The sequence below is a fragment of the Kaistella soli genome (genome assembly GCF_019038595.1).
Taxonomy (GTDB): domain Bacteria; phylum Bacteroidota; class Bacteroidia; order Flavobacteriales; family Weeksellaceae; genus Kaistella; species Kaistella soli.
In genome coordinates, this window is record NZ_JAHOPF010000003.1 from 403,700 (window position 1) to 461,370 (window position 57,671).

54 protein-coding genes (2 of these 54 running past the window's edge) are annotated in these 57,671 nt (G+C 39.1%); 35 read left to right on the forward strand and 19 right to left on the reverse strand.

The features are described 5' to 3' along the window. A protein-coding gene (locus KSK37_RS07565) for a YceI family protein (protein WP_217200548.1) crosses the window boundary here: on the forward strand, positions 1 to 291 show its 3' end. 372 nt of this gene lie to the left of the window's left edge; only the last 291 of its 663 coding nucleotides appear in the window; its start codon lies beyond the left edge, outside the window; its stop codon occupies positions 289 to 291. Between the two features lie 201 nt (positions 292 to 492). Next, entirely contained in the window at positions 493 to 3,150 is a 2,658-nt protein-coding gene (gene alaS / locus KSK37_RS07570; protein WP_217200549.1) for an alanine--tRNA ligase, read from the forward strand. A gap of 114 nt (positions 3,151 to 3,264) precedes the next feature. Here alaS and KSK37_RS07575 read toward each other — a convergent pair whose 3' ends face one another. The 4 genes from KSK37_RS07575 to KSK37_RS07590 all read right to left on the reverse strand — a co-directional run bounded on the left by KSK37_RS07575 (position 3,265) and on the right by KSK37_RS07590 (position 6,437). Beyond that, positions 3,265 to 3,507: a hypothetical protein gene (locus KSK37_RS07575; protein WP_088359801.1), complete on the reverse strand. Its 243-nt coding sequence runs from the start codon at positions 3,505 to 3,507 to the stop codon at positions 3,265 to 3,267. Positions 3,508 to 3,584: 77 nt separating this feature from the next. Next, positions 3,585 to 4,079 (reverse strand): GNAT family N-acetyltransferase, encoded by a 495-nt coding sequence (locus KSK37_RS07580; RefSeq protein ID WP_217200551.1) that lies wholly within the window; start codon positions 4,077 to 4,079, stop codon positions 3,585 to 3,587. An 18-nt stretch (positions 4,080 to 4,097) separates the two neighbouring features. Continuing rightward, positions 4,098 to 5,303, reverse strand: a complete 1,206-nt coding sequence (locus KSK37_RS07585; RefSeq protein ID WP_217200553.1) for a metallophosphoesterase — start codon at positions 5,301 to 5,303, stop codon at positions 4,098 to 4,100. Positions 5,304 to 5,369: 66 nt separating this feature from the next. Continuing rightward, positions 5,370 to 6,437, reverse strand: coding sequence for a 3-oxoacyl-ACP synthase III family protein (locus KSK37_RS07590; protein ID WP_088359804.1), 1,068 nt, complete (start codon positions 6,435 to 6,437; stop codon positions 5,370 to 5,372). A 103-nt stretch (positions 6,438 to 6,540) separates the two neighbouring features. Here KSK37_RS07590 and KSK37_RS07595 point away from each other — a divergent pair, with 103 nt between their 5' ends. The 6 genes from KSK37_RS07595 (at position 6,541) to rny (ending at position 11,225) form a co-directional block, all read left to right on the forward strand. Next, the gene (locus KSK37_RS07595) at positions 6,541 to 7,110 is read left to right on the forward strand and encodes a hypothetical protein (protein WP_088359805.1); all 570 of its coding nucleotides are present in this window, start codon (positions 6,541 to 6,543) and stop codon (positions 7,108 to 7,110) included. A gap of 8 nt (positions 7,111 to 7,118) precedes the next feature. Then, positions 7,119 to 7,841, forward strand: a complete 723-nt coding sequence (gene ubiE / locus KSK37_RS07600) for a bifunctional demethylmenaquinone methyltransferase/2-methoxy-6-polyprenyl-1,4-benzoquinol methylase UbiE (protein ID WP_217200711.1) — start codon at positions 7,119 to 7,121, stop codon at positions 7,839 to 7,841. Positions 7,842 to 7,844: 3 nt separating this feature from the next. Continuing rightward, positions 7,845 to 8,630 carry a type IX secretion/gliding motility protein PorT/SprT gene (gene porT, locus KSK37_RS07605; protein ID WP_088359807.1) on the forward strand — a complete coding sequence of 262 codons (786 nt, stop codon included), beginning with the start codon at positions 7,845 to 7,847 and terminating at the stop codon, positions 8,628 to 8,630. Between the two features lie 139 nt (positions 8,631 to 8,769). Next, positions 8,770 to 9,072, forward strand: a complete 303-nt coding sequence (locus KSK37_RS07610; RefSeq protein WP_088359808.1) for a hypothetical protein — start codon at positions 8,770 to 8,772, stop codon at positions 9,070 to 9,072. Further along, entirely contained in the window at positions 9,072 to 9,359 is a 288-nt protein-coding gene (locus KSK37_RS07615; RefSeq protein ID WP_088359809.1) for a cell division protein ZapA, read from the forward strand. Before KSK37_RS07610 ends, KSK37_RS07615 begins: the two co-directional genes overlap by 1 nt. Positions 9,360 to 9,653: 294 nt before the next feature. After that, positions 9,654 to 11,225, forward strand: coding sequence for a ribonuclease Y (gene rny, locus KSK37_RS07620; RefSeq protein ID WP_217200555.1), 1,572 nt, complete (start codon positions 9,654 to 9,656; stop codon positions 11,223 to 11,225). Positions 11,226 to 11,327: 102 nt separating this feature from the next. Here rny and KSK37_RS07625 read toward each other — a convergent pair whose 3' ends face one another. Further along, the gene (locus tag KSK37_RS07625; RefSeq protein WP_217200556.1) at positions 11,328 to 11,792 is read right to left on the reverse strand and encodes an acyl-CoA thioesterase; all 465 of its coding nucleotides are present in this window, start codon (positions 11,790 to 11,792) and stop codon (positions 11,328 to 11,330) included. Positions 11,793 to 11,862: 70 nt separating this feature from the next. On the opposite strand from KSK37_RS07625, the gene KSK37_RS07630 reads away from it, so the two are divergent. Then, the gene (locus tag KSK37_RS07630) at positions 11,863 to 12,213 is read left to right on the forward strand and encodes an arsenate reductase family protein (protein WP_088359812.1); all 351 of its coding nucleotides are present in this window, start codon (positions 11,863 to 11,865) and stop codon (positions 12,211 to 12,213) included. A 500-nt stretch (positions 12,214 to 12,713) separates the two neighbouring features. Next, positions 12,714 to 13,139 carry an Hsp20/alpha crystallin family protein gene (locus tag KSK37_RS07635; protein WP_217200559.1) on the forward strand — a complete coding sequence of 142 codons (426 nt, stop codon included), beginning with the start codon at positions 12,714 to 12,716 and terminating at the stop codon, positions 13,137 to 13,139. A 136-nt stretch (positions 13,140 to 13,275) separates the two neighbouring features. Here the strand turns inward: KSK37_RS07635 and gcvT are convergent, their stop codons facing one another. Beyond that, the gene (gcvT, locus tag KSK37_RS07640; protein ID WP_217200561.1) at positions 13,276 to 14,358 is read right to left on the reverse strand and encodes a glycine cleavage system aminomethyltransferase GcvT; all 1,083 of its coding nucleotides are present in this window, start codon (positions 14,356 to 14,358) and stop codon (positions 13,276 to 13,278) included. Between the two features lie 155 nt (positions 14,359 to 14,513). Further along, entirely contained in the window at positions 14,514 to 15,023 is a 510-nt protein-coding gene (gene idi, locus KSK37_RS07645) for an isopentenyl-diphosphate Delta-isomerase (RefSeq protein ID WP_217200563.1), read from the reverse strand. Positions 15,024 to 15,221: 198 nt separating this feature from the next. On the opposite strand from idi, the gene KSK37_RS07650 reads away from it, so the two are divergent. Both KSK37_RS07650 and KSK37_RS07655 read left to right on the forward strand, forming a co-directional pair. Continuing rightward, positions 15,222 to 15,623: an LNS2 domain-containing protein gene (locus KSK37_RS07650; protein ID WP_088359817.1), complete on the forward strand. Its 402-nt coding sequence runs from the start codon at positions 15,222 to 15,224 to the stop codon at positions 15,621 to 15,623. A gap of 4 nt (positions 15,624 to 15,627) precedes the next feature. Further along, positions 15,628 to 16,587, forward strand: a complete 960-nt coding sequence (locus tag KSK37_RS07655) for a D-2-hydroxyacid dehydrogenase (RefSeq protein ID WP_088359818.1) — start codon at positions 15,628 to 15,630, stop codon at positions 16,585 to 16,587. 158 nt (positions 16,588 to 16,745) lie between these two features. On the opposite strand, the gene mscL is transcribed toward KSK37_RS07655, so the two are convergent. Continuing rightward, positions 16,746 to 17,120, reverse strand: a complete 375-nt coding sequence (gene mscL, locus KSK37_RS07660; RefSeq protein ID WP_088359819.1) for a large conductance mechanosensitive channel protein MscL — start codon at positions 17,118 to 17,120, stop codon at positions 16,746 to 16,748. 369 nt (positions 17,121 to 17,489) lie between these two features. Between mscL and KSK37_RS07665 the strand changes: the two genes are divergently transcribed. Further along, positions 17,490 to 18,902: an NAD(P)H-hydrate dehydratase gene (locus tag KSK37_RS07665; protein WP_246566324.1), complete on the forward strand. Its 1,413-nt coding sequence runs from the start codon at positions 17,490 to 17,492 to the stop codon at positions 18,900 to 18,902. Between the two features lie 52 nt (positions 18,903 to 18,954). On the opposite strand, the gene lgt is transcribed toward KSK37_RS07665, so the two are convergent. Beyond that, a complete protein-coding gene (gene lgt / locus KSK37_RS07670; protein ID WP_088359821.1) occupies positions 18,955 to 19,824 on the reverse strand; it encodes a prolipoprotein diacylglyceryl transferase in 870 nt (289 codons plus the stop codon). A gap of 23 nt (positions 19,825 to 19,847) precedes the next feature. Then, a complete protein-coding gene (gene yidD / locus KSK37_RS07675; RefSeq protein ID WP_088359822.1) occupies positions 19,848 to 20,093 on the reverse strand; it encodes a membrane protein insertion efficiency factor YidD in 246 nt (81 codons plus the stop codon). 98 nt (positions 20,094 to 20,191) lie between these two features. Between yidD and KSK37_RS07680 the strand changes: the two genes are divergently transcribed. Continuing rightward, complete coding sequence (locus KSK37_RS07680) at positions 20,192 to 21,469, forward strand: replication-associated recombination protein A (RefSeq protein ID WP_217200566.1); 1,278 nt, start codon at positions 20,192 to 20,194, stop codon at positions 21,467 to 21,469. An 89-nt stretch (positions 21,470 to 21,558) separates the two neighbouring features. Then, a complete protein-coding gene (locus KSK37_RS07685) occupies positions 21,559 to 23,487 on the forward strand; it encodes a M1 family metallopeptidase (RefSeq protein WP_217200568.1) in 1,929 nt (642 codons plus the stop codon). Between the two features lie 32 nt (positions 23,488 to 23,519). Here KSK37_RS07685 and pheA read toward each other — a convergent pair whose 3' ends face one another. The 3 genes from pheA to KSK37_RS07700 all read right to left on the reverse strand — a co-directional run bounded on the left by pheA (position 23,520) and on the right by KSK37_RS07700 (position 26,745). After that, positions 23,520 to 24,359 (reverse strand): prephenate dehydratase, encoded by an 840-nt coding sequence (gene pheA / locus KSK37_RS07690; protein WP_217200570.1) that lies wholly within the window; start codon positions 24,357 to 24,359, stop codon positions 23,520 to 23,522. Positions 24,360 to 24,418: 59 nt separating this feature from the next. Continuing rightward, complete coding sequence (locus KSK37_RS07695) at positions 24,419 to 26,179, reverse strand: discoidin domain-containing protein (RefSeq protein WP_217200572.1); 1,761 nt, start codon at positions 26,177 to 26,179, stop codon at positions 24,419 to 24,421. Between the two features lie 125 nt (positions 26,180 to 26,304). Next, the gene (locus KSK37_RS07700; RefSeq protein WP_088359826.1) at positions 26,305 to 26,745 is read right to left on the reverse strand and encodes a hypothetical protein; all 441 of its coding nucleotides are present in this window, start codon (positions 26,743 to 26,745) and stop codon (positions 26,305 to 26,307) included. Between the two features lie 252 nt (positions 26,746 to 26,997). Between KSK37_RS07700 and pepE the strand changes: the two genes are divergently transcribed. Beyond that, positions 26,998 to 27,690: a dipeptidase PepE gene (gene pepE, locus KSK37_RS07705; RefSeq protein ID WP_217200574.1), complete on the forward strand. Its 693-nt coding sequence runs from the start codon at positions 26,998 to 27,000 to the stop codon at positions 27,688 to 27,690. A gap of 2 nt (positions 27,691 to 27,692) precedes the next feature. Here pepE and KSK37_RS07710 read toward each other — a convergent pair whose 3' ends face one another. After that, the gene (locus KSK37_RS07710) at positions 27,693 to 28,103 is read right to left on the reverse strand and encodes an acyl-CoA thioesterase (RefSeq protein ID WP_217200576.1); all 411 of its coding nucleotides are present in this window, start codon (positions 28,101 to 28,103) and stop codon (positions 27,693 to 27,695) included. 135 nt (positions 28,104 to 28,238) lie between these two features. Between KSK37_RS07710 and dnaA the strand changes: the two genes are divergently transcribed. The 4 genes from dnaA (at position 28,239) to KSK37_RS07730 (ending at position 31,389) form a co-directional block, all read left to right on the forward strand. After that, on the forward strand, positions 28,239 to 29,693 hold the full coding sequence (gene dnaA, locus KSK37_RS07715; RefSeq protein ID WP_088359828.1) for a chromosomal replication initiator protein DnaA: 1,455 nt from the start codon (positions 28,239 to 28,241) through the stop codon (positions 29,691 to 29,693). A gap of 86 nt (positions 29,694 to 29,779) precedes the next feature. Next, on the forward strand, positions 29,780 to 30,241 hold the full coding sequence (locus KSK37_RS07720) for a low molecular weight protein-tyrosine-phosphatase (protein WP_217200578.1): 462 nt from the start codon (positions 29,780 to 29,782) through the stop codon (positions 30,239 to 30,241). Positions 30,242 to 30,247: 6 nt separating this feature from the next. Then, positions 30,248 to 30,946, forward strand: coding sequence for an SAM-dependent methyltransferase (locus KSK37_RS07725; RefSeq protein WP_217200580.1), 699 nt, complete (start codon positions 30,248 to 30,250; stop codon positions 30,944 to 30,946). A gap of 65 nt (positions 30,947 to 31,011) precedes the next feature. Beyond that, positions 31,012 to 31,389, forward strand: coding sequence for a hypothetical protein (locus KSK37_RS07730; RefSeq protein ID WP_217200582.1), 378 nt, complete (start codon positions 31,012 to 31,014; stop codon positions 31,387 to 31,389). Positions 31,390 to 31,419: 30 nt separating this feature from the next. On the opposite strand, the gene KSK37_RS07735 is transcribed toward KSK37_RS07730, so the two are convergent. Then, entirely contained in the window at positions 31,420 to 31,893 is a 474-nt protein-coding gene (locus KSK37_RS07735) for an Mpo1 family 2-hydroxy fatty acid dioxygenase (protein ID WP_088359832.1), read from the reverse strand. 118 nt (positions 31,894 to 32,011) lie between these two features. Next, entirely contained in the window at positions 32,012 to 34,045 is a 2,034-nt protein-coding gene (metG, locus tag KSK37_RS07740; protein WP_217200584.1) for a methionine--tRNA ligase, read from the reverse strand. A 352-nt stretch (positions 34,046 to 34,397) separates the two neighbouring features. Here metG and KSK37_RS07745 point away from each other — a divergent pair, with 352 nt between their 5' ends. The 8 genes from KSK37_RS07745 to KSK37_RS07780 all read left to right on the forward strand — a co-directional run bounded on the left by KSK37_RS07745 (position 34,398) and on the right by KSK37_RS07780 (position 47,683). Then, entirely contained in the window at positions 34,398 to 37,127 is a 2,730-nt protein-coding gene (locus tag KSK37_RS07745) for a SusC/RagA family TonB-linked outer membrane protein (RefSeq protein WP_217200586.1), read from the forward strand. Positions 37,128 to 37,136: 9 nt separating this feature from the next. After that, positions 37,137 to 38,738 (forward strand): RagB/SusD family nutrient uptake outer membrane protein, encoded by a 1,602-nt coding sequence (locus KSK37_RS07750; protein ID WP_217200587.1) that lies wholly within the window; start codon positions 37,137 to 37,139, stop codon positions 38,736 to 38,738. Positions 38,739 to 38,766: 28 nt separating this feature from the next. Beyond that, entirely contained in the window at positions 38,767 to 39,882 is a 1,116-nt protein-coding gene (locus KSK37_RS07755; protein ID WP_179209390.1) for a SusE domain-containing protein, read from the forward strand. Positions 39,883 to 39,892: 10 nt separating this feature from the next. Continuing rightward, on the forward strand, positions 39,893 to 41,299 hold the full coding sequence (locus tag KSK37_RS07760; protein WP_217200589.1) for a SusE domain-containing protein: 1,407 nt from the start codon (positions 39,893 to 39,895) through the stop codon (positions 41,297 to 41,299). Positions 41,300 to 41,422: 123 nt separating this feature from the next. Continuing rightward, positions 41,423 to 43,579, forward strand: a complete 2,157-nt coding sequence (locus KSK37_RS07765; protein ID WP_217200591.1) for a glycoside hydrolase family 97 protein — start codon at positions 41,423 to 41,425, stop codon at positions 43,577 to 43,579. Positions 43,580 to 43,819: 240 nt separating this feature from the next. Next, positions 43,820 to 45,718: a glycoside hydrolase family 13 protein gene (locus KSK37_RS07770; protein WP_217200593.1), complete on the forward strand. Its 1,899-nt coding sequence runs from the start codon at positions 43,820 to 43,822 to the stop codon at positions 45,716 to 45,718. A 24-nt stretch (positions 45,719 to 45,742) separates the two neighbouring features. Beyond that, positions 45,743 to 46,267 carry a nuclear transport factor 2 family protein gene (locus tag KSK37_RS07775; RefSeq protein ID WP_217200595.1) on the forward strand — a complete coding sequence of 175 codons (525 nt, stop codon included), beginning with the start codon at positions 45,743 to 45,745 and terminating at the stop codon, positions 46,265 to 46,267. A 30-nt stretch (positions 46,268 to 46,297) separates the two neighbouring features. After that, entirely contained in the window at positions 46,298 to 47,683 is a 1,386-nt protein-coding gene (locus KSK37_RS07780) for an MFS transporter (RefSeq protein ID WP_217200597.1), read from the forward strand. Positions 47,684 to 47,762: 79 nt separating this feature from the next. On the opposite strand, the gene KSK37_RS07785 is transcribed toward KSK37_RS07780, so the two are convergent. Beyond that, a complete protein-coding gene (locus KSK37_RS07785) occupies positions 47,763 to 48,116 on the reverse strand; it encodes a DUF488 domain-containing protein (protein ID WP_217200599.1) in 354 nt (117 codons plus the stop codon). Between the two features lie 102 nt (positions 48,117 to 48,218). On the opposite strand from KSK37_RS07785, the gene KSK37_RS07790 reads away from it, so the two are divergent. Next, a complete protein-coding gene (locus tag KSK37_RS07790; RefSeq protein WP_217200601.1) occupies positions 48,219 to 48,932 on the forward strand; it encodes a pirin family protein in 714 nt (237 codons plus the stop codon). A gap of 40 nt (positions 48,933 to 48,972) precedes the next feature. Next, on the forward strand, positions 48,973 to 49,509 hold the full coding sequence (locus KSK37_RS07795) for an NADPH-dependent FMN reductase (protein WP_217200603.1): 537 nt from the start codon (positions 48,973 to 48,975) through the stop codon (positions 49,507 to 49,509). A 63-nt stretch (positions 49,510 to 49,572) separates the two neighbouring features. Here KSK37_RS07795 and KSK37_RS07800 read toward each other — a convergent pair whose 3' ends face one another. Next, positions 49,573 to 50,448, reverse strand: coding sequence for a DUF808 domain-containing protein (locus KSK37_RS07800; protein WP_217200605.1), 876 nt, complete (start codon positions 50,446 to 50,448; stop codon positions 49,573 to 49,575). A gap of 393 nt (positions 50,449 to 50,841) precedes the next feature. On the opposite strand from KSK37_RS07800, the gene purM reads away from it, so the two are divergent. From purM to guaA, 5 genes are all read left to right on the forward strand, one after another. Continuing rightward, positions 50,842 to 51,831, forward strand: coding sequence for a phosphoribosylformylglycinamidine cyclo-ligase (gene purM / locus KSK37_RS07805; RefSeq protein WP_217200607.1), 990 nt, complete (start codon positions 50,842 to 50,844; stop codon positions 51,829 to 51,831). A 61-nt stretch (positions 51,832 to 51,892) separates the two neighbouring features. Beyond that, the gene (purN, locus tag KSK37_RS07810; RefSeq protein WP_217200609.1) at positions 51,893 to 52,459 is read left to right on the forward strand and encodes a phosphoribosylglycinamide formyltransferase; all 567 of its coding nucleotides are present in this window, start codon (positions 51,893 to 51,895) and stop codon (positions 52,457 to 52,459) included. A gap of 80 nt (positions 52,460 to 52,539) precedes the next feature. Further along, positions 52,540 to 54,057, forward strand: a complete 1,518-nt coding sequence (purH, locus tag KSK37_RS07815) for a bifunctional phosphoribosylaminoimidazolecarboxamide formyltransferase/IMP cyclohydrolase (protein ID WP_217200611.1) — start codon at positions 52,540 to 52,542, stop codon at positions 54,055 to 54,057. A 126-nt stretch (positions 54,058 to 54,183) separates the two neighbouring features. Next, positions 54,184 to 55,422: a phosphoribosylamine--glycine ligase gene (purD, locus tag KSK37_RS07820; protein ID WP_217200613.1), complete on the forward strand. Its 1,239-nt coding sequence runs from the start codon at positions 54,184 to 54,186 to the stop codon at positions 55,420 to 55,422. 126 nt (positions 55,423 to 55,548) lie between these two features. After that, on the forward strand, positions 55,549 to 57,078 hold the full coding sequence (guaA, locus tag KSK37_RS07825) for a glutamine-hydrolyzing GMP synthase (protein ID WP_217200615.1): 1,530 nt from the start codon (positions 55,549 to 55,551) through the stop codon (positions 57,076 to 57,078). 40 nt (positions 57,079 to 57,118) lie between these two features. Here the strand turns inward: guaA and KSK37_RS07830 are convergent, their stop codons facing one another. Then, positions 57,119 to 57,671, reverse strand: partial view of an outer membrane beta-barrel family protein gene (locus tag KSK37_RS07830; protein ID WP_217200617.1) — the end only. 1,604 nt of this gene lie beyond the right edge of the window; the window shows 553 of its 2,157 coding nt (coding positions 1,605-2,157); the start codon falls outside the window, past its right edge; its stop codon occupies positions 57,119 to 57,121.

The window sequence follows — 57,671 nt, forward strand, 5'->3', positions numbered from 1 at the left end:
GTTGAAAAATTTCCGACCGCTTCCTACGAAATTACGAAAGTGACTGACAATACCGCAGGCGGAGATTATAATACTTTACTGGACGGTAATCTTACGATCAAGGGCATTACAAAGCCGGTACAGTTTAATGCAAATGTATCTGTAAAGGACGGAATCGTAAGTATTGCGACCGAGCCTAAGGATATCAACAGGGAAGATTTTGGAGTGAGATTCCAGCTTCCTTTGGCAAACGGTGTCATTAAAGATGAAGTAAATCTTCAGATTTTGGTGAAGGCCATGGAAAAGAAATAAATTTTTTTTATTTAAGTGTAATAAGTGATGTGAATCTGTCTCATTTTTTTGGGACAGATTTTTTTTTGACAAACTTTTGTTCTTCAGGACATAAGATTAATTTTGAAGACCGGGATTTGCCTCCTGTTTTTACCTCAAAATTTCCTAAATTTGCATGCTTACAAAAAAAGCCAAAGCAACCGCTAAAAGCAAAACCTAACTATGACTTCACAACAGATACGACAGCAGTTTTTAGATTATTTTAAAGAAAAAGGACACCTTATCGTTCCTTCGGCGCCTATTGTGCTTAAAGATGATCCTACTTTGATGTTCTCGAATTCGGGAATGACGCAGTTTAAGGATTATTTTCTCGGTTATAAAAAACCGAAAGCGCCGAGAATTGCGGACACTCAAAAATGTCTGAGAGTTTCGGGGAAACACAACGATTTGGACGATGTGGGTCGTGATACTTATCATCACACGATGTTTGAAATGTTGGGGAACTGGTCATTTGGCGATTATTTCAAGAAAGAAGCCATCGGGTTTGCTTGGGAACTGCTGACTGAAGTGTATAAAATTCCGAAAGAGAATTTATATGTAACCATTTTTGAAGGTGATGCTTCCGAAAATCTGGAACGTGATCAGGATGCCTATGATTACTGGAAATCGCATATCGACGAAAGCCGAATCATCAACGGAAACAAAAAAGACAATTTCTGGGAAATGGGCGAAAGCGGACCTTGTGGGCCCTGCTCAGAAATTCATGTAGATTTAAGATCTGAAGAAGAAAAAGCTAAAGTTCCCGGAGTTGATTTAATCAATAATGATCATCCTCAGGTCGTTGAAATCTGGAACAACGTTTTCATGGAGTTCAACAGGAAAGCCGACGGAAGTTTAGAGAAATTACCGGCACAGCACGTTGATACCGGAATGGGTTTTGAGCGTCTGTGTATGGCTTTGCAAGGCAAAAAATCGAATTACGATACTGATGTTTTCACACCTTTAATTGCTAGAGTAGAAGAACTTTCAGGTAAAAAATATACCGGAATTTTAGAAGACGAAAAAGATATCGCAATCCGTGTGGTTGTCGATCATATCAGAGCGGTTGCGTTTGCAATTGCGGACGGACAGCTGCCTTCCAATGGAGGTGCCGGTTATGTAATCAGAAGAATTTTAAGAAGAGCGATTTCGTATTCTTACCGTTTTTTAGGAATGAAAGAACCATTCCTTTTCGAACTGGTGGCAGTTTTAAGAAATGAAATGGGAGATTTCTTCCCGGAGTTGGTAAAACAGCAGAAACTGGTTACAGAAGTGATCAAAGAAGAAGAATCTTCTTTCCTAAAAACCATCGAACACGGTTTGAAGCGAATTGATTTAATCATTAATGAAACGATTTCCAAAAACGAAAAAACACTTCCGGGTGCTGAGGTTTTTGAATTGTATGACACATACGGATTCCCGGCAGATTTATCAAGAATTATCGCTGAAGAAAAGCAGCTGACGGTTGATGAAAAAGGCTTTGATGAAGAAATGGAAAAGCAGAAACAGCGTTCTAAGAAATCATCTGCGCAGAAAGTTCACGACTGGGTGATTCTGGAAGAAAAGCAGGAAAGTTTCGTTGGTTACGACCAGACAGAAGCTGAAACTTATATCACGCGGTACCGTAAAATCGAGAATAAGGACGGTGAATTTTATCAGATCGTTTTATCGAAATCTCCGTTTTATCCTGAAGGCGGCGGTCAAGTTGGCGACAAAGGAATTCTTATTCCAAGTTATACAGAAGGCTTTGATATTTCAAGTCCTGTTGTTTTTAATATTACCAATTGCGGCGATATCATTGAGGTTTTGGAAACCCGAAAGGAAAATAACCTGATTGTTTCTCTGGTTAAAGATTTACCGAAAGATGCTGGCGCTGTTTTTTATGCAAAAGTAAATACAGCAGACCGCAAAAACACTCAGGCAAACCACTCGGTGACGCATTTGCTGCACGAGGCTTTGAGAGAGGTTCTGGGTACGCACGTAGAACAGAAAGGCTCTTTCGTAGGTCCCGATTATCTCCGTTTTGATTTTTCGCATTTCTCTAAAATGAGCGAAGAAGAACTGAAACTGGTTGAAGAGAAAGTAAATGCAAAAATCAAGGAGAATATTGCTCTTGAGGAATTCAGAAATATCCCGATTGCAGAAGCAATGGAGAAAGGCGCAATGGCACTTTTCGGAGAAAAATATGGGGACAGTGTAAGAATGATTCAGTTCGGAAGTTCAAAAGAACTTTGTGGCGGAACTCATGTGAAAAATACAGGCGAAATTGGATATTTCAAAATTCAGAATGAAAGTTCCACCGCGGCCGGAATCAGAAGAATTGAAGCGATCTCCGGTGATAAATCTGCGGAATATTTCAAAAATCTGGAAACACAGATCAAAGAAATTTCAGCTTTATTAAAATCAAAGGATTTAGCGAAATCTGTAGAAAAATTAATTGAGGAAAATTCAGTTTTAAAATCTGAAATCGAATCTTTGAAAAAAGAAAAAGCAAAAGGCGAAACCGCGAACTGGAAAAATGATTTTGCTGAAAGCGGTGACAAAAAACTGTTGGTTAAAAAAGTTTCAATGGATGCGGGAAGCGTGAAGGATATCGTGTTCCAGCTGAAAAAAGAAATTGAAAACTCAGTAATTATTATTATTTCTGATGCTGATCAGAAGCCGATGATTACGGTCGGAGTTTCACAGGATCTGGAAGCAAAATACCACGCAGGAAATATCGTGAAAGAACTGGCGAAAGAAATCCAGGGCGGTGGCGGCGGTAATCCGGGCTTTGCGACTGCAGGCGGAAAGAATCTGGCGGGCATCGAAAATGCTTATCAGAAAGCGCTTGAAATTTAATTTTTAAATACACATCAATAAAAAACCCGGATTCAGCATCCGGGTTTTTTGATAAAAAAAGATCCCTTTCAAACAAGGGACCTTTATTAAGTGAAATATATGATGTGGTTTTTTTTATTTGTTTCCGCCGCCTCTTGCAACCAGGGCAATGATAATAATGAGAACTAAAGCACCGATTACCCATACAATCGGATTACTCATCCAATCCGCGCCCATTGCGTCGGTTCCTTTGTTAACGTCTACGTCAACCTTTAAATCTGCAGCCTTGTCCTGCGCTGTAACCATGATCGTAGCAAGGTTTGCGAATACCGCTAAGGCAAAAATCTGAATCTTGGTGAATAAGTTAGCTCGTGTCATAATTTATTTTTTAATGTTATAAAACAGAGTATTCTAAAAGTATACCAAAAATGAAATTTGAGCTAAAAAAACCAAGGCTATAATTTGAATTCCATCAGGTAATCGTCCATTACAAAGCCGTTTCCGATGTCAAAAACATCTTCCTTATAAATAGTGAAACCTTGCGATTCGTAAACACCGCGGGCTTTGTTTTCTTTATTCACATTTAAAATAATGCGGTGATCGGCATTTAGTGAAACCTGTTTTTTCAGAAAATTTAATGCTGCTTTTCCGCAGCCTTTTCCTTTTGCCCCGTCAATTAAATAGATGCGGTGAAGTTTAGTGGTTTCCGGTTCGTAATGATGTTCGAATCCGATAAAACCTACCGCTGTGTTTTCATTAAAAATTAAATAATAATGATAATTCGGATTTTGTAAATGTGATGAAATTTCTTCAGCCGAATACATCTCGGAAAGCATATAATCGATCTGTTCCTGAGAAAGAAGTTCAGCATAAGCAGAATTCCAGGACTGTTCTGCAAGTTCACGAATCAGCTGAATATCGGCTTCAGCAGCTTTTTTAAATGAAGTCATCAGGTCGTAATTAAAAATTTAAATCAGTTCTATCAGGGTAATTTCCGGTTCAATTCCCACTCTTCCGGGGAATCCGATAACACCGAAGCCGCGGTTTACATAAAGGTGCTTTCCTTCGCTTTCGTACAGATCTGCCCATTTCCTGTAACGGTACTGCACCGGCGACCAGCGGACGTTTTTCAGATCGATCCCAAACTGCATTCCGTGCGTATGTCCGGAAAGTGTTAACTGTACATTGGAAGGGTGTTTTTTTACAACCGCATCAAAGTGGGTAGGGTCGTGGCTCATAAGAATTTTTGCTGCGTCTTCCGGAATCGCGGAAGAAGCTTTGTTCAGATCGCCATATTGCGGAAAAGGTTTTTCGCCCCAGTTTTCAACGCCCAAAATATAAAGTTTTTCGCCGTCCTTTTCGATAAAACGGTGCTCATTTCTAAGCATTTCAAAGCCGGCTTCTTTTTGCAGCTGGATTAAATTAGGAATGTTTTGGGCTTTTTCTTCCGCTGAATTCCATTCGGCATAATCGCCGTAATCATGATTTCCCAGGACAGAAAATTTTCCGTCTTTTGATCTGATCGACGAAAATAGCGGAACAAAAGGTTTGAATTCGCTTGCGAAATTATTCACCATGTCTCCGGTAAATAAAACCAAATCTGCCTGCTGTTCATTTATTAGATCGATTGCTTTCTGTAATTTTTCGGGATGAAAAAAGCTTCCCGCGTGAACATCGGAAATCTGCACGATTTTGTATCCTTTGAAACTTTGGGGCAAACCGGCAATTTTAATTTTTACCTTTCTAACGCGGTGGCGGTATTTTCCGAAAATTATCCCGTCAATGACCAATGCTGAAAAAATCCCGGCAATTCCCAGTCCTAAAACACTCAGGAACTGTCTCCGCTCCGGAAAATAAGTCTCAGGTTTAGCGAAAAAGGTAAAAAGGTAGCGGAAAAACCTACCAATATCTTCGAGAATAAGAAAAAATACGATGAAGAGTTTGGGAAGCAGGAAAATTAAAAAAATAGACGCAACGATCTGGATTCGGTGATGATCGCGGTCGGTACGCTTGAAGTTTAGTAATTCATAGATGAAAAAACCATACACCAAAAGCGTGATCACCCAATAACCTATTCTCAGCCAGTTGTTGGAGGTAATGGTTTTAAATGCCTGATAAACGTAAAATTCCAGGATGAAAATAATTCCTGTTATGATTAAAAAATTTTTCTGCATGAGTAAATTTCAATAAAAAAGCACAAAATGTGTTTTGTGCTTTTCTGTATTTTTAAATATATTCGGTTACGGAAATTTATAAACAATCGCATTGATGTTCATTCCTGCACCCACGGATGCAAAAACTATATTTCCTTTTTCTTTGAAATTCTGTCCTTTCATATTTCCTTTGATAATTAAATCGAACATTGTAGGAATGGTCGCCACAGAAGAATTTCCGAATTCCTGTATCGTCATTGGAGCGATGGCGTGATCGTAATCTGTTTTTCCGTACAGTTTATGAAGTCTGGAAATCATCGCGTAATCCATTTTAGCATTCGCCTGATGAATCAGAATTTTATCGATATCATCAATAGTTAAGCCGGCTTTGTCAATGGTTTCCTTGATGGCATCCGGAACATATTTCAGTGCGTATTCATAAATTTTTCTTCCGTGCATTCTGATGTAGAGCGGTTTTTGATCTTCATCCTTTTTTAAAGAAGGTGCGTTTTCAAGATAATTGAGTTCCGCATTGTTATCACAAAGTGTTGCATCAGCGATAATCCCCACATTTTCTTCGTCGGTCGCTTTTACCACTACAGCACCGGCGCCGTCAGCAAAAATCATTTTGTTGCGGTCAAAAGCATCCGTCACACGGCTTAAGGTTTCTGAACCTACTACCAGAATCAGTTTTGCTTTTTTAGCTTTAATCAGGGTATCAGCGAGAATCATTGCTTCCACCCAACCCGGACAGCCAAAAATCATGTCGTAATTTACACATCTTCTGTTCTGTATGCCCAGTTTGTTTTTTACCCGTGCAGACATGGAAGGCATGAAATTGGTCATTCCGTTTTTATCCACTTCGCCAAAATTACTTGCGTAAATGATATAATCTAGATCTTCCTGATTAATCTGTGCATCGTAGATGGCTTCTTTTGCTGCCCTGTAACCCAGATCAGAATTGAATTCATCATCTTCTAAATATCTCCGGTTTTCAATCTCCGTGATATCCACAAATTTCTGGATGATTTCTTCATTAGGTTTGTCAATTTTGTCACCTTCGTCGGTATAGAAAACAGAATTGATGAAATGTTCTCTCCCGATAACTTTTGTAGGAATATAACTTCCTGAACCTATAATGATTGTGTTGGGCATATTGTAATTAAAAAATTTCGTGCAAAGTTAAGAATTAATATTGTATCGGCTTGAATGAAAATTATTATTAAATTTGCAAAAGTTCTTTTTAGACCAATTTTTTATGAAAATGAGTGCTTCCACCAAAGGTTTGGTTATTTCGGTTATCACGGTACTGTTTGCCTTTGGGGTTTACTTTTTGTTTTTAGCTAAAAAAAATTATTACCTCGTAGATAATCCTACCAATAATACCTTCTATTTCAAGATCAATAACGGCAATGAAAACATTATCGCTGCCGGACAGAAAGTGCAGGTAGATCTCAAAAAAGGCAAAAATGACATTAAGGTTTTCGACGGACAGAAGAAAATTCTTTACGATTCAGGTTTTGTGGTGAACAAAGACCGCGGTCTGCTGAATATCGCACATCAGGATTATTATATCAATGAGCAGTTTTACGGTTACGGTCTGAATAAAGATTCTCTCATTGCTGCAAGAAAAGCAACAGTAATCGACGGTAAAAATTACCTTAACGAACCTAAACATTTCAATAAACTTTATACGGACGATTTTTATTTTAACATCGATGAAGATTATGATAAAGTGGTGAAAAATGTTCAGAAAGTAGAATCGCGGACAAAGATTTTCAGAAAGCAGGATTTTCTGAATTATTATAAAGAATATTATAAATTTTAAAATACAGCATTTTGAACCAGGTTAAACCATACAATACAGAAGCAGGAAAAAAGAGTGAAGTTGAAGATATGTTCGATAATATCGCTCCGAAATACGATTTACTGAACCACGTGCTTTCCATGAAAATTGATGTTCTGTGGAGAAATACTCTGGTAAAATGGATGAATAACGATCAGCCGAAAGAAGTTTTGGATGTAGCTACAGGAACCGGCGATCTGGCGATTGCCGTTCAGAAAGGAACCGGAGCAAAAGTGGTGGGTTTAGATTTATCACAGCAGATGCTTAATGTAGGTATTGATAAAATAAAAAAACTTAATTTAGACGGCGAGATTTCCATGCAGAAAGGAGACGCAGAAAACCTGCCGTTTGAAAGCAATAAATTTGATGCGGTTTCCGTTGCATTTGGAGTAAGAAATTTCGAGAATCTTGAAAAAGGTTTAGCAGAGCTTAGAAGAGTGGTGAAGGAGAACAAAAGTGTTTATATTCTTGAGTTTTCTAAAGTAGAAGGGTTTTTAGGGCCTTTTTATATGTTCTATTTTAAAAATATTTTGCCGCAGATCGGTAAACTTGTTTCTAAAGACAACAGAGCATATACTTATCTTCCCGATTCGGTAAATGCTTTTCCTTTTGGGGAGAAAATGAAAAATATTCTTCTGAATACAGGTTTTAAAAAGGTAGAATATAAAAAACTAAGTTTAGGTATCGCAACGATTTATAAGGCAACCAAATAATATATGGGGAAAACAGTTTTAAAAATTAATTTAGTTACGGCAATTTTTGTTGCGTCATTTTTTAATGCGCAGCTCTTCCGTACCAAAGACCGCGCGGATAATCTGGAAGGTTTTGACGACCAAAAATTCAGCTACGGTTTTTTTCTTGCCGGAAACAATTTTGATTATAAACTCGTTTTAGACCCAAAGTTCGGAATGGACGGACAGAAAAATCTGGTGCAGACCAAATCTTCTTACAGCTTCGGTGCCGGACTTATCGGTAAAATGAGGCTTAATGAAAACTTTGACATAAGATTTGAACCGGGATTGCAGTTTGTAGAACGTGAAATCATGTTCGATACCCAGTCAAATGATCAGTATGCAGCCGGAACGCCTGCGAACCAGCCATTCACTCCGAGAACGCTTACCGATGCAGATAAACTTAGAACAGTAAAATCCACTTATGTTGATTTGCCTTTACTTATCGAAGTACATGGTGACAGATGGTATAATTCGCGTCCTTATGCAGCAGCAGGGGTGAACTGGATGATGAATCTGCAGTCGAACAGCAAAGCAGCAGACGATAATCAGCAGGGAATGTTCCGCACCACTGCGAGTAATTTTGCGTGGTCGGCAGAAGTTGGAATTCAGTTTTATTTCAGCAGATTTAAGTTAACTCCAGGTTTCCGGGGTACCTTTATGATGAACGACGAAATGGTATCGGATAACGCTGAAACACCTCCGTACTGGACTTCAGCGATTGCGACCGGAAAGACCAGGGCGCTGATGTTTGTCCTCAAATTCGAATAATTTTTAAGTAAAATATAATCCAAAGAGAAAGTGCACCGCATTTTCTCTTTTTTATTTCAATAAATTCTTTAAATAATTCACCAATTCAAATTTAAATTTTATATTTTTGCTAAATAGTTAGAATTAATTAAGCCTGAAAATGCTCAAAGATTTAGAAAATAATTTTTCGGTTTTAGAAAAAAAGGTTTTGAACGTAACGAAGAATTACCAGAATCTCAACGAAAAATATTTGGAATTATCCCAGGAGCATGACGAACTGAAGAAGAAATATGACGAGGAGAGGAAAAAAAACCAGGTTTTAGCAGAAGAACAAAAAAATATAAAACTGTACTCGGCAATTACAGGAAATCCAGATCACAACCGGCTGATGAAAAACCATATCAACCGTTTGATTAAAGAAGTGGACCAATGTATTGCAGAACTTCAAAACAGCGGGTTGTAATGGAAGTAAGAAGAATTACCATCAACATTGCCGGAAGAAATTATCCTTTGAATGTGCCTGCCGCCGAAGAAGAAACGCTTCGAAAAGTCGGAAAACAGATTGAAGCGATGATTAAAGATTTTGAACAGAATTTTGACGTGAGAGATAAACAGGATGCTTTGGCAATGTGTGCCCTAAAACTGGGGACCAACGCAGAAGTATCAGTCATCACAAGCGAAAAAAACATACATGCTTCCAACGAAAGATTAATGCAGATTAATCAGTTGCTGGAAGAGCTGGAAAAGTAGATTTTTCTTTTCCGCAAAACGACTGCCCACAATGGTTCTAACACATTACAGGTAAACTCAACGCTAAACAATTACCGGACGAAAGTTCACTTAATGGCGCGCCGACTTGCTCGGATTACAGAAAGCGAAAATCAGTTCAAATCGTGTTGATTAGGAGTTTACTCTATATCACTGAATTGTTGTGGGTTTTTTTTATGGCTGAGCATTAAAAAATAACTGATTCTAAATATGAAAAAGATCAGGCAATTTAATTGTCAGCGATAAATTAATATTGAATATTTAAACTAAACATATATGACAACAACCGCAATTATCATCGGTATTGTTTGCCTTGTTTTGGGAGCTGTGATTGGAATGTTATTTTCCAAAAGTTCTCTTAACGCAAAAGCAAAGTTCATCGTAGAAGATGCAAAGAAAAATGCCGAAAATCTTATAGAAAAAGCCAATGTACAGGCCGAATCCGTTAGAAAAGAAAAACAGCTGCAGGCAAAGGAAAAGTTCATGGAACTTAAATCCCAGCACGACGCCGATATTCAGGCCAGGGAGAGAAAAATGCAGGACGCCGAGAAAAGAATAAAAGACAAAGAAAACAAGCTTAACGACGAGCTGAGTAAGACCGGTAAACTGGAAAAGGATCTTGACCGTCAAATCGCGGACTACGGCAAAAAACACGAAATTCTTGAGAAAAAACAGCAGGAACTGGACGTGGCAACTGCACAGAAAGTGGAAATGCTTGAAAAAATAGCCAATTATTCTGCTGAGGAAGCAAGAAACGAATTGGTGGAAGCCATGAAAGCCGAAGCTAAAACAAGAGCTCAGGCCCATGTTCAGGGAATTATGGAAGAGGCAAACCTGAATGCAAAACAGGAGGCCAAGAAAATTGTAATACAGACCATTCAGAGGATAGGTACAGAGCAGGCGATTGAAAATTCGGTTTCTGTTTTCAATATTGAATCTGATGAGGTTAAAGGAAGAATTATCGGTAGAGAAGGTAGAAATATCCGTGCTTTGGAAGCTGCAACCGGAGTTGAGATTATCGTAGATGATACCCCGGAAGCTATTTTGCTTTCCTGTTTCGATCCGGTAAGAAGAGAGATCGCAAGACTTTCGCTTCACCGCTTGGTTACTGATGGCAGAATTCATCCGGCACGTATTGAAGAAGTGGTGGAGAAAACCAAAAAACATATCGAAGAGGAAATTATTGAAGTTGGAAAGAGAACCGTTATCGATTTAGGCGTACATGGTTTACATCCTGAACTGGTAAAAATTGTCGGAAGAATGAAATACCGTTCTTCTTACGGACAAAACCTTTTGCAGCACTCCAGAGAAGTGGCGAACATCGCGGCAACAATGGCTGCAGAATTAGGCCTGAATGTAAAAATGGCAAAAAGAGCAGGTTTACTTCACGATATCGGAAAAGTGCCGGAGCAGGAATCTGAACTTCCACACGCGCTTCTTGGGATGCAGTGGGCAGAGAAATACGGAGAAAATCCTGAAGTGGTTAACGCGATTGGAGCGCACCACGACGAAGTGGAAATGACTTCATTGCTGTCACCGATCATTCAGGTTGCTGATGCAATTTCAGGTGCGAGACCGGGTGCAAGACGTCAGGTTTTAGAATCTTATATCCAAAGACTTAAAGACCTGGAAGCTGCAGCACTTAGTTTCGACGGTGTATCCAGTGCTTATGCTATTCAGGCAGGCCGTGAGCTTCGGGTGATGGTAGAGAGCGGAAAAGTAAGTGACGATCAGTCTTCACAGCTTTCTTATGATATTTCTGAAAAAATCCAGAATGAGTTAACTTATCCGGGACAGGTTCGTGTAACCGTAATCCGTGAAACCAGATCTGTGAATATCGCAAGATAATTACTCAGGTTAAGAGAGTTAACAGACAATTCTTAAATTTAAAATAACAAATCCTACCAGTTTTCTGGAAGGATTTGTTATTTTGGGGTTATCTGAATACGCTTAGAGAAACGGCTGCATCTCTTCCTCTATTTTTTTTCTTAAATCCATCAGCTTGATGGCGTATTGTTCCATCTGTTTTTCATGTTCGGTTTCCGGCACAAATTTCGGAACCTGCACGGAATTTCCTTCATCATCAACAGCCACAAATACAATGATACAGTGGGTTTTCTTTTCGAATTCCTTGCGTTTGATATTTCTTGAAAATACATTAATTGCGATATGCATGCTGGTGGTTCCGGTGTAAATTACCTCGGCTTCCACTTTCACGATGTGCCCGATTTTAATAGGAGAATAAAAGCGGATTCCGCCGACATACACTGTTACACAGTAACTGGAACTCCACGAGCTTCCGCATGCATAACCAGCCTGGTCAATCCACTTCATAACACTTCCCCCATGTACATTTCCTCCGTAATTGACATCACTAGGTTCAGAAATGAACTGAAATACGGTTTTTGTCTGCATATTTTCTTAAATTTAAATAAAGATATTGATAAAATTTTTAAATTCCTTTTATTAACCCTATTTTTGGAAAATGAAAAAAGTATTTTATTTAAAAACCTGCGATACCTGTCTGAAAATTCTTAAGAAATATAACTTGAAAGATTGGGAACTTCGGGAAATAAAAATAAATCCTATTACCACAGAAGAACTGGAGGAAATGTACAAACTTGCAGGCTCTTACGAGGCGCTGTTCAGCAAGAAATCCAACCAGATCAAGCTGCGCGAGATCGACCCAAAAACTTTACAGGAAGAAGATTATAAAGAACTTATACTGGATCATTACACTTTCCTCAAACGGCCTGTTTTTATGACCGATAAAGAAATTTTCATCGGCAGTGAAAAGAAAACAGTGGAAGCTTTACGAGGTTTTTTTGCTGATTAGGTAATGAAATACATTGCAGTTTTTCTGTTGTTTTTTGTAATAAACGTTTCAGCACAAACCGTTTACAGGACACCTTCAGGATCCAAATATCATTTGTCAGGCTGCAGAATGGTAAAGAATGTTTCTTCAGATTTAAGCATTCAGGCCGCATCGGGCGAAGGCCTTTCTCCCTGCAAAATCTGCCGACCGCCCTTCAGTCAAGCGTTGGGAATAGTATCAAAACCCAAAAAAACTTCTGGAGTCAATTCCCCGAACCGTTGTTTCGCCACTACTAAAAGCGGAACAAGATGTAAAAGAAATACAAGGATCGGTAATAATTTCTGTTTCCAGCATCTCCCTTAAAAATACGTCAGAATTTCATCAGGATTGATGGTAGTTATGACATAATTTCCTGAAGATCAGTATTGATATGTAATTTTGTCGGAAGAATTGCAGAGGCATTTTTTTTGTGGTAAAAACTGTAAATCAGTTACAAATGTTTAACCTAAAAATTTAATGTCATGTCAAATTTAATCAGAAGAAACAGTTTTTTCGACGATTTCATTACAAAAGATTTATTTGAATTTAAACCTAGGTTTAATCAGTCGGATTTAACATTGCCTTCAGTTAACGTAAAGGAACTTGATCGGAGTTTTGAGATTCATGTTGCTGCACCGGGAATTAAAAAAGAAGATTTTAAAATTAATCTGGAACAGAATGTTCTGACCATTTCCAGCGAAAACAGCACAGAAAATGAAGAGAAAGATGAAAACGGTGCATTTACAAGAAGAGAGTTCAATTACAGCTCATTCAGCCGTGCTTTTACCTTGCCGGAAACCGCTGACCCGGAAAAGATAGAAGCGGCCTACGAAGACGGTATTCTGAAAATTACAGTTCCGAAAAAAGAAGTGATGATGCAGAATATGAAAACCATAGAAGTGAAATAAGATTTCAATTCAATTCATTCCAATATTTTATAAAACCCGGCAGAAAGAGCTTTTCAGCCGGGTTTTTTGTTTGTCCATAAAAAAAGGGCTGAAAATTTTCAGACCTTTTTAAATTTTATTTTGGATTAACTTCAGTTTATACGAACGGAAGTTTCACCACTTTTGCAGGTATATTTTTATTTCTGATCTGAATAAAAATGTCTGAACCGACTTTGAAATGAGGTTTTGCAACATACGCCAAACCAATACCTACAGATTTCATTGGGCTCATCGTCCCGGAAGTTACTTTTCCGATTTCGTTTCCTTCAGCATCCACTACAAGATAATCATGTCTTGGGATCGCTCTCTCCTGCATTTCGAAACCTACCAGTTTTCGGGTAACGCCTTCTTCTTTCTGTTTTGCGAAAATTTCTTTGTTCACAAAATCTTTATCAAATTTCGTGATCCAGCCTAAACCTGCTTCCATTGGCGAAGTGGTGTCATCAATATCGTTTCCGTAAAGGCAGAAACCTTTTTCAAGACGCAAAGTATCTCTTGAAGCAAGTCCGCAAGGAATTAAACCGAATTCTACGCCGGCTTCTGTCAGTGCTTCCCAGATTTCCACTGCATTTTCATTCTTAAAATAAATTTCGAAACCTCCGCTCCCTGTGTAGCCTGTGTTGGAAATAATAACGTCAGAAACACCCGCGATGCTGCCTACCGTAAAATGATAGTATGGAAGTTCGGAGAGATTCACTTCCGTTAATTTTTGCAGTGTATCTGTAGCTTTAGGTCCCTGTATGGCGATCAGTGACATCTCATCTGAAGCATTTGTCAGTTTTGCGCCAAATTTTTCATTGTATTTTGTAATGTGGTTCCAGTCTTTTTCAATGTTGGAAGCATTGACCACGACGAAATATTTTCCGTCGGTCATTTTATAAATAATCAGGTCGTCTACGATTCCGCCGTTTCCGTTCGGGAGACACGTGTACTGTGCTTTTCCGTCTTCAAGCGTATCTACATTATTGGTAGTTACATATTGCAGCAGATCCTTTGCAGCAGGTCCTTCTACAAAAAATTGTCCCATATGGGAAACATCAAAAATTCCAACTTTTTCGCGTACGGCAAAATGCTCTTCCGTTACGCCGGAATATTGCACAGGCATTTCAAAACCTGCAAAAGGTACCATTTTCGCGCCCAAAGAAACATGTTTGTCAAACAGGGCAGTTCTTTTATCCATTCTTAATTATTATTTAGATTTTTATTTTTTAGGAGCAACACAGTTTATGCTTTTTATATTCACCGGTCCCGCTTTCCGCTCTATCTTTTGCTCCGCTTCGCTCCGCAAAAGGATGCCGCTGCAATCGGGGCTAAAAGTTCCGGCAGTTTCCCTGTTTAAAGGTGTTCTTTGTATTCCTTTAAAATGATTTTAAACCATTCGGTGAACTGCTGAGGGTTTTCTTTCATTTCCTCATCCAGTTTTTCCATAGAAATGTAACGCACTTCGGAAACTTCCTCCTCATTCAGATGGAAGCCACCATCGTAAAAGCCCGTGAAAACATGATCCAGCTCGTGTTCCCAAAGATTCTGGCCTACATCGGCTTTGTATAAAAAATGAAATTTTTCAGTAAGTTCGGCTTCCACTCCGAGTTCTTCTTTCATTCGGCGTTGTGCACCCTGAAGATAGGTTTCATCAAACCTTGGATGCGAACACACGGCGTTGGTCCATTGGTCCGGTGAATGGTATTTTCCTGAAGCCCGTTTCTGCAAGAGCATTTCACCTTTATCATTAAACAGAAATACCGAAAAAGCGCGGTGAAGAATTCCATTTTCATGTGCCTGCATCTTTTCCATCAGCCCCAAAATCTCATCATTTTCAGAGACTAAAACTACTTGTTCTTCCATATCACACAAAATTAAGTTTTATTAATTAGCTGGTAAAATTTTTGAGAAACTTTAATAGTTACATTCTCTTTCTATAAACCGGATTTTTAAAATTATCTTGGAAGATTGAGCGCTGTGAATAAAAATTAATGCGGTGTGGAAAAAATAATCCTCTGTAAACCAATGAAAAATTGTAATTTTGCATCTTAAATTTTTGAGATGGAGTTAGAATATAAAGACCATTTAAGCCCAATGCTGAAAGGTGATATCAAGAATTATTTGATTGATATTGACGGAACTATTACTGATGATGTTCCCAATGAAGAACCTGAAAGAATGGTTGATTGTGAACCTTATCCGGATGCGCTGGAAACCATTAACAGATGGTACGATCAGGGACATATCATTTGCTTCTTTACTTCGCGTACTGAGAATTTAAAACAAATCACGATAGACTGGCTCGATAAACATGGCTTTAAGTATCACAGCGTGCTGTGCGGAAAACCACGGGGTGGAAATTACCATTGGATTGATAATCATCTCGTAAAAGCAACACGGTACAAGGGCAAGTTCACTGATATGGTGGAGAAACAGGTAACTATTGAAGTATTTAAAGATTAAGAAGATGAAGGTTTTAGCAAACGACGGTTTAGACCAATCAGGAATTGATGCCTTAACAGCAAAAGGTTTTGAAGTAATTACCACCAAAGTTCCTCAGGAATTTTTGATTGATTACATCAATGAAAATAAAATTAAGACCATTTTAGTAAGAAGTGCAACGCAGGTAAGAAAAGAACTGATCGACGCATGTCCTTCCATCGAAATCATTGGAAGAGGAGGAGTAGGAATGGATAATATTGATGTTGATTACGCACGTTCTAAAAATATCCACGTGATCAATACGCCTTCAGCTTCTTCGGAGTCTGTGGCAGAATTGGTGTTTGCCCACTTGTTTGCGGGAGCAAGATTTCTTCCGGATTCCAATAGGAAAATGCCTGTGGTTGGAGATTCGGAGTTCGCAAAACTTAAAAAATCTTACGAAAAAGGAATTGAACTTCGCGGAAAAACCATCGGTATCATCGGAATGGGGAGAATCGGGCAGGAAGTTGCAAGAATCGCACTCGGTTTAGGAATGCGTGTGATCGCTGCGGACAGCAATATCGGTAGAGCGAGCATTAAAGTGAAATTCTATAACAACCAGTTCATCAACGTAGATATAGAAACAGAACCGCTTGATGGCGTTTTGGAACATGCAGATTTTATTACGCTCCACGTGCCGGCTCAGAAAGACGGTTACATGATTTCTGAAAAAGAATTTTCGATCATGAAAGACGGTGTTGCAGTGGTAAACTGTTCCAGAGGCGGTGTCATCGATGAAAACGCATTGATTGCTGCATTAAATTCAGGTAAGGTAGCCTTCGCGGGTCTGGATGTTTTCATCAACGAACCTACGCCTTCAAAAGAAATTTTAACTCATCCTAAAATTTCCCTCACTCCACATACCGGAGCCTCCACGCTTGAAGCTCAGGACAGGATAGGACTTTCTTTAGCGGAACAGATCTGCAGTATTTTGCAGGTACACTAATTAATTTTCAGATCAAATATACAGAACACGTCTTTCAGGCGTGTTTTTTTTATTGATTTAAAATAAGTGACTTTTAAAATATTTAAATAAATTCTACTAATTATAATTCAGCAAAAAACCCGGAGAACGTCCGGGTTGAGCATTTTATTTCGAAAATTTTATGGTCTGTTTTTCAGTAAATCTCTGATTTCTGTCAAAAGTTTCTGATCTTCTGTCGGCCCGGGAGCAACCACTGCAGCGGGTTTGTGAATTTTATTGATTCCTTTAATCATAATGAACAGTACAATCGCGATACAGAGGAAATTAATTACTGCGGCAAGGAAATTACCGTAAGTCACACCATTCCAGGCCAGTTTAGAAATGTTTTCGGCACCGGCTGCTTTCAAAGCAGGATTCAGAAGCAAAGGGGTAATTACATCTTCAACAAAAGATGATACAATTTTTCCGAAAGCACCCCCAATAATAACGGCAACAGCCAAATCTACAACATTGCCTTTAATGGCAAAATCCTTAAATTCTTGTACTAATCCCATAATTTTTATATTTTAATTAAGTAAATGTATTAAATAATTCAAAATTTCTGAAGAAATTTATTAAAAAATACAGTTCTGTTTAAACAAATGATGAATTTTAAGTGTTTCTATGTTATTTTTTTTCATTTATACTGAGAAGTATTCAGTTTTTCTAAATAATTGTTAAAATAAATTTGTATTTTTGGAAAAATTTGATTTATTTATTTAAATATTGATAATCAGACTAATGGGATTGTAAATTGAGTAAACAATCTCTTTTTTTTTAATTAACACAAGTGATATTATAAGGTGAAAATTTTATCCGCTCTACAACTGAAAAATTGTGATGCTTTCACAATTAAAAACGAACCTATTTATTCTTTAAATTTAATGCAGCGGGTGGCCGATTCATGTGTGAACTGGCTTTCTTCCAAGTTTAATGATAAAGAAGCTTTCTATATTTTCTGCGGAAACGGCAATAACGGAGGTGGCGGTCTTGCTTTAGCCAGAACTCTTTACCAAAACGGATTTGATATTACGGTCTTTGTAAATGAAAATGAAAATTTTTCAAAAGACGCTTTGAGCAATCTCAATAAAATCAAGCAGATTTCCGGAATCGCCATTTTTGACTTTGCCGATACTTCCCAATTTAATTTTAAAGAAAACGCTATTATCGTTGACGCTCTTTTCGGAGCAGGGCTTAACAGGAAAATTAATAAGAAAGAGCAGGATCTGATTAATTTTCTCAACAAGGTAAAATTACATAAAGTTTCCATTGACATGCCTTCAGGTTTGGCGGCGGATCATCTGATGGCAGAGAATGCCGTGATTTTCAAAGCAGATGAAACTTTAAGTCTTCAGTTTTGGAAAAAGACATTTCTTCATCCGGAAACCGGTCCCTATTGCGGAAAAGTACATATCTTAAATATTGGTTTAAGTAAAGAATTCATTGCAAAGGAACCGACCGATGATTTTGTGGTAGATGATCAGTTAATTCAGGAAATTTTTAAAAGTAGAAACGAATTTTCTCACAAAGGGAATTTTGGGAAAACAACTATTATCGCGGGCAGCTTTGGGAAAATGGGAGCCGCTGTCTTAGCCACAAAAGCTGCGTTAAGATCGGGTAGTGGAATCACTTTCACTCTTGCTCCAAAGTGCGGTTATGAGATTCTTCAAACGGCATGTCCTGAAGCGATGTATCTGTTTGGCGGACAGAATTATAATGTTCATTTTGATGTAGACAGCGATTCTGCGGTTGGCATTGGTCCCGGTTTAGGGGGAAATACCGAAACGGAATTAATGTTTATGGAGTTTTTGAAATCCTGCGATCTGCCTTTGGTTTTAGATGCGGATGCGCTGAATATTATTGCCAAACATACTCAGTTTTTAAAGCACATTCCTCCAAAGTCCATTATAACACCCCATCCGAAGGAGTTTGAAAGACTTTTCGGAAAAACAGAAAACTCTTTTCAACAACTGGATCTGGCCAGAAAAAAAGCTCAGGAACTCAATATTTTTATCGTTTTAAAAGGTCACCATACACAAATCATCACTCCTGATAATAAAGTATTCTATAACATCACCGGCAATTCCGGAATGGCAAAAGGAGGCAGCGGAGATGCTCTTCTGGGAATTATCACTTCACTGGTAGCGCAAAATTATTCATCTGAACACGCTGCAGTTTTCGGAGTTTGGCTCCACGGTAAATCCGGTGATTTAGCTGCTGAAAAATATTCGAAAGAAGCAATGCTGCCGTCGGATCTGATCAATGAGATGGGTAATGTTTTTAGAGTTTTAGCATAAAAAAATCCTTTCAAGAAATTCTTGAAAGGATTTTTTTTTATCTTTTTACAAATTATTCAGGTTTACCGTTTTCCTCTTCGGTGATTTTATTGTTTTTAGAATACCACATAATGACGAAACCTGCCAGCATAAAAGGAATCGAGAGAATCTGACCTGTATTTAATCCTGCAAACTGAATAAATTCATCGCCTTGCGGTTCTTTTAAAAATTCAACGAAGAACCTTACCGCCCAAAGGATAATAAAGAATAACCCGAAAAGCCATCCCTGCTGATATTTTTTGTTCGTGTAACGATATAAAATCCACAAAAGAACAAAGAGCAGAAAGTAACCCGCGGCTTCAAAAAGCTGAGTGGGATAACGCGGAACTATGGCACCATATTCAGAACTTTGCTGCGGGAAAAGAATCGCGAAAGGCGAACCTTCAGGCGCGGGTTTTCCGATAATTTCGGAATTGAAAAAGTTTCCTATTCTCACAAATGCACCTCCTAACGCAACTACAATTCCGATACGGTCGTATACCCAAAACGGATTTTTCTTAATGATTTTGTAGGAATAATAAAGTGTTGTAAAGATCAGAGCGATCGTTGCACCATGACTTGCCAATCCTGAAAATCCTGTAAATTTAAATTCAGGCTTTGTTTGGATCGGAAGAAAAACCGACCAGAAATCCTGTTTAAAAAGTTCGGGCTGGTAAAAAATAACGTGGCCTAATCTCGCGCCCAGAATTGTTCCCACCAAAGTCCAGGTAAAAAGCGGTTCCAGATATTTTTGGTTTACATTATCGATCCTGAAAATTTTAGTCATGATCGCATACCCAAGTCCAAAAGCCAGGATGAACATTAGACTGTAGTAGTGGAGCGTTATTGGGCCTAAATGTATTCCGGTTGACGGATCCCAGGTCGTATATAAGAATGAAACCATATTTAATTATTTTTTTTAAGTTTTTAATGTTGATGTTCACATTTCGGCGGAACCGGATCATAGCCTTCACCTCCCCACGGATGGCATCGCGAAATCCTTTTTGCGCCGAGCCAAAAACCTTTGAAAAGGCCATGAACCCGAAGTGCTTCTACCATATAGCTGGAGCATGTAGGCTCGTAACGGCAGTTTTTTGGAAGCAGGGGTGAGATGCACCACTGATAGATTTTTATCAGGGCCACCAAAGGAAATGTGAGGATTTTGTTGAACATTGCGTTGCAAAAATAACGAAATAGTTTAATTTTGTTCAAAGTTTCTGTCTAATCTTGTATTAACAGAATTTTATATCGTCCAATTTCAAATGTTTATCTTGAATTCCAATATTCCTCTTGCCGAGCAGCTGCGTCCCAAAACCCTTGATGAGGTTCTGGGTCAGGAACATCTGACCGGAAAAAACGGAACAGTCCGAAAAATGTTGGAAAATGACACCTTGAATTCTTTAATTTTCTGGGGACCGCCGGGAACCGGGAAAACCACATTAGCGGAAATTATTTCTGAAAAATCGGGGAGAAAGTTTTTTAAGCTTTCAGCAGTGTCGAGCGGCGTTAAAGATGTTCGGGAAGTTATTGAAGATGCCAAAAAGCAAAATCTTTTTTCAGGAAAACCACCGATTTTATTTATTGATGAAATTCACCGGTTTAATAAGTCTCAGCAGGATTCACTGCTTCATGCCGTAGAAAAAGGCTGGATCGTCCTGATTGGCGCCACCACAGAAAATCCTAGTTTCGAAGTGGTTTCTGCTTTGCTTTCCCGCTCTCAGGTTTATGTGCTAAAATCTTTAAGTTATGAAAAACTGGAAGAGCTTGCCGAGACTGCATTAAATAAATACAACGAAAAAGAAAAGACAGATTTTAAAATTAAGGACAAAGAAGCCTTTATCCAATATTCCGGCGGTGATGCGAGGAAACTTATTAATTCTGTAGAAAATGTTCTGAATAACTTCAAAAAATCTCCAAATAAGGAGATCAGCAATGAGGATGTTCTGGAGGTTTTGCAGGAGACAATGGCGCTTTATGACAAAAACGGAGAGCAGCATTATGATATTATTTCTGCTTTCATCAAATCCATGCGCGGATCTGACCCGAACGGTGCGGTGTATTGGCTTGCGAGAATGTTGGTTGGCGGTGAAGACATTAAGTTTATTGCCAGACGAATGCTTATTCTGGCTTCCGAAGACATCGGTCTGGCAAATCCAAATGCTTTGATTGTGGCGAATAACTGTTTTCAGGCGGTGAATGTGATCGGAAATCCTGAAGCAAGAATTATCCTCAGTGAAACAGCGGTTTATCTGGCTGTTTCCCCTAAAAGTAATTCAACTTATTTAGCGATCAATGAGGCGATTGCAAAAGTAAAACAAACGGGAAATCTGCCGGTTCCCTTACATCTGCGAAATGCTCCGACCAAACTGATGAAGGATTTAAACTACGGTAAAGATTACGATTACGCGCATTCTCACGAAGGAAATTTTGTGGATCTGGAATTTTTGCCGGAGGAAATTTCCGGAACAAAATTCTATGAACCGGGAAACAATTCAACCGAAAATAAAATCGCTGAACAGCTTAAGAAAAAGTGGAAGGATAAGTACTGACAGGGTTTTTTCTAGCATATATAATTGAATATCATTAACATTTGACTCGTTGTCAGGTGTTTTTTTTATCTTTAATTAAAATTTAAGAGATGAAAAAATTATATGTTTTTATACTGATGAGCCTTTTCTGTCAACAGTTTTTTGCTCAGGGAAATTCAGAAAATAAAGGCTTAATTGAAAAAGAAACCGGCAGATATCAGCGGATGATCGATTTTAATGTGAATCCCAACACCTTAAATTATAATCTTAAGTACCAAAGAATGGAGGTGTATCTGGATCCTGCAGTGTTGCAGATTTCAGGTTCTGTAACATCACATTTCCTTGCTAATGCAGATATGTCGGCGATTTATTTTGATCTGACTGATCTTCTTCCAGTTTCTCAGGTTGTTTATCACGGTACAAACCTTCCTTTTCAGCAGCTTTCAACCAAAGAACTTAAAATTGATTTTCCTTCCTCCGTTCCTGCTAATACACTGGATTCTCTGACGGTTCATTATTCCGGTGTGCCGGATAATTCAGGAAGAACTTCTTTTTACATGGGAACCCATAACGGAAGTCCAGTGCTGGCAACGCTTTCCGAGCCATATGGAGCGCAGAATTGGTTTCCGACAAAGCAGAGCATGAATGATAAAATTGACCGTTTCGATTTTAAAATTACCACTCCCGACCAATACAGTGTGGCTTCGAACGGAAAATTAATGTCGGAAACGTTGCTTGCCGGAGGTAAAAAGCTTACTTTCTGGCGGACGCAATATCCTATGGCTGCATATCTGGCGGCGTTTTCAATTGGGGTTTTCAACAAAACAAATGATATAATTGGGAATCCTCCGTTTCCTTATGTGAACTATCTCTATACCGATACTGCGGCAAACCCGGAGATCGTCAGTAATCTGGAGTGGACCAAAACTGCCATGTCAGTTTTCGAAAATCATTTTGGTCCTTATCCTTTTTCAGCAGAAAAGTACGGTCACATGGAATTTGCAGTGAATGGTGCGGCAATGGAGCATCAAACCATGTCATCTATGAATTCTTTCGCAAAATCTACCATTGCGCATGAACTGGCGCACCAATGGTTTGGCGACAAAATAACCTGTGGTGCGTGGAATGATGCTTGGCTCAATGAAGGTTTTGCCACTTTTGGTGAACATCTGATCAATGAGAAAAATCTGATGACCCATACGGAATTTATGAATTACCTTGTTAACCATCTCAGTATTATCACAAGTCTTCCAAACGGCAGTATTTACGTAAAAGACAGTGATTTGGGGAATATTGGTGCGGTTTTCAGCGGCAGGCTTACCTATATTAAAGGCGGATATGTTTTACGAATGATTAAATGGATTTTGGGTGATGATGTTTTTTATCAAATGATGAAAGATTATACTTCCAATCCCGCATTTGCTTATCAGTACGCGAAAACCGAAGATTTTAAAAATCAGATTCTTATTTCTACCGGAAAAGATCTTACGGGATTTTTCAATGACTGGATTTATGGACAGGGATATCCGACTTATACGATTAAATGGAATCAGCCCATCGCCAATCAGAATATCCGGTTTGAGGTTTCGCAAATACAAAGCGATCCTTCCGTTTCTTTTTTCGAGATGCCGTTACCTGTAAAAGTGACGGGAACCAACGGAGAAACGGCGTATCTGGTTTTAGACAATAATTCCAATAATCAGTCGTTTTCTAAACCTCTGAATTTTCAGGCAGCTAATGTGGAGTTTAATTATGACTATCAGATTATTGAGAAGAATTCTACGGTTGCTTTTGATCCTGCTTTAGGAACCCAATCTGTCAGGAAAGAAGACGTAATTCTGTTTCCTAATCCGGTAAAAAATGAACTGTATTTGAAAGGAATTCTTAAAATTACTGAGTATGAAATCTATTCTGCAGACGGTAAACTCGTAAAAAAAGAAAAATATGATACACGTAATTCCGTTAATGTTTCCCAATTAATCCCAGGAATTTATATAATCAAAATTAACGGAGAGAATCTAAAATTCATTAAAGAATAAAATTAACCGGCAGGAAAAACTTTTTAAAGAATTTACCCTTCCAGCTCATATTCGTTATAGTGACCGATAAACTTTACTTCTGCTCCGAATAAGCGCAGTTCTTCCAGCGCGTTTTCTGACAGAACGGGATGCCATTCGCTTGCTACATTGATGAAGAAAAAATAATTGCCAAGGCCTTTTTTCATTGTGCGGCTTTCAATTTTGGAGAGGTTCATTTTCCGCCATGCAAAAACGGAAAGAACCTGATGCAGACCGCCGGCATGATCTTCAGGAAGCGTTACCAGAAGAGAGGTTTTTTCAGAAGTTTTAGGGAAATTTAGTTTCAGGATGTTTTTGTTTTTAGAAATCACAATGAACTTGGTGTGATTCTGTTCAAAATCCTGAATATTTCCACGGATAACTTTCAACCCGTATAGTTTCGCAGCATAGGAATTTGCGATTGCAGCCCATTTTTCCTCGGGATTTTCGGAAACCAGTTTCGCCGCAGCGGCTGTGGAGCTGTAATCCTGAGTTTCTGTGTTTTTGAAATGATCAAACCTGAAGTGGAATGTCTGCGCCAAAGCCTGAGGATGAGAAATCACTTTACTGAAATCTTCATTGTCCGGATGAATCATTAAATGATGGGAAATAGGCATTACTGCTTCAGTTTCGATGAAGATGTCTTCGAAATCATACAGATAATCCAGTGTCATAGAGACCGTTCCTTCAATCGAATTTTCAAGCGGAACAACAGCTTTTTCCACTTCACCGTCTTTTACAGCATTGAAGCAGTCTAAAATACTTGATTGCGGAATGAGTTCATGATCGGGAAAAATCTGAGAACACGCCAGCTGTGTAAAACTCGCCTGCGGACCGAGGAATGCTATTTTCATTCAGCAAAAATAGAAAAGCCGTTGATAACAAAAGCTTTTTCAATGTTTATTTTTTGTAATTATTCAGATTTAAATATTTCAGAACGTTCCGAAATTCCATTATTATTAAATGCTTCGATCTGGAAATAATAGGCATCAGTGCGGTCGGCTCCGGTAAAGAAATACTCATTTTTACCGTAAACCATGATGCTTCCGTATAATTTATCCGGAGTTTTTCCGAAATAGATCATGTAGCCGTCCGCATTTTGGTTTTGCTTCCATTTCATCCAGATGCTTCTTCTTTCGCCGAATTTTTTCGGATCTGCACGAAGCGGAACGAAATTTTCTACTTTCGCGGGTTTTTCTCCGGCACCTTTTCCAAAAACTCTGAAACCGCTCAGTGCGAATTTTCCGGTTGGCATTTTCAGGTTTTCCATTTTTAAATATCGTGCTTTAGCAGGCTTCTCCAGCTCAACATAATCATGGGGAACATCTGTGGTATTCTTGCTTTTGTCAATTAAAACTTTCCAGTTCTTACCGTCATTGGAACTGTAAATCTTGTACTGATGCATTTTTCCTAACGTTTTTCCCATAAATTCAGCATCCTGGTCTGCGTAATTAATCTGAACCGCGTTAATGGTAGAAATTTCTCCCAAATCAGTCTGGAACCATTCTCCAGAATTTCCTGTTTTAGCCGACCAATATGTTTTGATGTCCTCGTCTACCGCAAAATTGGACTGGTAGCCGCCTAAAGTGGAAGAAGCAGCGACCGGTTTCTGGTAATTAAGAAGCATCCATCCGGTAAATAAACCTTTGGTGAAGTCTTTTCCCTGGGCGTATTCAGGAATGAAAGTAGGGTAGTCGCCGTAGGCTGTATTGCTGTACATGACGTCATCTTTGTCGAAGCCTGCAGGCCAGATTCCGAGCCGTCGTTCGAAATTGTTTTTTACCGAAATAAAAATGGTGGAAACGTGCCAGTAATTTCCGTAATTATCTTGAAAAGTTGCTCCATGTCCTGCACCTCTCGCAAAACCGCCGGGTTTATATGAGAAAGGATTGTGCTGCTGATATTCATAACCTTCTAAAGGGTTTTTGGAAACATAGACACCGTCCGCATATCCGCTGAATTCGGTTGCCGGTGCGCCGTACTGCATGTAGTATTTTCCGTTGTGCTTGGTAACCCAAGCGCCTTCTACAAAAGGCTGCAGAAAAACATTGTCGTTGTATTCTCCAAATCTTTCCCAGCCGTGATCTTCAGGCTTCAGTCTGAGAATAGGCTTTACGTAGCCTTCAGACTGCAGGTTTTTTACTTTTACCTCGGTTCCCAAAAGCGGCCACTCGTTGCTTGATCCCCAATATAAATAGAGTTTGTTTTTATCTTCGTCGTAATGAAATGCAGGATCCCATGCTCCGACTTTTAACGTATCGACGGCAATTTTCCAGTCGTCTTTTTTAGGGTTTGTAGATTTCCAGATCGGGAAATCGGATTCCCAGGTAGAGCCGTAAACGTAGAGGGTATCTTTCATGGCCCACACCGCAGGTGCGTTCAGGTCGTGAGTATATTTATCGTCGCGGAGAAATTTTCTGTAAATAAATTTCCAGTGCAGCATGTCATCGCTGTGCCAGTAACCTTCCTGATTCGTGGAGAAAAGATAAAGTTCCTTTTTAAAATTCACGATTACCGGATCTGCTGTAGCACGGTGTTTTCCCTGGCTGGAGAATACTTTGAAAGGTGTATAGCCGTAATCGATATTGATTGGGTTGCAATAGGTTTTTTGCTGAGCAAAGCAAAGATTAATCATCAGTAAAAACAATGCAGAAAAGGAAAAATGGGTTTTCATAAAGAGATTTTTTTGGAAAAAAGTAAAGTTATGAACTTAAATTGAGATAATAGAAAGCGGTGTTCAGCAAAAAATCCGTACAGCGAGTACGGATTTCTATGGGAAATGAAAAAAAAATTATTCGGTTAAGCTTTTATTTCAGCATTCATGCCCTGCTGTATATTTCCTTTGGAAACAGAAATTTCGGGCATTGCATAAATATGAGATTTAGCTCTCAATGCTACGATTTTTTTGATGTACTCTAAATCTTTTGCCTCTTCAAGGGTCATGTCCTGAAACTCGTACATTTTTACGACATCATTCTTACGGAATGATTTTTTCACACTTGTCAGTTCTTCCTCGTTACGGACAGAAACGCTGGTGATCAGTTTATCCTCCTGTTGCGCGTTCTCCGGCTGTAAACCTAAAAGTTTTTTCCAGAAATTCTGTTTCTGTTCTGCAGAACTGTTTCTGTTTGTTTTGTAAATAATATAATCTTCGTTTCTGATTCCCGATTGTTCTAATCCTTCAGAAACTTCTTTTGCGTTTTCCTGACTAGGAAATAATCCAACGATCGTGTAATTCATCTTGATGTTTTTTATGTTGTTAAATTCTTTGCAAATATACTTCTAAAATATTTGGAAAAAGTTAAAAAACAACAAATTGGTAAAAAATTGATAAAAATCATGAAAATAATTATGAATTAAATAATATGAAGCAAATAATATGGGTCGAATAAAAATTTTAAAATTTAGCGCTCATTATTTAAAATAAATCTGACTGAAATTTTGCTGCTGTTTAATATTAAATAACTTTGCGGATTTAATACCAATATGATCATGAATGTCCTTTTAGCTTCCACTTCCACGCTTTTCGGCGGAAATTATCTAGAATATCTCACCGGCGAAATCAAAAATCTTTTTGAAGGAATAGACGAAATAATTTTCATTCCTTTTGCAAGACCCGGCGGAATTTCACACGAAGAATATACTGCAAAGGCGCGAGAATTTTTTGCACAGCTTGGGATTAAGGTAAAAGGTTTGCATGAGTTTGATGATAAATCAGCGGCGGTAAATTCTGCAAAGGGATTTTTCACAGGTGGCGGCAATACCTTTCTTTTGGTGAAAACCCTGCATGAAGAAAATCTGATGCAGCTTCTGAAAGAAAATGTAGAAAAAGGGAAACCTTATCTCGGATGCAGTGCCGGATCCAATATCGGCGGACTGAATATGAAAACCACCAACGATATGCCTATTGTTTATCCGCCAAGTTTTGAATGTATGGGCTTGGTTCCTTTCAATATCAATCCGCATTATCTTGATCCCAATCCGGATCTGCATCATAATGGCGAAACCAGGGAAACGCGAATTAAAGAATTTTTAACTCAAAACGACACCAAAGTGATCGGGCTTCGCGAAGGAAACTGGATCCGGAAGATTGGCAGCAAAATTACAGTCGAAGGAAATGAGCTGACCCGGATTTTCGAAAAAGACAAAGAACCGTATGAAATAAATCCCGGAACGGAGCTTTAAATTTATTTATGCCAGCTTTTTTCAATGATATTCATTAAAAAATCAGGACATTTCACCACTTTATTGGTTTTTGCATCAAGAAAAAACAGTGTGGTTTTGGCTTCCGTGATTTTCTGTTTAGAACTGTTATAAATTTCATATTCAAACTCGATCCGCACGCCGGGAATTTTTTTGATGTAAGTGTGAATCTCCAGAATCTGATCATACAAAGCAGGCTTCAAATACTTAATGCTGAACTCCGAAACAGGTAACCATATGCCCTGATTTTCAATCTCATCATACGGAATTCCCAGCTCGCGAAACAGCTCCACTCTGGCCACTTCAAAATACTCTGCGTAGTTTCCGTAGTAAACATATTTCATGGGATCGGTTTCGCTGTAACGTACTCGTATTGAGTGTGTTGTGTGTATCATAACAGTTTTAAAATAGTCATACAAATATATTTTTTAATAATCAATAGCACAAAAATTTTTTTAAGAAATTTAAAAATTCGATATTTGTCTTCCTGTCCAAAATCACAATTTGCCGGAAAAAATCGCTGAACAAAAATGAATGAAAATTTAACTCTTATTTGGGAGAAGTGTCTACAGTTCATGAGGGATAACCTCAATGCAGCAGAAGACAATACTGACCTTAAAAAACTCGAAAACTCTTTTGATTTACTCTTCGATAATGTGCGCCCGGTATCACTGGTAAGCAATAACCTTACACTTTTGGTGCCCAGCGATTTTTATAAAGAATATATTGAGGACAATTACCTGTCTTTACTTTCGGCTGCACTGAAGAAGAATTTAGGAAAAGGCGTTAAGCTTTGGTATTCCGTTATGGAAAATAAGCCAAGCGGACAGGAACAGCCCATTACTATGAATGTTAAAGGTAAAAGTATTCCGACCCCAAAGGTTCAGGAGACTTTGCCGCCGTCATTTTCAGCAAACCTGATCAATCCTTTTGTGGTTCCGGGAATGAAGAAAGTAAATATTGATTCAAACCTGAAAGCCGATTTTTCTTTTGACAATTATGTAGAAGGAGAAAGCAATAAATTTGCTTCTACCGTTGCAAAATCTATTGCGAAAAGACCTGGTGCAACCGCTTTTAATCCGCTGTTTTTATACGGAGGTTACGGAGTTGGGAAAACCCACTTAGGACATGCTGTTGGTTTGGAAGTAAAAAATGCTTATCCGGACAAAGTTGTTCTGTATTTATCTTCAGAAAAATTCATCCAGCAATTCGTTTCAGCGGCGAAAGCACACAAGCAGACAGAGTTTGCGAATTTTTACCAAATGGTGGATGTTCTGATTATTGATGATATTCAGTTCCTTTCGGGAAAAAAATCTACTCAGGACAGTTTCTTCCATATTTTTGATTATCTGCACCAGAACGGAAAACAGATTATCCTTACTTCCGATAAAGCGCCGGTGGATATTCTTGATATTCAGGACAGAATTGTTTCCCGTTTCAAGTGGGGACTTTCTGCAGAAATCAAATCTCCGGATTTCGATACCAGAAGAAAAATTATCGTTGACAAATTAAGCCGCGACGGAATCGTTTTAACGGAAGATATGCTTGATTTCCTTGCATCTGAAGTAAAAACCAACGTCCGGGAACTGATCGGAGTTATCAACTCGGTGATTGCATATTCTACGATTTATAAATCTGAATTAAGCCTTGAACTTTTAAAGGAAACCATTAATAAAATCGCGGCCAACCAGAAAAAAGTGATCAATATTCCTTATATTCAGGATGTGGTTTGCGAGTATTTCGGAATTCAGAGAGAGCAGCTTTTGTCAAAAACCCGAAAAAGAGAAATTGCTTTGCCAAGACAGTTAGCGATGTATTTTGCCAAAGAATTCACCAACGCTACTTTCACTAAAATCGGTGAAGAAATGGGCGGAAAAGATCACTCCACGGTAATGTACGCTTGTGATACGATAAAAGATGTTTCAAAAATTGATAAAGAACTGAAAAAATACGTGAAAGAACTTACCGAGAAAATTAAACAGTAAGTCCAGATACAATTTAAAATATAAAATGAAGAATAGCAATATTCTTCATTTTTCGTAATATTGCCCAACGCTCTAAACTAAAATTCATGAAAATATTAGTCGTATGTCTCGGAAATATCTGCAGAAGCCCGCTTGCAGCAGGTATTCTGAAATCCAAACTTCCTGAAAGTTTTATCATCGATTCCGCCGGAACAATTTCTCAGCACGAAGGTGAACATCCGGACAAACGCGCCATTGCCACTGCTAAAAGTAACGGTATTGATATTTCAAAACAGCGCTCCAGACCTATCAGTAAGAAAGATTTTGAAGAATTTGATAAGATCTACTGCATGGATGTGAGTGTTTATGAAGATGTGATTTCGATGGCGAAAAATGATGAGCAGCGAAGCAAGGTTTCCCTGTTTTTAGAAGAAGCAGAAATTCCGGTCAACAACTATGAAGTTTTTGATCCTTACTGGAGCGAAATGGACGGTTTTGAAGAAGTTTATCAGCTTCTGAATGATGCTTCTGAAAAAATAAAAACTAAACTTTTAACTCCTAATTCATAAACGCGCATGCTTTTCCTAATTCCTGCTTATCTGTCAGAAAATTCGCCCATAGAATATTTCGCGCCTTCAATCAAAGAATTCATTATTAAAACCGATTATTTCTTTGTAGAAAATGAAAAAACCGCAAGAAAAGTGATTAAGTTTTTCGCGCCAGAAAAAAAACAGGCCGATCTTAAGCTTTTTTTGCTTGACAAATATTCCACAAATGTTGATTTAAAAGAAGCCCAGAAACTGATGAAAAGCGGTCAGGATTTTGGTTTGCTTTCTGAAGCAGGGCTTCCCTGCATTGCAGATCCCGGAAATGTGATGGTGAAATGGAGTCATGAAAACAACATCAAAGTCATTCCGGTTAACGGGCCTTCGTCGATTATTCTTGCTTTAATTTCGAGTGGATTTAACGGACAGGAATTTACGTTCCACGGTTATCTGCCGATTGATAAAACCGAGAAGAAAGCGAAGATTCATTTTCTGGAAAATCAGGTTCAGAAAACCGGTTATACGCAGATATTTATGGAAACTCCTTACCGCAACAATCCTCTTTTTGAAGATCTCTGCAGATTTCTTTCTCCCAATACCAAACTCTGTATTGCTGCAAATATTAATGATCCTGAAAACGAATTCATCAAAACTTTGAGTATTAAAGAATGGCAGAAAAACAAGCCCGAACTCCATAAAATTCCGGCGGTTTTCGTTCTCGGGAAATAAAGTTTAACTTCCTTTAACAGCCGATTTGCACTATTGTTGACGCTGGTAGAGGAAATTAAATTATCATGTCAGACAAAAAATTAGCGGGTCTTTGGCTTGACCAGAGCAAAGCAGTAGTAGTAAAGAATCACGACGCACAGAACGCTTTTAAATTTTTCCTCTGTTCGCCCTTAAAAGCGACAGTTCAGCACGGAAATTCCAGTGAGAATGCTGAAAACAATGCGGAACAGACCAATAAAGCAAAATATTTTAAAGAGATTTCACATCTTTTAACGAATTCTGAGGAGGTTTACGTTACCGGTCCGGGAAAAATTCAGGAAGAATTTAAAGCTTATCTGCATGATACAGCGCAGTTTAAAAATCTGAAAATCACCTTGGATACCGCGCAGCACATGAGTGATGAGGAAGTTTTGGAGACAGTGAAAAAACATTTTGGGGAATAATATAATTCATTTAAGTTGTTCTCGCCCGGTTTAATACTTAATGCCGATTTTTTTCAGAATAAAATGCAAAAGCCAAACCGGACCGATAAGCAGAAACTGCAGATCTTTCAGGAAACTCGGTTTCTTGCCTTCAATTTTATGGCCGTAAAACTGGCCAATCCATGACAGGATAAAAACAGCCACAAAAACAATCCAGGACCGGTGTTCAAACTGAGCATTTACAAAATACACCAAATGTTCCAATAAAAACATCAGAACGATCATCATTAAAGCGATGCGCCATGATAATCTGAAATAGAACACGCTCACTAGAAATATCGCAATCAAAGAAACGATGCTTATTGCTCCGAAATATCTCACAAAGAAATGCGGTGCAGGAATGAGAGATATAAATCCTAATATTGACCAGAAGATTAAGGGTACACAAATCCAGTGGATGGTTTTATTGGTGTGGTTCTGGTGGCTTTCGGCATATTCGGCAAAGAGCTGATCTATTTTTCTCATGATATTCACGGTTTTTATCGGTGATTAAAAATAAAAAAAGATTTTGAGATATTTCAAAATCTTTTTTCATGATGAAGGCGCCGGAAAATGAAGGCGCCGAAGGCAAGTTCTTAAGGTTTTATCCGATTTCTATTCCGTTTTCTACGGTTTCATCAGGCGTTACAAAAACTAATTTTCCCTCTGAATTATTTGTTAAAAGCAACATTCCCTGAGATTCGATGCCGCGGATTTTTCTGGGCGCAAGGTTCAGTAAGATCATCACCTGTTTGCCGACACATTCTTCCGGGGTAAAACTTTCAGCAACTCCAGATACTACAGTTCTTACATCAACACCAGTGTCTACAGAGAATTTCAGCAGTTTGTCTGCTTTTTCCACTTTTTCTGCCGTAAGGATGGTTGCGGTTCTTAAGTCTATTTTCGTAAAATCATCAAACTGAATTTCGTCTTTCATAGGGTTTGCTTTAGGATTGGTTTTTTTGTTGCTCTGCTTTGTGTTTTCCAGTTTTTGAATCTGGAAATCAATCGTTTCATCTTCAATTTTTGAAAATAACAGTTCGGCAGGATTAATTTGGTGACCGGTTTTAATCAAAACTTTTTCATTCTGAATTTCTTTCCAGCTGAGTTGGGAAACATTAAACATTTTCTGCAGTTTTCCAGCGCTGAACGGCATGAACGGCTCGCAGACCTGTGCCAAACCGACAGCAATCTGTGCAGCGACAAATAATGAACCCGCAGCCTTTTCAGGATTGTCTTTAATGGTTTTCCAAGGTTCCTCGGTCTGTAAATACTGATTTCCGAATCGTGCCAAATTCATCATTGCAGACAAAGCGTTTCTGAATTCAAAATTCTCAAGGAAGTTTTCGATTTCGTTGGCTGCTTTTGTAATCTCATTTAATTCAGCAGCGTTTTCGTCTCCTGCCGGAACAACTCCGTCGTAATATTTATGGATAAGAACGGCTACTCTGTTGATGAAATTTCCGAAAATCCCAACCAACTCAGAATTGTTTTTAGTCTGAAAATCTTTCCATGTAAAATTATTGTCTTTGGTTTCGGGAGCTGAAGAAAGGAGCGCATAACGCAAAACATCCTGCTGTCCAGGGAATTCTTCAACATATTCGTGTGCCCATACCGCCCAGTTTCGGGAAGTGGAAATTTTATCATTCTCAAGATTTAAAAACTCAAAAGCCGGTACATTAGTCGGCATGATATAATCGCCGTGTGCTTTCATCATCGCGGGGAAAATAATACAGTGGAACACAATATTGTCTTTCCCGATAAAATGAATCAGATCTGAATTTTCATTCTGCCAGTAATCTTTCCAGTTTTTACCGTTTTTTTCGGCCCATTCCTGAGTGAAAGAGATATAACCGATTGGCGCGTCAAACCAAACATATAATACTTTACCTTCTGCATCAGGCAAAGGAACCGGAACTCCCCAGTTTAAATCTCGGGTCATTGCGCGCGGTTTCAGACCGTCATTCAGCCACGATTTTACCTGCCCGTAAACATTGGGTTTCCAGTCGTTTTTATGGCCTTCTATAATCCATTCGTTCAGGAAATTTTCATAATCGTTTAAAGGCAGATACCAGTTTTTGGTTTCCTTTAAAACAGGAATATTACCGCTTAACATCGATTTTGGATTGATCAGTTCGGACGGCGAAAGGGTAGAGCCGCATTTTTCGCACTGGTCGCCGTAAGCGTTATCGTTGCCACAGTTGGGGCAGGTTCCCACGATATATCGGTCTGCCAGAAATTCACCGGCCTGTTCGTCGAAATACTGTTCTGAAACTTCTTCAGTAAATTTGTCTTTATTATAAAGAGTGGAAAAGAAATCCTGACTTGCTTCGTAATGTTTTTTGGAAGTAGTTCTGGAGTATTCGTCGAAAGAAATGCCAAGATCGCTGAAAGATTTCTTAATGATTCCGTGGTATTTGTCAACAATATCCTGAGGAGTTACACCTTCCTTTTTTGCACGGATGGTAATAGGAATACCGTGCTCATCCGATCCGCAAATAAATGCCACGTCTTTTCCCTGTCTCCGCTGAAATCTTGCATATACATCCGCAGGAATATATACTCCTGCCAAATGACCGATATGAACCGGACCGTTTGCGTAAGGTAAAGCGGCCGTAATCATCTTTCTTTCTGACATAATTTATCTCTTATTTGTGCAAAGATACGTGTTATGACGCTTAATTGAAAATTAATGAAGATGAATAATCGGCATGAAGTGTGCCCGAAAAGGGGGTGTCAAATGGCAGAAACGATAAACAAATGTTTAACTTTTTGTTAAAGTTTAAACACTCACAGGTGAGACAATGTGTTTTTTAAGTAATTGATTGTTAAGTAATTAAGTAGTTGCTGATCTTTTAATATATGATTTTTCTCAGATAAAATTAACATTTTTAGTAAAATATTAATACTGTTTGAATTTTTGATTAAATTGCAATGCTTCTCAGGTAGAAGTTGTTATGTATTGAATATTAATCCTAAATTTAAATTTTGTGAGAAACTATACTACAGTTTTGAAAATTGCGCCGGCCTTCCTATTATTAGCTGGTACAATGTTGCACGCACAAACAACAGATTCAGTTAAGACTGCCAATATTGAGCAGGTTGTATTGATTGGTTACGGAAAGCAGAAGAAGGCTGATCTTACGGGATCTATTTCTTCTATTTCATCCAAAGATTTTAACGGCGGAGCTTCTTCTCCGGCGCAGCTGATTCAGGGAAAAACGCCTGGGGTTTCCATTACAGGAAACAGTGGAGCGCCGGGCGCAGGTTCTTCTATCCGTATCCGTGGGATCGGATCTTTGGCAGGCTCACAGTCCCCACTTATCGTTATTGATGGTGTACCACAGGATTTCAACGGTATTTCCGGAGCTTCAGATCCGTTGTCACTGATTAACCCGAATGATATCGAAACTTTCGATATCCTTAAAGATGCTTCTGCGACTGCAATTTATGGGAACAGAGCGTCTAACGGGGTTATTCTCATTACGACTAAAAGAGGTTCCGCAGGGAAGTTTAAGGTGAATTTTTCAACGCTGGCTTCTGTATCCACCAAAATGAAAAATAATGATGTTTTGGGCGCTGATGAGTTCCGCAATTTTGTTAATGCCCATGCAAGTGAAGCATACAAAGCGAAACTGGGAAATGCGGATACCAACTGGCAGGATTTAATTTATCAGGCAGCCTGGGGAACCGACAATAATGTTGCCTTATCAGGCGGTATTAAAAATTTGCCTTACCGTTTGTCTTTGGGATATAATGAACAAAACGGTATCGTAAAAACCAATTCATTTAAAAGAACCTCTTTGGGCTTAAATTTAACGCCAAAATTCTTGGATAACCATTTGGCGGTAACCGTTAACGCAAAAGGAACCTTTACTGATAACCGTTTTGTACCGGGCGGTGTAATAGGTGATGCTATTAATTTTGATCCCACACAGCCAGTGTACTCGGGTAATTCTAATTATGCCGGCTACTATGAATGGCTTTTGAATGGGGGACTAAATGTTAACGGAAATCCAAACCCTGTCGCTAAACTGTATTCAACAAGAGATGTTTCTTCAATCTGGAGAGGTTTGGGAAATATTCAGTTAGATTATAAATTCCATTTTCTTCCGGATCTTCACTTTAATGTAAATGCAGGTTATGATTACACTAAATCTGAAGGTGCCAAAACAGAAGATGGAGCGTATAAAATTGCTTTTGCTGACAAAGGCCGTTACAGAAGCTATGCTCAGGAAAAGAAAAATAAGTTGCTGGAAACTTATTTAAGCTATACCAAAACCATCGAATCAATTAATACCAACGTTGATTTAGTTGGAGGTTATTCTTACCAGAATTTCTACAGAGAAGAGCCATATGCGCCGACATATAATGGTAATAATATACCTCCTAAAAACGGAAATGATTTTATAACAAGAAATGTACTATTGTCATATTACGGAAGAGGAATTTTTACTGTAGCCAATAAATACATTCTTTCAGCATCGGTAAGAAGAGATGGATCTTCAAGATTCTGGAACGGAGTTGATACCAAAAATCTTTACGGAACTTTCCCAGGTGTTTCAGCCGCATGGAAAATCAATGAAGAAGAATTCTTAAAAGGAAAAGGAATCAATACTCTGAAATTGCGTGCAGGTTGGGGTAAAACCGGTAACCAGGAAATTGGTGCTGGGGATTATCCTGCATTCTCTTCCTATAATTTAAGTGACGGAGGTGCGCAGTATTATTTAGGAGATTCTTATTATTTAATGTACAGACCCAATATTTTTAATCCTGAGTTGAAATGGGAGGTTACGACCACGAAGAATTTAGGTTTAGATTTTGGTTTTGCGAAGAACAGAGTCTTCGGATCTGTTGATATATTCCAAAAAACAGCGGATCAGTTATTAGTAGATTCGCCAATTGCTGCGGGAGATGTTTCGAATCATAATATCCTGAATATTGGTACGATGGATTCCAAAGGTATTGAAGGCTCCATTACCGTGGTTCCGGTAAAAACTGAAAATACCACATGGGATTTGTCATTCAATGCAACGCATTATAACTCCGAAATTACCAATCTTGTGGCCGGAGCTGATGATGCTTTTAACATACAGATTGGCGGTATTTCAGGTGGAGTAGGTAATACCATTCAGGCCCATTCGGTAGGTAACAAGCCATATGCATTCTTCGTGTTCCAGCAGGTTTATGATAACACAGGAAAGCCACTAGATGGAGTATATGTAGACAGAAACGGTGACGGAAAAATAAATGCTTCCGATAAATACTACTATAAATCAACCCAGCCGGATGCAATTTTAGGTTTCAATACCAAATTCACTCACAAAAACTGGGATGCAGGTTTAAGCGCAAGAGCTGTAATTGGTAATTACGTTTATAATAACGCCGCTTCCAACTCTTCATTACAGTCTGCTTCCACGAACGAATATTTACAGAATGTATATCAGACTGCTGTAGTTAACAATTTTGCGACACCTCAGTATTTCTCTGATCTGTTTGTAGAAAATGCATCATTCTTCCGACTTGATAATGTGAATTTAGGATATAACTTCAAAGATATTTTCGCTCCGGGATCCAGCCTTAGGGTTTATGCAATGGCGCAGAATGTATTTGTAGTCACTAAATATACAGGTGTTGATCCTGAAGTATTCGGCGGTATTGACAATGGTTATTACCAAATGCCAAAAGTGTATTCATTAGGCTTTAACTTTAATTTTTAATTGAGAAAAATGAAATCATATAGCACAAAATTAAAAACAATAATTACTGCAGCATCTGTTGTAATGCTATTTTCGGCGACTTCATGTATGAAAGATCTGGAGCAGACTCCGGTTGTAGATGTTACTGCTGAAACAATATACGGCAACTTTGCCAACTACCCGAATGCTCTGGCTAAATTATACGGAGGTTTTGCGCACGGAGGTAACGATGGTGGCGGAGGAAACGTAGATATCACAGGTATCGACGGTAACTTTTCCCAATACACAAGACAGCTTTTCACTTTGCAGGTACTTCCTACGGACGAAGCGGTAATTGCCTGGAATGATGGTACATTGCAGTCTATCCATAAAATGAACTGGGATTCTTCAAGTGAATTTGTTGCAGCATTTTATTACAGAATCTTTACTGAAATTGCTTTCTGTAATGATTTTCTGAGAAATACCACCGACGAAAAATTGGCGGCCAACAATATTACAGGTACTAACCTGGCAGAAGCTAAACAAATGAGAGCTGAAGCAAGGTATTTACGTGCGCTGGCTTATTACCACGCAATGGATTTGTTCGGAAATGTGCCTTTCCCGACGGAAGATAATATGCCAATCGGTTCTTCAACGCCTCCTCCAAGAATTACAAGAGCAGATTTGTTTAAGTTTGTAGAAGCTGAATTAAAAGCAATTGAAGGTGACCTGAAAGCACCTCGTGCAAGCTACGGAAGAGCTGACAAAGCTGCTGCGTGGTCGCTTTTGGCAAGGCTTTATCTGAATGCACAGGTTTATACCGGTACTGCAAGATATGCTGATTGTATTACTTACAGCAACAAGGTAATTGCAGCGGGTTACGGATTGAAGTCCAAATACACTGATTTATTCCGCGCTGATAACGACAAAAACAATCCGGAAGTTATTTTCCCAATTGTATTTGATGGCTTGAAAGCACAAACCTATGGTGGTACTACTTATCTGGTGCATGCCGCAGTAGGCGGAACTATGGATGCCAAACAGTTTGGAATTAACGGAGGATGGTCCGGTTTAAGAACCACCAAAGCTTATGTTAATCTATTTGGTGGAGCAGGTACAAGCGATACAAGAGGAAACTTTTATACTGAAAAACAGACTTTGGAAATTGATGATTTAGGGAACTTCTCTAACGGTTATGCTTTTGTGAAATACAAAAATTTAACAAGCACAGGCGAAGAAGGTTCTGACGGACCAACCAAAGGTTCAGGAAACTTTGTAGATACTGATATCGCGATGTTCCGTCTGGCTGATATTTATCTGATGTACGCTGAAGCAAACTTAAGAGGCGGCGGCGGTGATGCTGCAACAGCGCTTGGATATGTAAATGCAATCAGAACAAGAGCGGGTGCACTTCCGGTTGCTTCCATTAACTTAAACTTTATTCTTGATGAAAGAGGAAGAGAATTAGGTTGGGAAATGACCAGAAGAACAGATCTTATCAGATACGGTAAATTTACAACGGCTTCTTATCTGTGGCCTTGGAAAGGTGGCGTTAAAGACGGTCAGGCAGTAGAAGATTACAGAAATCTTTATCCGATTCCTGCCAAAGACATTATTGCCAACCCTAATTTAATTCAGAACACGGGTTATTAATTTTCAATCATTAATGAACAATAATACAATGAAACATAATATTATCAATGCATTTTTTGCATTACTGATTATCTTTGGGCTGTCCTCGTGTGACAACAGGGAAATAATTCAGGTAGAAAACAGCGCCGCACCGATTGTGATGAACCTGTCGGCAGAACATATTTTTCTGGACAAAAACTACCCTGACAATCCGGCTCTGAATGTAACATGGACACAGGCCGCGTATACCGTGCCTGTAGAAGTGGGTTACAGAATCGAAGCTTCAAAAACTGCAGATTTTAAAACTCCTTATACCTTAGGAACCGTATCAGAATCTGTAAGAACTGCTACTTATACCGTAAGCCAGTTAAATGCTGCTGCTCAAACCATCGGACTCATCAAAGATGTGGAAGGTAAAATGTTCATCAGAGTTATTTCATCTTTAGGGGTGAATCAGATGACAGCAGTTTCTAACGTAACATCAGTGATGGTTACTCCGTACGAATTGGAATATCCTACTTTCTATCTGGTGGGTGATGCTTCCTATGTAGGCTGGAATTCCGGAGTTGCGCAGCCGCTGTATAAGAAAGAAAACAAATCTTATATCTATACCTATATGAAACCTGATAATTTCAGATTCTTAGGTCAGCAGGCGTGGAGCCCGGTCAATTACAGTATTGACAACCCGGGCACAGATGCTGCAAACAGATACTTTAAACAGACATCAACAAATATTGCTTTTGCAGATCACGAAAACATGAAGTTTACTGATGCAGCTGGAATTTATTTACTGGAAATTAATGCGGACGGAGCAGTACAGTCTCTAACAGCAACAAAATCACCGTTAGGATACGATTATCCCAACCTTTATCTGGTAGGGACCATCAACGGCTGGAACGCAGGTGCTGCCATTCCAATGACGAAAATTTCTGAAGGTGTATTTGAATATACAACCGTTCTGGCGGATGCTACTGAGATCAAGTTTCTTGGCCAGCAGGATTTTGCCGCTTTAGAATGGGGGAACATTCTGAAAAACAACGATGGAAACTCAGGATTCTTAGGTCCAAAAGGAGATAATTCCAACATCAAATTTAATGGTGGCGGAAGTACTTATAAAATTACAGTAAACCTGAAAGCGGGAACTTACACATTAGTTAAACAATAAGTAAATAAACATGAAAAATATATTTAAAATTTTAGTGGTATTTATTTTACCATTGCTTTTAATCAACGCGTGTAGAGATGATGCGGACAAAAACTGGACTTCTCCTGAAGCCAACATTCATCTTTACAGTACGACGCTGAGCAGCAATACGCTCTATCCGTCGATGGCAAATAACAGTTTCAGATTAGCCTGGGATGCTCCTGCGGGAGCAACTGGAAATTACACAGTGCAGATTTCCACTACGCCTGATTTCAAAACACCTTTGGCTTTGGGAACAGCAACGGCTAACTCCTATACTACTACCATTGGAGCTCTTAATACTGCTCTTTTGCAGGCTGGATATTCGCCATATACACAAACCATGCTTTACATCAGAGTGATGTCGGGTACCAATGTGTCTAATGTAATTTCACTAGGAGTAACCCCTTATCCGGTTGCGAAACCGATTATAACAAGTCCTCTGGCGGGTACTGAATTTGTCCTGAATAAGCAGACCCCAGATGCACCCGTGGCTACAGTAAGCTGGAGCGATTATTCCACCTATGGAGTTGCTGTGAAATATCTGGTTGAAGTAGCAAAAAAAGGTCAGACCAATTTTGAGCCGGCAGGTACAGTTACCGATGCTAAATCTTTGGTATGGACACACAAGATGCTGAATGATGCAGTAACCAAATTGGGACTTCCTGCAAATGTTGCCGGAGAAGTAAGTATTAGAGTTACTGCCACAACAGTTTCTGCTGGTGGAACTATTACCAATATCTCCGACACAGTTACCGTCAAAGTAACACCTTATGTATCGTATATCAATCTATATATGGTAGGTGATGCTTCAGAGGCAGGCTGGGACAACAACAACAGTAATCAGCCGCTTTTCAGAGATCCGGTAGAAACCAATAAGTTTCATTTTTCAGGATATTTCAAGGCAGGAGCATTTAAATTGCTTGAAATGAAAGGCCAGTGGCAACCACAGTGGGGGCAAAACGGAGGTGTAGTTGCGGTAAACGACGGCTCTACTTCTGATCCCGATGTATTTTCAGTTGCATCTGCAGGATATTATTCCTTCACCATTGATACTGTGGCAAAAACATATTCTCTCGTTCCTTATACTCCTAATTCGGCAGTATATACTGTAATGGGAATTGTGGGTTCAGCCACTCCGAACGGATGGAATGCTCCGGATTCCAAAATGACGAGATCTGCTCTAGATCCTCATCTTTGGTCAGTGAAGAACCTTGCTTTAACGGTTGGGGAAATGAAATTCAGAGTAAATGACGACTGGGGAATAAATTGGGGATCCAATACACCGATTTCTGGCACTGGAGTAAGCGGAGGTGCAAACATTCCTGTAGAGGAAGCGGGAACTTACGATGTTTATTTTAATGACAGTGATGGAAGTTACTTATTGATTAAACAATAAAATTTTTATAATAATATTGATAAAGTGTCGCCGTGTGCGGCACTTTTTTTTACGCGAAAAAGCTGTATTTAGTACTGCTTTCTTCTTTTTTTTCTCTAAATTTATTGATTCGAAAAAATCATTATGAAAAATTTAAAAATCTCTGCGCTTTTCCTGTTGATGGGAAGTTTCGCGCTGAATGCACAGTCTTTAAAATCTCCCGACGGAAAATTCGAAATGAACTTTCAGCTGAAAAGCGGAGTTCCTTATTACAATCTTAAATACCAGGGAAAAACAGTTGTTGAAGATTCAAAATTGGGATTAAGACTTTTGAGAGACGGCGACATTCAATTTGCTTCCGAAATCGAAAATAAAGATCAGAAAGGAAAAAATCTTGACAGTGGTTTTACCAAAACGGATGAAAAATTCGATACCAAAAATGAAAGCTGGGATCCGATTTTAGGGGAGAAAAAATCCTACATCAATCATTACAATGAGCTTGCAGTTACGTTAAATCAGGACGCAAACGAAAGATATATCGTGCTAAAATTCCGTCTTTTCAATGACGGACTTGGATTCAGATACGAGTTTCCCCAGCAGAAAAACCTTAATTATTTTATCATCAAAGAAGAAGATTCCGAAATTGATTTGCCTACCGATATGAAAGCGTGGTGGCTTGCCGGCGATTACGATTCTCAGGAATATCAGACGCAGACCTCCAGTCTGTCAGAGGTTCCCGCAAAATGGCCAACTTCTTACGATGGAAATGCGTCGCAGTCTTTAATTAAAAATGCTGTTCAGACTCCTTTAATGCTAAAAAAAGAAGGAAAAGATCAGTTGTATGTCAATATTTCTGAGGCTGCCGTTATCAATTATCCGGCTTCCAATTTAGAGCTTGATGCAGCAAATTTCAAATTTAAAACGCATTTGACTCCTGATGCTCAGGGTGCGAAAGGTTATATACAGACGCCTGCCGTTTCACCTTGGCGAACCATTATCGTTTCTCCAAAAGCGGAAGGGGTTTTGGATTCGAAAATGATTTTTAACCTGAATGAACCCACGCAGTACAAAGACACTTCTTACATCAAGCCTACAAAATACATGGGTGTTTGGTGGGAAATGATCATCGGAAAATCGAACTGGTCGTATTCAACCGCCAATAATGTACATATCGGGAAAACAGATTTTTCTAAACTGACTCCGAACGGAAAGCACGCAGCCAATAATACCAAAGTGAAAGAATATATCGATTTCGCTTCTGCAAACGGTTTCGATGCTCTGTTGATTGAAGGCTGGAATACCGGCTGGGAAGATTGGTTCGGACATAGCAAAGAATTTGTTTTTGATTTCGTCACGCCTTATCCGGATTTCGATATAAAAATGCTCAATGATTATGCGCATTCCAAAAACATGAGATTGCTGATGCATCACGAAACTTCCGGTTCAGCAACCAATTATGAAAGATGGGCCGATGAAGCATTTAAGCTGATGAATAAATACGATTACAAATCGGTGAAAACCGGTTATGTAGGAAACATTATTCCCCGCGGTGAGCATCATTATTCTCAATGGATGATTAATCATTACTTAAGAATTGCTGAAAAAGCGAACGATTATAAAATCATGGTGAATTCTCACGAATCGGTTCGTCCGACCGGCTTAAGCAGAACCTATCCGAACTGGATCGCTGCAGAAGCTGCACGTGGAACAGAATTCGAAGCTTTCGGAGGAAATAATCCTGATCATCAGACCATTCTTCCTTTCACAAGATTTATGGGCGGGCCGATGGATTACACACCGGGAATCTTCCAGACCAAACTCGATTATTATTTCCCTGGCGATAAAAGATTTGTGAAAACAACGCTGGCAAAACAGTTGGCGCTTTATGTAGTGATGTATTCGCCGCTTCAGATGGCTGCAGATTTGCCGGAAAATTACGCGAGACACATGGACGCTTTCCAGTTCATCAAAGATGTTGCTTTAGACTGGGATGATACGAAGATCTTATCTGCTGAACCTGGCGATTATATTCACACCGCCAGAAAAGCGAAAGGTAAAGATGAGTGGTATATCGGCGGTATTACCGATGAAAATGCAAGAAATTACACGGTAGATTTCTCCTTCCTTCCAAAAGGCAAGAAATACGAAGCAACCGTTTATGCTGATGGCGATGATGCTGATTATATCAACAATCCGCAATCTTACAAAATTTACAGGAAAACAGTTACCAGCAAATCGAAACTGCCGATGAAACTCGTAAGAAGCGGTGGTTACGCGATTTCAGTGAAGCCTGTAAAATAATTTTAGGGGCTTTTTGGCAGTGTCAAAAAGCCTTTTTTATTTTTTATTTGAAGCTTTATCCCGCTGTCCGTTGTATCTTTTTTGGTGGCTTCGAGAGCCTCAGCCACCAAAAAAGGATGCCGCTTCCATCGGGGCTAGTTACAAAATACTGGAAATTGGCGCTCGCTTCGCTCGCGCCATCCAAATTTAACCTTTTCAAGGTTTTAAACCTTGAAAAGGTTCTTTCTAAAACTAATTATTATGAAAAAATTATCAGTAATTTTTCTGTTCATTTCCTTATTCGGCTTCGCCCAGATCCAGAAAGTGGAACCCGCATTCTGGTGGAAAGGAATGAAGAATCCGGAACTCCAGATTCTGGTGTACGGAAAAGACATCTCAAAATATTCGGTAGAATTATCCAATAATATTCAGGTCAAAGACCTTACAAAAACCGAAAACCCAAACTACGTTTTCATCACCGTAAATACGGATGAAATCAACACTTCTTCCTTTAAGATTAATTTTAAAGAAAAGAATAAAGTAAGATATTCTTACAATTACGAACTGAAGAACAGAAAACCCGGTTCCGCCGACAGAAATTCATTCACTTCAAAAGACGTATTGTATCTCATCATGCCGGACCGTTTTGCAAACGGTGACGAATCCAATGATTCCCAGAAAAACCTCACCGACAAACTCAACAGAAACGCACCAAATGGAAGACACGGCGGCGATCTGCGCGGGATCATCAATAATTTGGATTATCTGAAAAACCTTGGTGCAACAGCACTTTGGTTAACTCCGGCAAATGAAGACAACGAAAAACAGACTTCCTATCACGGTTATGCGCAGACCGATTTATACAAAATCGACGGCCGTTACGGAACCAACGAAGAATACGTGGAGCTTTCGCGCGAACTACAGAAACGCGGCATGATGCTCATTCAGGATTATGTGACCAATCACTGGGGAATTTCTCACTGGCTTATTCAGGATTTACCGACCAAAGACTGGATTCATCAGTTCGCGGATGGGGAAGGAAAGTACGGTTTCAAACGTTCCAATTACAGAACCACTTCACAGTTCGACACCAATGTAGCTGAAATAGACAAAAAAGAAGCTTTAAACGGCTGGTTCGATACCACGATGCCCGACTTAAATCAGAGCAATCCTTTGGTTTTAAAATATCTTACCCAAAACGCCATCTGGTGGATTGAATATGCTGAACTCGGCGGTTTACGCGTTGACACTTATCCGTACAACGACAAAGTAGCGATGGCAAAATGGGCAAAAGCAATTACTGATGAATATCCTAAATTCAATATTGTCGGCGAAGCCTGGATGTATAATCCCGCGCACGTTTCATATTGGCAGAAAGATTCTAAAATCGGTGAGATTGACGGCTACAATTCCAATCTTCCGTCAGTGATGGATTTTACGCTCTATACAGATCTTCCCGCAGCTTTGAAAGAAGAGGAGAGCTGGGACAAAGGAATGATCAAAATTTACAATTCCTTCGGCAACGATTTCCTGTATCCCGACATCAACAATATTCTGGTGTTTTTCGAAAATCACGATACAGAAAGATTAAACGAAATCTTCAACGGAGATTCGCACTATTACAAAATGGCTATGACATTGATCTCGACCGTACGTGGAATTCCGCAGATTTATTACGGGTCAGAAATCGGTATGCGTGGCGAAAAATCCAAAGGTGATGCCGATATCAGAAGAGATTTTCCGGGCGGCTGGAAAGGCGATCCGCAAAATGCTTTCAACACGGCAACCCAAACTGCAGAACAGAAAGATTTCCATGATTTTACCCAGAAAGTTTTAACCTGGAGAAAAGGCAAAGACGTGATCCACACCGGAAAAACAAAACATTACATGCCGAAAGACAAGGTGTATGTTTATTTCCGTTACAACGAGCCGGTTGGGACAAGTCGCGAATTGTCCAAAAAGAACACCACCAATGAAAAAGTAATGGTCGTAATCAACAACAACGAAAAAGAACAGACTTTCGATCTGAGCCGCTTTGCCGAGTCTTTAGACGGAGTTTCTGCCGGAAAGGATATTATTTCCGGAAAAGATTTTGTCGTGACTTCGAAAAATAAATTGACGGTTTCAGGAAAATCTTCTTTAATTTTAGAACTTAAATAATAAGCACCTTTAAAAATTATTGAGATGAAAAAAACAACTTTTCTTGGAATCGTACTGCTCCTTTTTGCTTTCTCGGTAAACGTTCACGCCCAAACAAAAGGCTTCTACGAAAACGTTCAGAAGAAAAACATCAGCAAAGTTCTTGATGATCTTAATGCATTCGCCGCTGCCGCAGATTATAAAAATTATTTCGATCTGTACGCAGAAGAATCCACTTTCATCGGTACCGATGCCACCGAAGTCTGGAATAAAAAAGAGTTCATGGTTTGGGCAAAGCCGTTTTTCGATAAAGGCAAAGCCTGGAACTTCACCTCGCTGAAAAGAAATATCACTTTCAGCAAAGACGGAACTTATGCCTGGTTCGATGAAATTCTCGATACCCAGATGAAAATCTGCCGCGGCTCCGGCGTACTCGAAAAGATCGGCGGTAAGTGGAAAATCAGACAGTACGTTTTATCCACCACCGTTCCGAATGATATCATCGATGAGGTTACCAAAATGAAAGCTCCCATCGAGGACGGAATGATTTTAGAATTCAGGAAAAAATAAAAATTTATATTGACTTCATTACAATAAATTATGGCTAAAAAAATAAAACCGAATCTCAGTATCGCCCAAATCATCAACATGAGTATGGGTTTTCTGGGAATCCAGATGGCATTTGGACTGCAGAACGGAAACGCAAGTAGAATCCTTGCAAATCTGGGAGCAGATGTTCACGAACTTTCGTGGTTCTGGCTGGTAGCGCCGATAACAGGATTAATCGTGCAACCAATTATCGGACACATGGGCGATAATACCTGGAGCCCGCTCGGCAGAAGAAAACCGTATTTCCTGATTGGCGCAGTGCTTTGTGCAATCGGACTGGTTCTTTTACCCAATGCCGCGTCAGTAACTCATTTAATCGCAGCCAACGTTTTATTGCTGGCCGTAATTTTCTTAGCCATGATGGATTTTTCCGTCAATATCGCCATGGAACCGTTCCGTGCATTGGTCGGGGATATGCTGCCGAAACATCAGGGAACGCTTGGTTTTTCCATCCAGACCATCTTAATCGGAGTCGGAGCCGTTATCGGTTCAGAAATGCCGAACTGGCTTACCAAAATGGGCGTATCCAATGTCGCACCCGAAGGTTATGTGGCAGATAATGTGATTTACGCATTTTATGTGGGCGCAGCGGTTTTAATTGCCTCCATTTTATACACCATCTTTACCACCAAAGAATATTCTCCAAAAGAATTTGCAGAATTTGAGGGCCGCGACGAAGCAGCAGAACACAGTTCTAAGTTTTCAGATATGTTTAAGGATTTTGCGAAGATTCCTTCACTGATGAAAAAATTGGGTGCCGTGCAGTTTTTCTCCTGGTTTGCTCTTTTTACCATGTGGGTTTTTACCACAAGTGCTTTAGCGACTCACCATTTCGGACTTGCGCCGGATGATACTACCTCTGCAGAATTTAATAAGGCAGGTGATTTAACCGGACATTTATTTGGTCTCTATAATTTATTTGCGATTCCGTTTGCGTTTCTTTTAACTCCAATTGCTAAAGCGATCGGTAAAAAACAGACTCATGCTTTGGCACTCTTTTCCGGAGGATTGGGACTAATTTCCATGTTTTTCATTAAAGATACCGGCATGCTTTGGATCTCGATGATCGGTCTTGGATTCGCCTGGGCGAGTATCCTTGCAATGCCTTATGCGATGCTGATCGATGCGATTCCACAAAGAAAAATGGGCGTTTACATGGGAATTTTCAACTTCTTCATTGTAATGCCGCAGATTGTCAACGGTGTATTCGGCGGACCGATTGTGAAAAATCTTTTCGGAAACATGGCCATCGATTACGTTGTAGTTGGCGGTGTATGTTTAATCATCGCATCAGCCGTAACCATGTTTTTGATTAAAGGCGAAGGCAAAGAATCTGAAAAAGAACTCGAGGAAGAAATCCAGCAGGTTCATTTTTAAGATGTTTTTAAACTTATCAATATAAGCGGTTCCGGTCATTATCGGAACCTTTTTTTTGTTATTCGGTTTCAGCCAAAACTTAATCCAGTTTTTTCTGGATAAACTCTTTCAAAACAGGAACCTCACTTTGTTCAAGCTCTTTTACAGAAGTCATCAGAGTTACAGTTTTATGTTTTTTAATTTCATTTAGAAATGCTTCGGTCTGAGGATTTTGATTCAGTTCTTCCAAATATTTTTTGCTGAATTCTTTAAAATCAATTTCTTTACCGTGATACAGTTTGCGGAGTTCATTTGAAGGTGCAATGTCTTTCGCCCATAAATCAATTTCCGCTTTTTCTTTCGTCATTCCTCGCGGCCAGAGACGGTCAGCTAAAACGCGGAATCCATCTTTACTTTGCGGCTTGTCATAAATGCGTTTTTGAAAAATTTCCATTTTTATAAATTTAAGTAAAGTTATGAACTTATCTTAAATCAATGTTTTTAGCGGCTTAATGCTATAAATTTGTATTATTAAATCACTAAAACAATCAAAAAAATGAAAACAGTTTATCATAAAGCAGACAGCAGAGGTTTCGCTGATCATGGCTGGTTGAAATCTCATCATACTTTCAGTTTCGCCAATTACTATAATCCGGAAAGAATGAATTTCGGGGTTTTACGGGTTTTGAATGACGATCAGGTCGCTTCCGGAATGGGCTTCGGTACGCATCCACACCGCGATATGGAAATTATTTCTATTCCGCTGGAAGGCGATTTGGAACATAAAGATTCCATGGGAACTACCGCGGTGATCAGAAATGGTGAAATTCAGGTCATGAGCGCCGGAACCGGAGTTCAGCACAGCGAATACAACAAAAACAAAGACGGACTCGTGAAATTCCTACAGATTTGGGTCATTCCGAATAAAATGAATGTTACGCCGCGTTACGACCAGATCAGCATTAAAGAAAATGAAAAGATCAACGATTTTCAGCAGATTCTATCACCAAATCCTGATGATGAAGGAGTTTGGATTCATCAGAATGCATGGTTTAATCTGGCAAAATTTGAAAAAGGCAACGCCAAAGAATACAGAATTCACGACGCCAAAAACGGAGTTTATGTTTTTGTTTCAAAGGGTTCAGCAAAAATTGGCGAACAGACACTGGGAACCCGAGACGGTTTTGGAATCTGGGAAACTGAAAGTTTTACGCTGGAAGCTCTTGAAGATTCAGAAGTTTTACTGATGGAAGTTCCGATGGAATTATAATTAAATGCATTAAATTTGAATGACAAATTAAATTTAAACTATGAAAATATTAGCTTTTGCCGGAAGCAATTCCACTGTTTCGATCAATAAAAAACTGGTCACTTTTGCGTCCACATTTTTTCAGGATGATGAAGTTGAAATTCTTGATCTTAATGATTTTGAAATGCCCATCTACAAACGCGAAATCGAACTTGAAAACGGAATTCCCCAAAAAGCGCTGGATTTTGCTGCTAAAATTGATGAATGTGATATGATCCTTTTATCAACCCCGGAAAACAACGGAAATTTCCCGGCAGTTTTTAAAAATCTGATGGACTGGATTTCTAGGATGAAGGAAAGGTTAATTTTCAATGGAAAACCGATGTTTTTAATGGCAACTTCCGATGGGAAAAGAGGCGGCGCCAGTGTGCTGGAAATTGCTGAGAAACGTTTTCCTTTTGACGGCGCTGAAATCCTGGAGATTTTTTCGCTTCCAAAATTCAGCGAATATTTTGATGCTGAAAAAGGAATTGTTAATGAAGAAAAACTTGCGGAGTTTAAAGAAAAAGTTCAGAAAGTAAAGCTGAAATTCTCTTGAAAAATAAGTTTAAAACTGAAAGAGCGGACTTTTTAGTCCGCTCTTATTTATGCTTTCAGCCGGTTATTTCTTAACCATCGAATATACTTTCTTTCCGGCAATAACCAAAGGAACCATCACTAATCCCGCTGCCATACCATAAATAAACTGTTTAGCCATGTCTGGAATATTGGGCAAAAGATGATGGAAATATTCGATGTTATGGTCAAAAATTCCTCCGGAAACCAGGATCAGGGCAATCGTTCCCACCACACCTAAAATTTTAATTACGATTGGAAGCGCTTTAACGAGAATCTCGCCCAGCGTATTGAAAAATCCTTTTTTATTCGATTTTTTAATCAATTTATAACCCGCATCATCCATTCGCACAATCAGTGCAACAATTCCGTAAACACCAATTGTTGCTAAAACAGCCACAATTGAAACTGTAATAATCTGAATCGGTAAACTTTGATCCAATACCGTCCCCAAAGCTATAATGACGATCTCAATCGAAAGGATAAAATCGGTAGTCACTGCGGATTTTATTTTAGCAGATTCCGCGGCTTCTCCCTCCAAGCCGGGTTCTTCTACTTCCTGTATAATTTCTTTGCCTTTTTTAGTACGGTGAAACAGAAATTCTATGATTTTTTCTACCCCTTCGTAGGCAAGATAAAGACCTCCCAAAATCAGGACAAATTTTATTGCCGGCGGATAAAAAAACTGCAGCAGGAAGGCGATCGGAAGAATGATCAGTTTATTGATAAAAGAACCTTTCATGATTTTCAGAAGCACCGGGATTTCCCTGCTCGACAAAAAACCGGTGGCTTTTTCTGCATTTACAGCAAGATCATCACCCAAAATTCCTGCGGTCTGTTTGGTTGCAATTTTCGAGGTTACCGCTACATCGTCCATTAGCGCTGCAATATCATCCAATACCGCAAAAAAGCCTGAAGCCATACGTTTTATTTTTAAGAAAACAAAAATAGGTATTTCCAAATATAAATTAAACTTTTCTTAGCCTGCAAAAGTTCATTTTCGAGAAAAGCATTTTTTAAATTGATTTAAAAATCTTATTTTCGCAGAACAAAATTTTTAAAGTTTGAAACCGAAAAGATTACATTCCCCGCAAGAGAAGTTCCAATATTTTGGAGGTGTAATCTTCGCCAAAAAATAATAATGAGCCGACGTCTGAATGACTGTCGGCTTTTTTATTCCCGAAATTCAGAGAATCAGGGAATGCTAAAAAAGGTTAAAAAAATAAATTGGCCTTCAGCTTTTACTAACTTTGAAGTGGAACTGAATGCAGCAGCAAAGAAAGATTTTGTAACTAAATAACAGTAAAAAGTAAAAATGAGCAATACCTACAAATCCGCCGGAGTCGACAAAGAAGAAGGTTACAAAACCGTTGACAAAATAAAAACTGCAGTTGCAGAGACGCATAATGAAAATGTACTGAACAATTTAGGCAGTTTCGGAGCATTCTACCAGATCGCCGGTTACCGGAATCCTGTTCTTGTAAGCGGAACCGACGGAGTGGGAACAAAACTGAAAGTTGCCTTAGACTCTAAAAAATATGATTCTATCGGTGTGGACTGTTTCGCAATGTGTGCCAATGATATTTTATGTCACGGTGCGAAACCATTGTTTTTTCTCGATTATTTAGCGTGTGGAAAACTCGATTCCGAAATTGCTGCGGAAATTGTCATGGGAATGGTGAAAGCCTGTAAGGATAATAACTGCGCGTTAATTGGCGGTGAAACTGCAGAAATGCCGGGAATGTATCAGCCGGGAGATTATGATGTAGCAGGTTTCTGCGTGGGAATTGTAGAAAAAGATGAAATAATTGACGGTTCCAGTATTAAAGCAGGCGATAAAATTATTGCCCTTCCAAGTTCGGGATTCCACAGCAACGGATTTTCTTTAGTAAGGAAGATTTTCCCTGATTTCAATGAAGAATTTGAAGGAAAACCACTCTACGAAACTCTTCTTGTTCCTACAGCGCTGTATTATAAACCGGTGCACAAAGTACTTGAAGAAGTGAAAGTGGCAGGTATTGCCCACATCACAGGAGGCGGACTTATCGAAAATGTTCCTAGAATTATCCCTGAAAATCTCTGCGCCCATATCGATACTTCCAAGATAAAAATCCCAACTGTAATGCTGGAACTTGAAAAACGCGGCAATATCGACAGAACAGAAATGTACGGAACTTTCAATATGGGAGTTGGAATGGTGATCGTTGTTGACGGTAAACATTCAGCAAAAGTGCTTGACCTGCTTGATGATGCGTACGAGATCGGAGAGATTACAGAAAATCCGGAGAAAATAATTTTAATATAACAGTTATCGGTTAGCAGACTCGCGTTAACCGCTGTCTGTTAAATCGATATTCGTTCGAAATATGAAGAATATAACCGTTTTAGTTTCGGGTTCCGGCAGCAATTTACAGCGGATTATCGATGGGGTGGAAAATGGAGATATTCCAAATGCCAGAGTAAGTCTTGTTGTAGCTGACCGCGAGTGTTTTGCTTTACAGAGAGCCGAAAATCACGGCATTAAAAACATTCTGATAAAGCGCGGAAAGGATTTTTCATCAGAATTAGGTAAAATCATTCCTGAAAATACTGATTTGATTGTGCTTGCCGGCTTTTTATCCATTTTGAACAGAGAATTTTGTGAAAGTTTTCAGGGTAAAATCATTAACATACATCCTGCCTTGCTGCCTAAATTCGGCGGAAAGGGCATGTGGGGACATCATGTTCATCAGGCGGTTTTAGCTTCAGGTGAAAAAGAAAGTGGGGCAACCGTTCACTTCGTGACTTCGGGAGTTGATGAGGGCGAAATTATTCTTCAGAAATCATTTGAAATTTCAGACACAGAAACTTTGGAATCTTTATCGGAAAAAATTCATAAAATTGAATTTGAAATTTTTCCTCAAGCTATAAATTCAGTCCTGAATCGTGTTTAAATAATAAACTGATTTGGGATTTGTCTATAAAAACCGTTGGTGAAAGAACGGGAATCTAATAAAAAGTAAAAAGAAAGAACATGTCAAAAAAAAGAGCGCTGATCTCAGTTTCCGATAAATCCGAACTTGTGGATTTTGCAAAGTTTTTAGAGGAAAAAAATTATGAACTGGTTTCCACAGGCGGAACCTTCAAACATTTGAAAGATGCCGGTCTGCATCCGGTTCAGATTGATGAAGTGACCGGTTTTCCCGAAATGTTGGACGGACGTGTAAAAACGCTTCATCCAAAAGTTCATGGCGGACTGCTCGCGGTAAGAAACAGCGAAGAACACATGAGAACCGTTCAGGAACACGGAATCGGTTTAATTGATATGGTGATTGTCAACCTATATCCGTTTTTCGAAAATGCAAATTCTGATATTTCTCTGGACGAAAAAGTGGAATTTATTGATATTGGCGGCCCATCGATGTTGAGATCAGGAGCCAAAAATTTCAATTCGGTGACGGTGATTACCGATGTAGAAGATTACCCGGCAGTTCAGAAAGAAATCGCAGAAACTGGTGAAACGACTATGGAAACAAGAAAAAGACTTGCCGGAAAAGTCTTTAATTTAACTTCTGCTTACGACGGCGCCATTTCCAGAATGCTTTTGGATGAAGAATATCCTCAGTATTTAAATGCCTCTTACAAAAAAGTTTCGGACCTCAGATACGGTGAAAATCCTCATCAGACCGCGGCATATTACGTTTCCACAACAGATAATGGTGCGATGAAAGATTTTGAGATTTTGGGCGGCAAGGAACTGTCATTCAATAATCTGCGGGATATGGATTTGTGCTGGAAAGTGGTGAGTGAATTCAAAAACGAGATGGCGTGCTGCGCGGTAAAACATTCTACTCCCTGTGGTGTTGCGGTGGGAAGCTCGGCGTTAGAAACTTATAAAAAAACCTTCGAATGCGATCCTGTTTCTATTTTTGGCGGGATTATTGGAATGAATTTTAAAGTGGATGCATCCACAGCGGAAGAGCTCAATAAAACTTTTCTGGAAATCGTAATGGCTCCTGATTTCGATGAGGAAGCTTTGGAGATTTTGAGAAAAAAGAAAAATTTAAGAATCATCAAGATTAAAAATGCGGTTTCGGACCAACAGACGTGGGTAAAAACCGATGGCGGAATATTGGTGCAGGATAATGATAACCGGTTTTCAGAAAATATAGAAACAGTAACTGTTTTCAAACCTTCGGCAGAACAGGAAAAGGCACTTTTATTTGCGCAAAGAGTCGTGAAATATGTGAAATCAAACGCGATCGTTGTTTCAAACGGAACTCAGGCGTTAGGAATTGGCGGAGGACAGGTGAACAGAATCTGGGCAACGCAACACGCAGTAGAAAGGGCGAAAGAAAAATTCCAGGGAGATCTGGTTCTGGCTTCAGATGCATTTTTTCCTTTCCGTGATGTCGTTGATTTCTGCGCAAAAGAAGGAATCAAAGCGATCATCCAACCCGGCGGAAGCATGCGCGACGAGGAAAGTATAGAGGCCGCAAACGAACACGGAATCCCAATGATGTTCACCGGAATGCGTCACTTTTTGCATTGATATTTTTAAATTATTGAGTTCAGATTTAGGTGCTTAACTTTAACTTTAATTATTAACTTTTCTCAGAACTAAATTTGAAATTCACATTCAAATTAGTAATTTTGAGGATACAAATAAACTAAACAAATGAAAATATTAATCGTAGGAAATGGCGGAAGGGAGTCAGCAATCGCTTTAAAGCTGAAAGATGACAGCAGAATTTCTAAAATGTATTTTGCCAAAGGCAACGCAACCACCAGTAAATTGGGACAGAATGTATACGAAGACAGTGTAGTAGGTCTCAGAGATTTTGCCATTAAAGAAAGAATCGATCTTACGATTGTCGGTCCGGAAGCTCCATTGGTAGATGGAATAGTGGACGAGTTTAAAAAACACGATCTGAAGATTTTCGGTCCGCGCAAAAGGACTGCCGAACTGGAAGGAAGCAAGGCATTTTCTAAGAAATTCATGCAGACCAATAATATCAAAACCGCCAAAGCAGTGGTTTTCGATGCATATCAGGACGCAATTGATTATGTAAGACAGCAGAAGTTTCCCATCGTTATTAAAGCCAGCGGACTTGCGGGCGGAAAAGGCGTGGTGATTGCCGATAATCTTACTGATGCTGAATCTACTATTCACCAGTTTATGATCGAAAGGATTTATGGCGATGCTGGAATTCAGTTGGTGATCGAGGACTATCTTAAAGGTTTTGAAGCGTCTATTATCGCGTTTTCAAACGGAAAAAATCTTTATCCGTGCATTCCGGTGAAAGATTATAAAAAAGCCGGTAACGGTGACACAGGACCTAATACAGGCGGAATGGGAAGTGTAGCGCCAAGTCCGGAATTTACAGACGAGCATTACAGAGATTTTGAAGCCAATATTCTTAAACCTACTTTGGCGGGATTAAATGCTTCAAACATCCATTTCAAAGGATTTATTTTCTTTGGATTAATGGTAACCAACGACGGAACTTTCCTTCTCGAATACAACATGAGAATGGGAGATCCGGAAACTCAGGTTATCCTTCCACTGATGGAAAACCAGCTGTATGATGTGATTATGGACTGTCTTGAAGGCAAAGAAATCAATCTGAAATTCAAAGACGAAAAAGCAGTCTGCCTCGTAATGTGTTCGGGCGGTTATCCGTGGAAAATTGAGACAGGATTTGAGGTAAAAAATCTGGATAAGGTAAAAGATAGCCAAGTGCTTTTTGCCGGAGCCAAAACAGCCGGAGACCGTATTTTAACAACCGGCGGACGGGTGTTAAGTTTGGTAGCCACAGGCAATTCCTATGACGAAGCCAGAAGAAAAGTGTACGAAGACGCTAAAACCATTCACTTCGATTACGAATTTTACAGAGAAGATATCGGTAAATTCTAGAATAAAAAGGCGTGATTCATCACGTCTTTTTTTGTTAAACGGCTGGGTAAATCTGAAGCCAAAATTCAGAAACCTGCCGGAAAGAAAAAAAATCATAAAAATTTAAGTAAAAAAAGAAATAAATACATGCACAACGGCATTATCATACTCGATTTCGGGTCTCAGTACAACCAACTTATCGCCAGAAGAATCCGGGAACTCGGAGTGTATTCTGAAGTTCTCCCATTCAATACCGGTTTAGAAGAAATTTTAGATAGAAATCCTTCCGGAATTATTCTTTCAGGCGGACCAAGTTCTGTGAACGCAGAAGATGCACATTTGGTTGACCGGGCGTTATTCGAAAAAGGAATTCCTGTATTGGGAATTTGTTACGGGATGCAGCTTACCACCCATTTATTAGGCGGAAAAGTAAAAAAAGGCCAAAAAGGCGAATACGGAAAAGCAAAACTTCAGATCCAGAAATCCAACGCACTGCTCTCCGGAGTAAGCAGGTTTTCAACGGTTTGGATGAGCCATTTCGATGAAGTGGAAACGGTTCCCGAAGGTTTCGCCGTGAACGGAACAACGGATGTGATTTCTGCAATTTCCGATGAATCCAAAAAAATATACTGCGTTCAGTTCCATCCTGAAGTTTCTCATACAGAAGAAGGATCCCGAATGATTGATAATTTTGTTTTCAACATCTGTAAAGCTCCCAAAAAGTGGAAACTTACCAATTATATTGATAAAACCGTCGCAGAAATCAAAGAAAAAGTAGGTGATCAGAAAGTCATCCTCGGTCTTTCCGGCGGTGTAGATTCTTCTGTGGCGGCAGTTTTAATTCATAAGGCAATCGGCGATCAGCTGCAGTGTATCTTTGTAGATACCGGACTTCTGAGAAAAGATGAAGCCGAAAAAGTGATGAAAAATTACGGTGAACATTTCCATCTCAAAATCAAACTTATTGATGCGAAGGAGCGGTTTTTGTCCAAACTCAAAGGTATTTCAGATCCTGAGGAAAAAAGAAAAATCATCGGAAATGAATTTGTCGCGGTTTTTGATGAAGAGTCCCATAAAATTGAAGGCGCAAAATTTTTAGCCCAGGGCACTATTTATCCGGATGTGATCGAAAGCCAGTCGGTGAAAGGTCCTTCAGCTGTCATTAAATCACACCACAATGTGGGCGGACTTCCTGAAGAAATGGATTTCGAACTTCTGGAGCCTTTGAGAGAATTATTCAAAGATGAGGTAAGAAAAGTAGGAGAGGAATTGGGTATTCCGCATCATTTGGTGCACCGTCATCCTTTTCCTGGGCCAGGTTTGGGAATCCGGATTTTAGGTGAAGTGGATGAAGAAAAAGTGAAAATCCTTCAGGAGGCCGACGATATTTTCATCGAAGAACTGTATAAAAACAAGTTATATGATACTGTTTCTCAGGCTTTCGTAGTGTTGCTGCCTGTGAAATCTGTCGGAGTAATGGGCGATGAGAGAACTTATGAATATACCGCTGTAGTCCGTTCTGCAAATACAACCGATTTTATGACGGCGACTTTCAGTAAATTTCCGTGGGAATTTCTCGAGAATATTTCCAACAGAATTATCAACGAAGTAAAAGGCATCAACAGAATTGCCTATGATATTTCAAGCAAACCGCCTGCAACGATCGAGTGGGAATAATAATAAAAAATCCTTCTGAAATTTTCAGAAGGATTTTTTTTTAGTCCTTGCTTCCGCCGCTGTCTTTTTCAACATTGGTTTTGGTGTTTTCTTTCACTTTCTGGTTTCCGAATCTCTTAATGAACGTCAGAGAAAATCCGTACCAGTCGGCCTGCATTGAATTTCTGAAAGTTCCGATCGGAGCGTAAGTCGTCACATCGAATACTGGCCTTTTAAAAATGTTGTACATCTGTAAACTTGCTTCCATCTTGGTTTTTGGGAAAATTTTAGTGACGGAAATATTGTGGAAAAAATTCATTTGATTACCATACGAATTGCCATAATTCTGGCTGAACAGACCAAACCACCCGTTAATATTGATGTTCTTATTGAAAAGATTGTTATAAGAAATATTGGATGACCCGCCGAAATTCGCAAAATAATCTTTCGCGTCCTTCAAGTCATTTTTTGCATTGAAATCGCTGTTATCCGTATAATTTACATTTACACTGAGATTCACATTCAGTTTATTTTTCAAAAAGACCTGATTGGTATTGAAATTCAAACCGTATTTCATCACATTTCCGGGGAAATTTTCTTCAATCTGTATCGTC

Bases quoted from the DNA above. Each gene is read 5' to 3' on its own strand.
- KSK37_RS07665 (WP_246566324.1), top strand. From the start codon at position 17,490: ATGCAGCGGGTGGCCGATTCATGTGTGAACTGGCTTTCTTCCAAGTTT.
- KSK37_RS07610 (WP_088359808.1), top strand. From the start codon at position 8,770: ATGCTCAAAGATTTAGAAAATAATTTTTCGGTTTTAGAAAAAAAGGTT.
- KSK37_RS07750 (WP_217200587.1), top strand. From the start codon at position 37,137: ATGAAATCATATAGCACAAAATTAAAAACAATAATTACTGCAGCATCT.
- idi (WP_217200563.1), bottom strand. From the start codon at position 15,023: ATGGAAGAACAAGTAGTTTTAGTCTCTGAAAATGATGAGATTTTGGGG.
- metG (WP_217200584.1), bottom strand. From the start codon at position 34,045: ATGTCAGAAAGAAAGATGATTACGGCCGCTTTACCTTACGCAAACGGT.
- lgt (WP_088359821.1), bottom strand. From the start codon at position 19,824: ATGGTTTCATTCTTATATACGACCTGGGATCCGTCAACCGGAATACAT.
- KSK37_RS07755 (WP_179209390.1), top strand. From the start codon at position 38,767: ATGAAACATAATATTATCAATGCATTTTTTGCATTACTGATTATCTTT.
- KSK37_RS07710 (WP_217200576.1), bottom strand. From the start codon at position 28,103: ATGATACACACAACACACTCAATACGAGTACGTTACAGCGAAACCGAT.
- purD (WP_217200613.1), top strand. From the start codon at position 54,184: ATGAAAATATTAATCGTAGGAAATGGCGGAAGGGAGTCAGCAATCGCT.
- KSK37_RS07775 (WP_217200595.1), top strand. From the start codon at position 45,743: ATGAAAAAAACAACTTTTCTTGGAATCGTACTGCTCCTTTTTGCTTTC.
- KSK37_RS07720 (WP_217200578.1), top strand. From the start codon at position 29,780: ATGAAAATATTAGTCGTATGTCTCGGAAATATCTGCAGAAGCCCGCTT.
- rny (WP_217200555.1), top strand. From the start codon at position 9,654: ATGACAACAACCGCAATTATCATCGGTATTGTTTGCCTTGTTTTGGGA.
- KSK37_RS07760 (WP_217200589.1), top strand. From the start codon at position 39,893: ATGAAAAATATATTTAAAATTTTAGTGGTATTTATTTTACCATTGCTT.
- KSK37_RS07695 (WP_217200572.1), bottom strand. From the start codon at position 26,179: ATGAAAACCCATTTTTCCTTTTCTGCATTGTTTTTACTGATGATTAAT.
- KSK37_RS07730 (WP_217200582.1), top strand. From the start codon at position 31,012: ATGTCAGACAAAAAATTAGCGGGTCTTTGGCTTGACCAGAGCAAAGCA.
- KSK37_RS07650 (WP_088359817.1), top strand. From the start codon at position 15,222: ATGGAGTTAGAATATAAAGACCATTTAAGCCCAATGCTGAAAGGTGAT.
- KSK37_RS07735 (WP_088359832.1), bottom strand. From the start codon at position 31,893: ATGAGAAAAATAGATCAGCTCTTTGCCGAATATGCCGAAAGCCACCAG.
- KSK37_RS07795 (WP_217200603.1), top strand. From the start codon at position 48,973: ATGAAAATATTAGCTTTTGCCGGAAGCAATTCCACTGTTTCGATCAAT.
- KSK37_RS07770 (WP_217200593.1), top strand. From the start codon at position 43,820: ATGAAAAAATTATCAGTAATTTTTCTGTTCATTTCCTTATTCGGCTTC.
- KSK37_RS07580 (WP_217200551.1), bottom strand. From the start codon at position 4,079: ATGACTTCATTTAAAAAAGCTGCTGAAGCCGATATTCAGCTGATTCGT.
- KSK37_RS07780 (WP_217200597.1), top strand. From the start codon at position 46,298: ATGGCTAAAAAAATAAAACCGAATCTCAGTATCGCCCAAATCATCAAC.
- dnaA (WP_088359828.1), top strand. From the start codon at position 28,239: ATGAATGAAAATTTAACTCTTATTTGGGAGAAGTGTCTACAGTTCATG.
- KSK37_RS07590 (WP_088359804.1), bottom strand. From the start codon at position 6,437: ATGCCCAACACAATCATTATAGGTTCAGGAAGTTATATTCCTACAAAA.
- yidD (WP_088359822.1), bottom strand. From the start codon at position 20,093: ATGTTCAACAAAATCCTCACATTTCCTTTGGTGGCCCTGATAAAAATC.
- KSK37_RS07790 (WP_217200601.1), top strand. From the start codon at position 48,219: ATGAAAACAGTTTATCATAAAGCAGACAGCAGAGGTTTCGCTGATCAT.
- KSK37_RS07595 (WP_088359805.1), top strand. From the start codon at position 6,541: ATGAAAATGAGTGCTTCCACCAAAGGTTTGGTTATTTCGGTTATCACG.
- purN (WP_217200609.1), top strand. From the start codon at position 51,893: ATGAAGAATATAACCGTTTTAGTTTCGGGTTCCGGCAGCAATTTACAG.
- KSK37_RS07630 (WP_088359812.1), top strand. From the start codon at position 11,863: ATGAAAAAAGTATTTTATTTAAAAACCTGCGATACCTGTCTGAAAATT.
- KSK37_RS07585 (WP_217200553.1), bottom strand. From the start codon at position 5,303: ATGCAGAAAAATTTTTTAATCATAACAGGAATTATTTTCATCCTGGAA.
- KSK37_RS07800 (WP_217200605.1), bottom strand. From the start codon at position 50,448: ATGGCTTCAGGCTTTTTTGCGGTATTGGATGATATTGCAGCGCTAATG.
- KSK37_RS07635 (WP_217200559.1), top strand. From the start codon at position 12,714: ATGTCAAATTTAATCAGAAGAAACAGTTTTTTCGACGATTTCATTACA.
- purH (WP_217200611.1), top strand. From the start codon at position 52,540: ATGTCAAAAAAAAGAGCGCTGATCTCAGTTTCCGATAAATCCGAACTT.
- guaA (WP_217200615.1), top strand. From the start codon at position 55,549: ATGCACAACGGCATTATCATACTCGATTTCGGGTCTCAGTACAACCAA.
- KSK37_RS07615 (WP_088359809.1), top strand. From the start codon at position 9,072: ATGGAAGTAAGAAGAATTACCATCAACATTGCCGGAAGAAATTATCCT.
- KSK37_RS07725 (WP_217200580.1), top strand. From the start codon at position 30,248: ATGCTTTTCCTAATTCCTGCTTATCTGTCAGAAAATTCGCCCATAGAA.
- gcvT (WP_217200561.1), bottom strand. From the start codon at position 14,358: ATGGATAAAAGAACTGCCCTGTTTGACAAACATGTTTCTTTGGGCGCG.
- KSK37_RS07575 (WP_088359801.1), bottom strand. From the start codon at position 3,507: ATGACACGAGCTAACTTATTCACCAAGATTCAGATTTTTGCCTTAGCG.
- alaS (WP_217200549.1), top strand. From the start codon at position 493: ATGACTTCACAACAGATACGACAGCAGTTTTTAGATTATTTTAAAGAA.
- KSK37_RS07655 (WP_088359818.1), top strand. From the start codon at position 15,628: ATGAAGGTTTTAGCAAACGACGGTTTAGACCAATCAGGAATTGATGCC.
- porT (WP_088359807.1), top strand. From the start codon at position 7,845: ATGGGGAAAACAGTTTTAAAAATTAATTTAGTTACGGCAATTTTTGTT.
- KSK37_RS07700 (WP_088359826.1), bottom strand. From the start codon at position 26,745: ATGAATTACACGATCGTTGGATTATTTCCTAGTCAGGAAAACGCAAAA.
- pheA (WP_217200570.1), bottom strand. From the start codon at position 24,359: ATGAAAATAGCATTCCTCGGTCCGCAGGCGAGTTTTACACAGCTGGCG.
- pepE (WP_217200574.1), top strand. From the start codon at position 26,998: ATGAATGTCCTTTTAGCTTCCACTTCCACGCTTTTCGGCGGAAATTAT.
- KSK37_RS07785 (WP_217200599.1), bottom strand. From the start codon at position 48,116: ATGGAAATTTTTCAAAAACGCATTTATGACAAGCCGCAAAGTAAAGAT.
- KSK37_RS07765 (WP_217200591.1), top strand. From the start codon at position 41,423: ATGAAAAATTTAAAAATCTCTGCGCTTTTCCTGTTGATGGGAAGTTTC.
- mscL (WP_088359819.1), bottom strand. From the start codon at position 17,120: ATGGGATTAGTACAAGAATTTAAGGATTTTGCCATTAAAGGCAATGTT.
- KSK37_RS07685 (WP_217200568.1), top strand. From the start codon at position 21,559: ATGAAAAAATTATATGTTTTTATACTGATGAGCCTTTTCTGTCAACAG.
- purM (WP_217200607.1), top strand. From the start codon at position 50,842: ATGAGCAATACCTACAAATCCGCCGGAGTCGACAAAGAAGAAGGTTAC.
- KSK37_RS07625 (WP_217200556.1), bottom strand. From the start codon at position 11,792: ATGCAGACAAAAACCGTATTTCAGTTCATTTCTGAACCTAGTGATGTC.